The sequence below is a fragment of the Streptomyces sp. NPDC055140 genome, from assembly GCF_053607285.1.
The window spans coordinates 1-57,671 of the sequence record NZ_JBSGTG010000039.1 but is presented as its reverse complement, the minus strand read 5'-3'; the positions used below and the strand labels follow the sequence as shown (position 1 = coordinate 57,671).

The 57,671-nt window shown below is 71.0% G+C and carries 46 protein-coding genes, 1 tRNA gene, 1 rRNA gene and 1 pseudogene (1 of these 49 running past the window's edge); 23 read left to right on the top strand and 26 right to left on the bottom strand.

Features of this window, described 5'->3' with window-relative positions; translation table 11 throughout:
• Positions 1-973, top strand: the 3' portion of a protein-coding gene (locus tag ACWFR4_RS42020; protein WP_453656812.1) for an NAD(P)/FAD-dependent oxidoreductase. Its footprint begins 302 nt before the window's first position; the window shows 973 of its 1,275 coding nt (coding positions 303-1,275); its start codon lies beyond the left edge, outside the window; its stop codon occupies positions 971-973.
• Between the two features lie 78 nt (positions 974-1,051).
• Here ACWFR4_RS42020 and ACWFR4_RS42015 read toward each other — a convergent pair whose 3' ends face one another.
• Together ACWFR4_RS42015 and ACWFR4_RS42010 are read right to left on the bottom strand one after the other, a co-directional pair.
• Positions 1,052-2,200 carry a hydrolase gene (locus ACWFR4_RS42015; RefSeq protein WP_453656811.1) on the bottom strand — a complete coding sequence of 383 codons (1,149 nt, stop codon included), beginning with the start codon at positions 2,198-2,200 and terminating at the stop codon, positions 1,052-1,054.
• Positions 2,197-2,688, bottom strand: coding sequence for an SRPBCC domain-containing protein (locus ACWFR4_RS42010; RefSeq protein WP_453656810.1), 492 nt, complete (start codon positions 2,686-2,688; stop codon positions 2,197-2,199). Before ACWFR4_RS42010 ends, ACWFR4_RS42015 begins: the two co-directional genes overlap by 4 nt.
• 221 nt (positions 2,689-2,909) lie before the next feature.
• On the opposite strand from ACWFR4_RS42010, the gene ACWFR4_RS42005 reads away from it, so the two are divergent.
• From ACWFR4_RS42005 to ACWFR4_RS41990, 4 genes are all read left to right on the top strand, one after another.
• Positions 2,910-3,695: an SDR family NAD(P)-dependent oxidoreductase gene (locus tag ACWFR4_RS42005; protein WP_453469035.1), complete on the top strand. Its 786-nt coding sequence runs from the start codon at positions 2,910-2,912 to the stop codon at positions 3,693-3,695.
• Between the two features lie 48 nt (positions 3,696-3,743).
• Positions 3,744-4,325 carry a flavin reductase family protein gene (locus tag ACWFR4_RS42000; RefSeq protein WP_453656809.1) on the top strand — a complete coding sequence of 194 codons (582 nt, stop codon included), beginning with the start codon at positions 3,744-3,746 and terminating at the stop codon, positions 4,323-4,325.
• Positions 4,322-5,254, top strand: a complete 933-nt coding sequence (locus tag ACWFR4_RS41995) for an MBL fold metallo-hydrolase (RefSeq protein ID WP_453469037.1) — start codon at positions 4,322-4,324, stop codon at positions 5,252-5,254. Before ACWFR4_RS42000 ends, ACWFR4_RS41995 begins: the two co-directional genes overlap by 4 nt.
• 120 nt (positions 5,255-5,374) lie before the next feature.
• The gene (locus tag ACWFR4_RS41990; protein ID WP_266559245.1) at positions 5,375-5,524 is read left to right on the top strand and encodes a hypothetical protein; all 150 of its coding nucleotides are present in this window, start codon (positions 5,375-5,377) and stop codon (positions 5,522-5,524) included.
• A gap of 113 nt (positions 5,525-5,637) precedes the next feature.
• On the opposite strand, the gene ACWFR4_RS41985 is transcribed toward ACWFR4_RS41990, so the two are convergent.
• Positions 5,638-6,096, bottom strand: coding sequence for a nuclear transport factor 2 family protein (locus ACWFR4_RS41985; RefSeq protein WP_453458569.1), 459 nt, complete (start codon positions 6,094-6,096; stop codon positions 5,638-5,640).
• 147 nt (positions 6,097-6,243) lie between these two features.
• Between ACWFR4_RS41985 and ACWFR4_RS41980 the strand changes: the two genes are divergently transcribed.
• On the top strand, positions 6,244-7,239 hold the full coding sequence (locus ACWFR4_RS41980) for a TAXI family TRAP transporter solute-binding subunit (RefSeq protein ID WP_453656808.1): 996 nt from the start codon (positions 6,244-6,246) through the stop codon (positions 7,237-7,239).
• A 17-nt stretch (positions 7,240-7,256) separates the two neighbouring features.
• Here ACWFR4_RS41980 and ACWFR4_RS41975 read toward each other — a convergent pair whose 3' ends face one another.
• Both ACWFR4_RS41975 and ACWFR4_RS41970 read right to left on the bottom strand, forming a co-directional pair.
• Entirely contained in the window at positions 7,257-8,663 is a 1,407-nt protein-coding gene (locus ACWFR4_RS41975; RefSeq protein ID WP_453656807.1) for a sensor histidine kinase, read from the bottom strand.
• 9 nt (positions 8,664-8,672) lie between these two features.
• Entirely contained in the window at positions 8,673-9,359 is a 687-nt protein-coding gene (locus ACWFR4_RS41970; RefSeq protein ID WP_453458577.1) for a response regulator transcription factor, read from the bottom strand.
• Positions 9,360-9,652: 293 nt separating this feature from the next.
• Between ACWFR4_RS41970 and ACWFR4_RS41965 the strand changes: the two genes are divergently transcribed.
• From ACWFR4_RS41965 to ACWFR4_RS41930, 8 genes are all read left to right on the top strand, one after another.
• Positions 9,653-10,429 (top strand): amino acid ABC transporter ATP-binding protein, encoded by a 777-nt coding sequence (locus tag ACWFR4_RS41965; RefSeq protein WP_326710821.1) that lies wholly within the window; start codon positions 9,653-9,655, stop codon positions 10,427-10,429.
• 63 nt (positions 10,430-10,492) lie between these two features.
• A complete protein-coding gene (locus ACWFR4_RS41960; RefSeq protein WP_453458580.1) occupies positions 10,493-11,413 on the top strand; it encodes a glutamate ABC transporter substrate-binding protein in 921 nt (306 codons plus the stop codon).
• 135 nt (positions 11,414-11,548) lie between these two features.
• Positions 11,549-12,196, top strand: a complete 648-nt coding sequence (locus tag ACWFR4_RS41955; RefSeq protein ID WP_116509108.1) for an amino acid ABC transporter permease — start codon at positions 11,549-11,551, stop codon at positions 12,194-12,196.
• Positions 12,193-13,080 carry an amino acid ABC transporter permease gene (locus ACWFR4_RS41950; protein WP_453458583.1) on the top strand — a complete coding sequence of 296 codons (888 nt, stop codon included), beginning with the start codon at positions 12,193-12,195 and terminating at the stop codon, positions 13,078-13,080. The genes ACWFR4_RS41955 and ACWFR4_RS41950 overlap by 4 nt, the downstream gene beginning before the upstream one ends.
• 185 nt (positions 13,081-13,265) lie before the next feature.
• Positions 13,266-14,873: an FAD-dependent monooxygenase gene (locus ACWFR4_RS41945; RefSeq protein ID WP_453458586.1), complete on the top strand. Its 1,608-nt coding sequence runs from the start codon at positions 13,266-13,268 to the stop codon at positions 14,871-14,873.
• A gap of 32 nt (positions 14,874-14,905) precedes the next feature.
• Entirely contained in the window at positions 14,906-14,992 is an 87-nt protein-coding gene (locus ACWFR4_RS41940) for a putative leader peptide (protein ID WP_311605579.1), read from the top strand.
• 95 nt (positions 14,993-15,087) lie between these two features.
• Positions 15,088-15,615 carry a cysteine dioxygenase gene (locus ACWFR4_RS41935; protein WP_453458589.1) on the top strand — a complete coding sequence of 176 codons (528 nt, stop codon included), beginning with the start codon at positions 15,088-15,090 and terminating at the stop codon, positions 15,613-15,615.
• A gap of 14 nt (positions 15,616-15,629) precedes the next feature.
• A complete protein-coding gene (locus tag ACWFR4_RS41930; RefSeq protein ID WP_453656806.1) occupies positions 15,630-16,064 on the top strand; it encodes a rhodanese-like domain-containing protein in 435 nt (144 codons plus the stop codon).
• 77 nt (positions 16,065-16,141) lie between these two features.
• On the opposite strand, the gene ACWFR4_RS41925 is transcribed toward ACWFR4_RS41930, so the two are convergent.
• The 4 genes from ACWFR4_RS41925 to recA form a co-directional block, all read right to left on the bottom strand.
• Positions 16,142-18,682 carry an FtsX-like permease family protein gene (locus ACWFR4_RS41925; protein WP_453656805.1) on the bottom strand — a complete coding sequence of 847 codons (2,541 nt, stop codon included), beginning with the start codon at positions 18,680-18,682 and terminating at the stop codon, positions 16,142-16,144.
• The gene (locus tag ACWFR4_RS41920; protein WP_453656804.1) at positions 18,679-19,503 is read right to left on the bottom strand and encodes an ArsR/SmtB family transcription factor; all 825 of its coding nucleotides are present in this window, start codon (positions 19,501-19,503) and stop codon (positions 18,679-18,681) included. The genes ACWFR4_RS41925 and ACWFR4_RS41920 overlap by 4 nt, the downstream gene beginning before the upstream one ends.
• Before the next feature lie 315 nt (positions 19,504-19,818).
• Positions 19,819-20,589, bottom strand: coding sequence for a recombination regulator RecX (gene recX, locus ACWFR4_RS41915; protein ID WP_453458599.1), 771 nt, complete (start codon positions 20,587-20,589; stop codon positions 19,819-19,821).
• Between the two features lie 3 nt (positions 20,590-20,592).
• The gene (gene recA, locus ACWFR4_RS41910; protein ID WP_453458602.1) at positions 20,593-21,717 is read right to left on the bottom strand and encodes a recombinase RecA; all 1,125 of its coding nucleotides are present in this window, start codon (positions 21,715-21,717) and stop codon (positions 20,593-20,595) included.
• Positions 21,718-22,351: 634 nt separating this feature from the next.
• Between recA and ACWFR4_RS41905 the strand changes: the two genes are divergently transcribed.
• Entirely contained in the window at positions 22,352-22,741 is a 390-nt protein-coding gene (locus ACWFR4_RS41905) for a hypothetical protein (protein ID WP_453656803.1), read from the top strand.
• Positions 22,741-23,559, top strand: a complete 819-nt coding sequence (locus ACWFR4_RS41900) for a hypothetical protein (protein WP_453458607.1) — start codon at positions 22,741-22,743, stop codon at positions 23,557-23,559. Before ACWFR4_RS41905 ends, ACWFR4_RS41900 begins: the two co-directional genes overlap by 1 nt.
• 21 nt (positions 23,560-23,580) lie before the next feature.
• On the opposite strand, the gene ACWFR4_RS41895 is transcribed toward ACWFR4_RS41900, so the two are convergent.
• On the bottom strand, positions 23,581-24,855 hold the full coding sequence (locus ACWFR4_RS41895; protein ID WP_453656802.1) for an AI-2E family transporter: 1,275 nt from the start codon (positions 24,853-24,855) through the stop codon (positions 23,581-23,583).
• A gap of 59 nt (positions 24,856-24,914) precedes the next feature.
• The gene (locus ACWFR4_RS41890; protein ID WP_116509123.1) at positions 24,915-25,109 is read right to left on the bottom strand and encodes a DUF3046 domain-containing protein; all 195 of its coding nucleotides are present in this window, start codon (positions 25,107-25,109) and stop codon (positions 24,915-24,917) included.
• 79 nt (positions 25,110-25,188) lie between these two features.
• Here ACWFR4_RS41890 and ACWFR4_RS41885 point away from each other — a divergent pair, with 79 nt between their 5' ends.
• Positions 25,189-26,142: a hypothetical protein gene (locus tag ACWFR4_RS41885; RefSeq protein WP_453656801.1), complete on the top strand. Its 954-nt coding sequence runs from the start codon at positions 25,189-25,191 to the stop codon at positions 26,140-26,142.
• Positions 26,143-26,161: 19 nt separating this feature from the next.
• On the opposite strand, the gene ACWFR4_RS41880 is transcribed toward ACWFR4_RS41885, so the two are convergent.
• Complete coding sequence (locus ACWFR4_RS41880) at positions 26,162-27,346, bottom strand: PucR family transcriptional regulator (protein ID WP_453656800.1); 1,185 nt, start codon at positions 27,344-27,346, stop codon at positions 26,162-26,164.
• A 162-nt stretch (positions 27,347-27,508) separates the two neighbouring features.
• Between ACWFR4_RS41880 and ACWFR4_RS41875 the strand changes: the two genes are divergently transcribed.
• Positions 27,509-28,912 carry an alkyl sulfatase dimerization domain-containing protein gene (locus tag ACWFR4_RS41875; protein WP_453656799.1) on the top strand — a complete coding sequence of 468 codons (1,404 nt, stop codon included), beginning with the start codon at positions 27,509-27,511 and terminating at the stop codon, positions 28,910-28,912.
• Positions 28,912-30,213 carry an MFS transporter gene (locus ACWFR4_RS41870; protein ID WP_453656798.1) on the top strand — a complete coding sequence of 434 codons (1,302 nt, stop codon included), beginning with the start codon at positions 28,912-28,914 and terminating at the stop codon, positions 30,211-30,213. Before ACWFR4_RS41875 ends, ACWFR4_RS41870 begins: the two co-directional genes overlap by 1 nt.
• Before the next feature lie 44 nt (positions 30,214-30,257).
• Here the strand turns inward: ACWFR4_RS41870 and ACWFR4_RS41865 are convergent, their stop codons facing one another.
• The 3 genes and pseudogenes from ACWFR4_RS41865 to ACWFR4_RS41855 all read right to left on the bottom strand — a co-directional run.
• Complete coding sequence (locus tag ACWFR4_RS41865; protein WP_227297675.1) at positions 30,258-30,566, bottom strand: AzlD domain-containing protein; 309 nt, start codon at positions 30,564-30,566, stop codon at positions 30,258-30,260.
• Positions 30,563-31,357 carry an AzlC family ABC transporter permease gene (locus ACWFR4_RS41860; RefSeq protein ID WP_453656814.1) on the bottom strand — a complete coding sequence of 265 codons (795 nt, stop codon included), beginning with the start codon at positions 31,355-31,357 and terminating at the stop codon, positions 30,563-30,565. Before ACWFR4_RS41860 ends, ACWFR4_RS41865 begins: the two co-directional genes overlap by 4 nt.
• 140 nt (positions 31,358-31,497) lie before the next feature.
• Positions 31,498-32,253, bottom strand: a pseudogene (locus tag ACWFR4_RS41855) (AraC family ligand binding domain-containing protein); the annotation flags it as partial.
• Between the two features lie 110 nt (positions 32,254-32,363).
• Here ACWFR4_RS41855 and ACWFR4_RS41850 point away from each other — a divergent pair.
• From ACWFR4_RS41850 to ACWFR4_RS41840, 3 genes are all read left to right on the top strand, one after another.
• Positions 32,364-37,253, top strand: coding sequence for an ATP-dependent helicase (locus ACWFR4_RS41850; protein WP_453656797.1), 4,890 nt, complete (start codon positions 32,364-32,366; stop codon positions 37,251-37,253).
• 139 nt (positions 37,254-37,392) lie between these two features.
• The gene (locus ACWFR4_RS41845) at positions 37,393-38,226 is read left to right on the top strand and encodes an Fpg/Nei family DNA glycosylase (protein WP_453458627.1); all 834 of its coding nucleotides are present in this window, start codon (positions 37,393-37,395) and stop codon (positions 38,224-38,226) included.
• 68 nt (positions 38,227-38,294) lie between these two features.
• On the top strand, positions 38,295-39,071 hold the full coding sequence (locus tag ACWFR4_RS41840; RefSeq protein ID WP_376264634.1) for an SDR family NAD(P)-dependent oxidoreductase: 777 nt from the start codon (positions 38,295-38,297) through the stop codon (positions 39,069-39,071).
• Between the two features lie 735 nt (positions 39,072-39,806).
• Here the strand turns inward: ACWFR4_RS41840 and ACWFR4_RS41835 are convergent.
• The 8 genes from ACWFR4_RS41835 to ACWFR4_RS41800 all read right to left on the bottom strand — a co-directional run bounded on the left by ACWFR4_RS41835 (position 39,807) and on the right by ACWFR4_RS41800 (position 53,657).
• Entirely contained in the window at positions 39,807-40,181 is a 375-nt protein-coding gene (locus ACWFR4_RS41835) for a helix-turn-helix domain-containing protein (protein WP_100591071.1), read from the bottom strand.
• 109 nt (positions 40,182-40,290) lie between these two features.
• The gene (locus tag ACWFR4_RS41830) at positions 40,291-40,944 is read right to left on the bottom strand and encodes a CinA family protein (protein WP_453458630.1); all 654 of its coding nucleotides are present in this window, start codon (positions 40,942-40,944) and stop codon (positions 40,291-40,293) included.
• The gene (gene pgsA / locus ACWFR4_RS41825; RefSeq protein WP_453458633.1) at positions 40,941-41,621 is read right to left on the bottom strand and encodes a CDP-diacylglycerol--glycerol-3-phosphate 3-phosphatidyltransferase; all 681 of its coding nucleotides are present in this window, start codon (positions 41,619-41,621) and stop codon (positions 40,941-40,943) included. Before pgsA ends, ACWFR4_RS41830 begins: the two co-directional genes overlap by 4 nt.
• Positions 41,618-43,078 carry a 30S ribosomal protein S12 methylthiotransferase RimO gene (gene rimO, locus ACWFR4_RS41820; RefSeq protein ID WP_453458636.1) on the bottom strand — a complete coding sequence of 487 codons (1,461 nt, stop codon included), beginning with the start codon at positions 43,076-43,078 and terminating at the stop codon, positions 41,618-41,620. Before rimO ends, pgsA begins: the two co-directional genes overlap by 4 nt.
• Before the next feature lie 78 nt (positions 43,079-43,156).
• The gene (locus ACWFR4_RS41815) at positions 43,157-44,035 is read right to left on the bottom strand and encodes a helix-turn-helix domain-containing protein (protein WP_453656796.1); all 879 of its coding nucleotides are present in this window, start codon (positions 44,033-44,035) and stop codon (positions 43,157-43,159) included.
• A gap of 278 nt (positions 44,036-44,313) precedes the next feature.
• On the bottom strand, positions 44,314-47,073 hold the full coding sequence (locus ACWFR4_RS41810) for a DNA translocase FtsK (RefSeq protein WP_453458641.1): 2,760 nt from the start codon (positions 47,071-47,073) through the stop codon (positions 44,314-44,316).
• Positions 47,074-47,188: 115 nt separating this feature from the next.
• Positions 47,189-47,872: a response regulator gene (locus ACWFR4_RS41805; RefSeq protein ID WP_116509145.1), complete on the bottom strand. Its 684-nt coding sequence runs from the start codon at positions 47,870-47,872 to the stop codon at positions 47,189-47,191.
• Between the two features lie 274 nt (positions 47,873-48,146).
• Positions 48,147-53,657 (bottom strand): HAMP domain-containing protein, encoded by a 5,511-nt coding sequence (locus ACWFR4_RS41800; protein WP_453656795.1) that lies wholly within the window; start codon positions 53,655-53,657, stop codon positions 48,147-48,149.
• A gap of 260 nt (positions 53,658-53,917) precedes the next feature.
• Between ACWFR4_RS41800 and ACWFR4_RS41795 the strand changes: the two genes are divergently transcribed.
• Positions 53,918-56,596, top strand: a complete 2,679-nt coding sequence (locus tag ACWFR4_RS41795) for a SpoIIE family protein phosphatase (RefSeq protein ID WP_453656794.1) — start codon at positions 53,918-53,920, stop codon at positions 56,594-56,596.
• 52 nt (positions 56,597-56,648) lie between these two features.
• Here the strand turns inward: ACWFR4_RS41795 and ACWFR4_RS41790 are convergent.
• From ACWFR4_RS41790 to rrf, 3 genes are all read right to left on the bottom strand, one after another.
• A tRNA-Thr gene (locus tag ACWFR4_RS41790) sits at positions 56,649-56,721 on the bottom strand.
• A gap of 85 nt (positions 56,722-56,806) precedes the next feature.
• Positions 56,807-57,484, bottom strand: coding sequence for a DegT/DnrJ/EryC1/StrS family aminotransferase (locus ACWFR4_RS41785; protein ID WP_453458645.1), 678 nt, complete (start codon positions 57,482-57,484; stop codon positions 56,807-56,809).
• A gap of 99 nt (positions 57,485-57,583) precedes the next feature.
• Positions 57,584-57,671 (bottom strand): 5S ribosomal RNA (gene rrf, locus ACWFR4_RS41780); the annotation flags it as partial.

Below are 57,671 nucleotides of genomic sequence, written 5' to 3'. Positions count from 1 at the left end.
GTACGGCGCGCTGGTCCTGGCGACCGGCTGCCGCCCGCGGACGCTGCCCGTGCCCGGCGCCTCGCTGGCCGGGGTCCTTGCACTGCGCGGCCTGGCCGACGCGGAGGACCTGCGGCTGCGGCTCAGCGGGCCGCCCCGCAGCGTCGTCGTGGTCGGCGCCGGGTTCATCGGTCTCGAGGTGGCGGCCACCGCGCGTGGCCTCGGCCACGACGTGACCGTGGTCGAGGCCCAGCCGATTGCGCTGGCCCGCGCGCTGACGCCGCAGATGTCGGCCCAGGTCGTGGCCGAGCACCGCGCCCAGGGGGTGCGGGTGCTGCTCGGCCGCGAGGTATCCGCGTTCTACGGCGACGCGGAGGGCCGGGTCCAGGTCATGGAGCTGGGGGACGGTGAGCGGATCGCCGCCGATCTCGTCGTGGTCGGTGTCGGTGTCCTGCCCAACACCCGCCTCGCGCTCACCGCGGACCTGGTCGTCGGCGACGGCATCGTCGTGGACGAGCGGCTGCGGACCGAGGACCCGGACATCTACGCGGTCGGTGACTGCGCCCGCTTCCCCAGCCCGCACGCCGGCCGGTACCTCCGCCTCGAGTCCGTCCAGAACGCCACCGACCAGGCGCGCTGCGTGGCCGCCGCGATATGTGGCGAGCCGTACGCGTACACCGCCGTGCCCTGGTTCTGGTCGGAGCAGTACGCGATGCGGCTCCAGATGGCCGGTCTGACGGCCGCCCACGACGAGACCGTGACCGTCGGCGACCCGGACGGCGGGCGGTTCTCCGTCCTCTGTTTCCGCGCCGGCCGGCTGATCGGTGCCGAGTCCATGAACCGTCCGGCGGACCACGGCATCGTCCGCCGGCTGCTGACCACCGGCACGCATCTGGCACCGGAGACGGCCCGGGAGCCGGGCTTCGACCTCAAGAAGCTCCCCCGTACGCCTGCCGTGTCGACCGGCTCACCCGCAATGTCCGTCCCCGCCTGACAACCATTTCCTGCTTCCTGCGAGTACGGCGAAGGGGGCGTCCGTGGTGCGGACGCCCCCTTCGCCGTGCGCAAGGGATCAGCTCTCCGGGCCGAGCAGCACCGCGGAGTAGTTCTTGCGGGCGGCGGTGTCGTACTGGAGCGCCACGTGGCTCGTCGCCGACGTGATGTCCCGCCAGAAGCGCTGGAGTGCGTGGCCCTCGCCGAGGCCGCCGGTCCCGGCGGCGCCGACCAGCAGGGCCACGGCCTCGCGAAGCATCTCGGCGGCGAACGGGGCGTTCCGCTCGTTGCGCGCCATGTGCTCGGGGGTGAAGAGGCGCTGGTCGAGGACCTGGGCGTTCTCCATGACGAGGTGGCGTGCGGCGTCGATCCGGCCGGAGGCACGTACGACGGTCAGCTCGGCGGTGTGGTTGCGCCGGCGCCCGGTGATCGATCCCGTACAGGCGGCGAGCGCGCCGGTGGAGGCGCCGACGACGGGGGCGATGAAGGTGAGTCCGCCCACCGCCTGGAAGGGCACGTTGTGGGCGGGCAGGCCGGAGGCGCCGTTGCGGCCGGTGAGCATGTCGGCGCGGTCGAGGGTCAGATGCGCCGGTACGAACACGTCGTCGACCACGACGGTGTGGCTGCCGGTGGCCCGCATCCCCACGCTGTCCCAGGTCTCGCGCACCGTGTACGCGCCGCGCGGCAGCGTGAAGAAGCGCAGCTGCGGCGGGCCCTCACCGCCCGCGACCGCCGCGCAGACCATCACCCAGTCGGCGAAGTCGACGGCGCTGACATAGGCCCACTCGCCGGTGACCCGCCAGCCGCCGTCGGCCGGCCTGGCCCGCCCGGCGGGCATCAGACCGGTCGCCACGAACGTGTCGGGCCCCGCGCCCCACAGCTCCTGGTGCCCCTGCTCGGGCAGGTGCGAGGCGAGGCGGGCCGAGTACGCGGCGAGGGAGGCACACCACGCGGAGGCGGCGCAGCCCTCGCCGACGGAGATGACGGCCCGCGTCAGGTCTTCGAACGAACCCTCCGTGCCGCCGAATCGCGCGGCCACGAAATGCCGGGCGAACCCGGCCTCCCGTATCGCGTCGCTGACCTCGCGGGACAGGCTGCGGCCCGCGTCCGCGTCGGCCGCGTGGCGGGCCGCGAGCAGGCGGATCCGGTCGGCGGCGGGGACGAGCCCGGCTGCGGGAACGGCCGGGGCGGCGTCGGGAGCGGCGATCACGCCGACGTCGACGCTCACGATCCGGACCCGTTCGCGACGGCGCGGGCGAAGAGCTCGAGCGTCTCGCCGGGGCTCGGCCCGTCGAGCGCCTTGAAGATCCGCTCGGCGCCCGGACCGTGCTGGTCCAGCTTGACGTGGGCGAGCGCGACGCGGGTGTGTCCCGCGTCGACGGCCTCGAAGTCGACCTCGATCTGGCTGGCGCCTTCGTCGGTGGGGAGGGACTGCCAGTTGGGGTCGATCCGCCAGGTCATGACGACGCGGCGGCCCGGCTCCCACTCCAGCACGCGGCCCCAGGCGATCTCGGTGCCCTCCACGTCCCACTCGTAGTAGCGCCCGCCCACTTCGCCTTCGAAGGCGAGGCCGGCCCGCTCCTTGCGCACCAGGATGTGGCTCGGCGGCCACCAGTCCGCCGGGCGCTCGGTGAAGACCTTGAAGCACTCGCCGGGCGTCGCCGCCACGGTCACCGACTTCCTGACGTCGGGCAGGGTCTGCGGTTGCTCGGGCACGGGGCCTCCTCGCTCCGGCCAGGTATCCGCCCGGCCACGGCATCTAATGCGCCCAAGCTGACCGGCCCCGCTAGGCCCCGTGTCGAGTACGGCTCGAACAGCCGGACTCCAGCCCGGCTCCACCCCGGTGCGAGAAACCCGCAAGGCGGCGGGCCCACCGTCGAGCCGACGTGGACCGGATCGACACGAGCGATATCGACATGAGCGATGGGGAGAGCACGATGACAGACACGGGACGACGAGTGGCCTTCGTGACCGGTGCGACCAGCGGGATCGGCCTGGCCGTGACCGAGCTGCTGGCCCGGCAGGGTGTCGCTGTGTTCGGTGTGGCGCGTGACGCGGAGAACGTCGCCACCATGGTCAAGGAACAGCGCGAACAGGGTCACGAGGTGGCCGGCACGGTGTGCGACGTGACATCCCTGACGCAGATCCAGGAGGCCGTGCGGGCCGCCGTGGCCGAGTACGGCCGCATCGACATCCTCGTCAACAACGCGGGCCGTGGCGGTGGCGGCGTGACCGCCGAGCTGGCCGACTCGCTCTGGGACGACGTGATCGAGACCAACCTGAACGGCACCTTCCGTGTCACCCGGGAGGTACTCAGCACGGGTCTGATGCGCGAAGGGTCCTGGGGACGGATCATCAACATCGCCTCCACCGGCGGCAAGCAGGGCGTCGAGCTCGCCGCGCCCTACTCCGCCTCCAAGCACGGCGTGATCGGCTTCACCAAGGCCGTCGGCAAGGAACTCGCCGCGACCGGTATCACCGTGAACGCCGTCTGCCCCGGATACGTCGAGACGCCCATGGCCCAGCGCGTGCGGCAGGGCTACGCGGGCCACTACGGGGTCAGCGAGCAGGAGATCCAGGAGAAGTTCAACGCGAAGATCCCGCTCGGCCGTTACTCCACTCCCGAAGAGGTCGCCGGGCTCGTCGGCTACCTCGCGTCGGACCCGGCCGGGTCCATCACCGCCCAGGCCATGAACGTCTGCGGTGGGCTCGGCAACTACTGATGGTCCTGATCGACGAGCAGAAGAACGAGCAGAAAAGGAGTGTCTGACATGACTGCTGTGACCGCCGGCGCGCTGCTGGCCGAACCCGACGTGGCCGCTTTCCGGGCCGCGATGGCCCGATTCCCGACGGGCGTCACCCTGCTCACCCAGGGGAGCGGCGACGAGACCGTCGTGATGACGCTCAACACCCTGACCTCCGTCTCGCTCGACCCGCTGCTGATCCTCGTGTCCGTCAAGGCCTCCGGCCGGATGCGCCCGCGGATCTCGGGCTCGGGCAGCTTCGCCGTGAACGTGCTCGGCGAGGCGCAGCTGGATCTGGCGCTGGAGTTCTGCCGGCCCGACCGGCCGGAGGGCCGCGCCGCGATGCTGCGCCTCGGTGCCGAGGAGGGCGTCACCGGCAACGCCGTACTGCCCGCCTCGGAGACATACGTCGAGTGCGTGCTGGACGCGGAGTACACGGCCGGCGACCACACGCTGCTGATCGGCCGGGTCGTCGCCCTGTCCGGCGGGTCGTCCGAGCCGGATCCGCTCCTGTTCCACCGGGGCGAGTTCGGCCGGCTGTCGCCCGCCTCTTCCACCTCGTCCGCCTCGTCCGCCTCGTCCGCCGAGCAGCGGGAGGCGGCCGCGTGAGTGCGACAACTGCGTCCTCGGTGGCTGCGCCCGGCAGCCTGCGACAGGTCGCCGACGGGGTGTACGCCTTCGTCCAGCCGGAGGGCGGCTGGTGCCTGAACAACGCCGGCCTCGTCGCCGGCGGCGGCCAGGCGGTCCTGATCGACACGGCGGCGACCGAGTCCCGTACCCGCAGGCTGCGGGAGGAGGTGGAGCGCGTGGTGCCGGGTGGCCCGGACTACGTGGTCAACACCCACTTCCACGGCGACCACACGTTCGGCAACGGCCAGTTCACGCCGCGTGCCGCCGTCGTCGCGCACGCGGGCACCCGGTCCGACACGGAGGAGGCGGGCCTCGGTCTGCGCCACCTGTGGCCGGACGTCGAGTGGGGCGAGACCCCGCTGACCCTGCCCACACTCACCTTCCGGGACGAGCTCACCCTGCACGCGGAGGGCGGCCTGCGCACCGAGCTGCTCCACGTGGGGCCCGCCCACACCGCGAACGACGTGATCGCGTGGGTGCCGGAGCGCGGCGTGCTGTTCACCGGGGACGTGGTGTGGTCGGGGGTGACCCCGTACCTCCTGATGGGCTCCGTCACCGGGTCTCTGCGGGCCCTGGAGCGCATGCGCGCGCTCGGTGCCTCCGTGGTCGTCCCCGGGCACGGTCCGGTCGGCGGCCCCGAGCTCCTCGACGCCACGGAGGCCTACGTCCACTGGCTCCAGGACCTCGCGCGGGACGGCCTGCGGCGCGGCGTGGGCCCGCTCCAGGCGGCCCGGGACGCGGACCTCGGCTCGTTCGCCGGGCTCCTGGACTCCGAGCGCCTGGTCGGAAACCTGCACCGCGCGTACGCCGAACTCGAGGGCCTGGCACCTGGCGCCCGTATCGATGTCGCGGCGTCCTTCAAGGAGATGGTCGCCTTCCACGGCGCCCTGCCCTCCTGCCACGCCTGACCGCACAGCCCGGAACCTCCCGGACCGGAACCTCACAGCCGTTACCTCACAGCCGTTACCTCACAGGCCGGAGGCCGAGACCCCGCACCGACGAAACCGCCGCACTGAAAGGAGTCGTCGATGGAGACGATTCTGCTGGACCGCGAGACGCACGTGGCACCCCCGACGCACCTGGAGTTCCACGGGGTGCCGTGCCGGATACCTCTGCTGCTGGCCGGGGACCTCGACGACGACGGGAGCGAACCCCACATCTGCCGGAGCATCGACTGAGCCGCCGCCCAGAACGTGTCATCGGCCGGCACATGGCCGAGGGGCCCCCGTCGAGGGGCCCCTCGGCCATGTGCCGGATCTCCGTGTTCAGGCCGGTTCCGTGTACAGGCCGGTCAGGAGGCCGCGGGAGCCGCGGGGCTGTCGCGGTGGATGACGCGGGAGCGGGTCAGCAGCCCGCCGTCGCGGCGCACGAGCACGTCGTCGACGGTGAACGTCGGCTGGAAGGAGACCTTCCCTTCGCGGTCGGTCTGGGTGACCAGCGTGTAGTACGAGACCCGGATGGTGTCCGCGTCCTGGGGGTCTGCCTCTATGAGGAGGTGGCCGAACCAGTGGCGTACGGCGATGTCCTTGTAGCGCGGCAGGTTGGCGCGCATCCCGGCGATCATCTCCACCCGGCCGCTCTGACGCTGACCGCCCGCGTGGACGACCTCCCCGTCGTCCGTGAACGTGTCGGCGAAGCCCTCGATGTCCAGGGCGTCGACCCGACGCATCTGCTGGGCGTAGAACGTCTGCACCTCGGCGTACAGGTCACCCGTGACCTGCTGGCGGAGGGTCCCGACGGACTGAGACATGGCGAACTCCCTTCGCGGCGGCCCTTCCGGCCGCCCGTCGTCGGCATCAGCCTGCCGGGCGCGGCTGCAGCGTCACTGGAGAGGCGCTCGCGGTGACCGGCCGGCGCCCCTGGCCAGCACGGTGAGTGAAATGGCAGGATCGCCCGCATGCCCAAGGCCCTCCCCCGTATCAGCAGGCGCCGAGCCCTGGAGGGCTCGGCCGCCGCCCTCGTGGTCCTCGGGCTGCTCCTGTGGTGGCTGCTGCCGCTGGACGACGGGAGGCCGGGGGGCAGCGTGACCTTCAGTACGGGCCAGCGGACCGGGGTGTACGAGCGCTACGGCAACCTCCTCAAGACCGCGCTCGGCCACGACCTGCCGGACCTCGACGTGCGCCTGACGAACAGCGAGGGGTCCCAGGAGAACGTCGAGCGGGTCGCCACGGGGAAGGCCGACTTCACGATCGCGGCCGCCGACGCCGTGGAGAAGTACAAGCTTCAGGGCGGCGCCGGAGGGGACCGGCTGCGCGGCTGCGCCCGCCTGTACGACGACTACGTGCAGCTGGTCGTGCCCCGTTCGTCGTCGATCAGGTCGGTCCAGGACCTGCGCGGCCTCCGGGTCGCCGTGGGCGGCAGGCGCTCCGGAGTACGGCTCATCGCGGAGCGCGTGGTCGAGGCCGCCGGCCTCGACCTGGAGAAGGACATGAAGCCGGTCTCCACGGGGATCGACGGCATGCCCCAGGCGCTCAAGGGCGGCGACATCGACGCCTTCTTCTGGTCGGGCGGCCTGCCGACGACCCATGTGCGCAAGCTGTCGGAGACCTACCCCATCCGTCTCGTCGAGCTCGGCAACCTCGTCGACGCGCTGCACAAGCAGGGCGGCGCGTCCCGCTACTACCGGGCTGCCGTGATGCCCGCGGACGCCTATCCGGACGCGCAGCAGGGTGTCTCGGTGCCCACGCTGGCCGTGGCGAATCTGCTGGTCACCACAGACCGTGCGGACCCCCGCCTCACGGAGGCGGTGACGCGCACGGTGATAGACAGCCGCGACCACATCGGCGCGCAGGTGCACGCGGCGCAGCTCGTGGACCTGCGGACGGCGCTCTACACGGATCCGCTGGCGCTGCACGAGGGCGCCCGCCGCTACTACCGCTCGGTGAAGCCGTAGGGCCCTGACCCGCCGCCTCAGCCTTCCCGATGGGTCCGGGGCACGGCCACCGTCACGCGCAGCCCGTGCGGCTCGTGAGGGGCGTACGTGATGGAGCCGCCGCCCGCTGCGAGCAGCGCCCGCGAGATGGACAGGCCGAGGCCCGAGCCCTTGACGTTCTGGTGGCCGGCGCTGCGCCAGAACCGGTCGCCGATCCGCGCGAGTTCGTCCTCGCGCAGGCCCGGACCCCGGTCCGCGACCACGATCTCCGTGGACTCTCCGTTACGGGCGACGCTGACCTTCACCTCCTCGCCGGAGGGGGTGAACTTCAGGGCGTTGTCGATCACCGCGTCCAGGGCGCTCGACAGCGTCACGGGATCCGACCAGCCGGTGACCGCGGGGCAGTCCTCGATCAGGCGCACGCCCTTCTCGTCGGCGACCGGCCGCCAGGCGCCCACGCGTTCGGTCACCAGCTCGCCGATGTCCGTGAGCCGCAGGTCCGCCTCGGTGTGTTCGGCGAGGGCCAGGTCGAGGAGGTCGTCGAGGACCGAGGCGAGCCGCTTGCCCTCCGTGCGCACCGAGGCGATCTCCTCGTTCCCCTCGGGCAGTTCGAAGGCCAGGAGTTCGATGCGCAGGAGCAGGGCGGCGAGCGGATTGCGCAGCTGGTGCGAGGCGTCGGCGACGAAGGCGCGCTGCTGCTCCAGGACGTCCTCGACGTTGTCGGCCATCTCGTTGAACGACCGGGCCAGACGCTGGAGTTCCGGCGGTCCGCCGGCCGAGGCGACGCGGGACTTCAGGCGTCCGGTGGCGATGTCGTGGGTGGTCGCGTCGAGGACGCGCACGGGCCGCAGGACCCAGCCCGTCAAGCGCAGCGCGGCGCCGACGGCCAGGAGCATCGCGGCCGCCTCGCCCGCCGCGATGAGCAGCCATCCCTGGAGCGTCTTGGAGCGCATCTTGCCGGTGGGCGAGTCGGTGACGACGACCGCGACGACGTCGCCGTCGCTGATGACCGGTGACGCGACGACGAGCCGGCCACGCTGCCAGGGCCACACCTGCCGGGGGTCGTGGCTGCCGCGCGAGAACAGGGCCTCGTCGAAGGCCTCGCGCACGGCTCCGTCGCGGGGCAGCTGCCAGCCGTCCGGGGCACGCCCCATGGGGTCGTTGTTGCGGTGGAAGACGCCCGCGCGGATCCCGTACACCTCGTAGTAGCGGGTGAGTTCGTTCTGCAGGGTCTGCTGGCGCTCGTCCGTGACGCGTACGCGGGAACCCGTCGAGCGCTTGGTGACGAACTGGGCCAGCGCGGCAAAGCGTGCCGTGTCGTCGATGCGGTCGACGACGACCTTCTGCTGCTGGGCGGCCGCCACGCTCACGGCGAGCGGGAAGCCGAGCGCGAGCAGCACGCCCGCCATGAGGACGATGAGCAGCGGGAGGAGGCGAGCGCGCACCCGCGGCCTCTAGGCGGCCGGCGCGACGAGCCGGTACCCGACGCCGCGCACGGTCTCGATGAGGGCGGGCATGCGCAGCTTGGAGCGCAGGGACGCGACATGCACCTCCAGGGTGCGGCCCGTCCCCTCCCAACTGGTGCGCCAGACCTCGCTGATGATCTGTTCCCGGCGGAACACCACCCCGGGGCGCTGCGCGAGAAGCGCCAGGAGGTCGAACTCCTTGCGGGTCAGTTGGACAACCGAACCGTCCACGCTGACCTGGCGGGTGGGCAGTTCGATGTGCACGGACCCGAGCCGCAGACCGTCCTCGGCCGACGCGGAGGCCTCGTCCGGCACGCTGCGCCGGCTGACCGCATGGATGCGGGCGAGCAGCTCCCCGGTGTCGTACGGCTTCACCACGTAGTCGTCGGCGCCGAGGTTGAGGCCGTGGATGCGGGAACGTACGTCCGAGCGCGCGGTCACCATGATCACGGGTGTCGACGTGCGCTTGCGGATCTTGCCGCACACCTCGTAGCCGTCCTGGTCGGGCAGGCCGAGATCGAGGAGTACGACACCGAAGGCGTCCGCCTCGGGGACGAGTGTCCGGAGCGCCTCCTCGCCGCTGCGGGCGTGTTTCACGTCGAAGCCGTGCCGGGCGAGGACCGCCGACAGAGCGGCGGCGACATGGTCGTCGTCCTCGACGAGAAGCAGTCTCATCACGGCCCCCTTCGGTTCATCGGTCGTTCGGCCCCGGCACGCCGGCAGGCATTATCCGTGCACGCGCGTGCGGCTCACCAGGGCATCCACTCCGAAACATAAGGACGCCGTCAAGAGCGTTCCGGTTACCGACGCCTTCCGTTATCCAGCCGGTACGCGCGGGGGCACCCACTTCACGCATCGTGGCCGGTTGAAGCCGGATCGTTATGCTCAAGTTCCGCTCAGATGTAATGACGCTGGTTGTACGGCATTACTACTGTCCTCCCAACCGAGGAGGATGGAGCAAGACCCCGATGACCGATGTATCGGTGACCAAGGACGCCATTCCCGCGGCCGACGAGCTGGTCGTGCTGAACCAAGTCAACAAGCACTTCGGCGCGCTGCACGTGCTCCAGGACATCGACCTGACCATCGCGCGTGGTGAGGTCGTCGTCGTCATCGGACCCTCGGGCTCCGGCAAGTCGACGCTGTGCCGCACGATCAACCGCCTGGAGACCGTCGACACGGGTGCCATCACGATCGACGGCAAGCCGCTGCCCCAGGAGGGCAAGGAGCTGGCCCGCCTCCGCGCGGACGTGGGCATGGTCTTCCAGTCCTTCAACCTCTTCGCGCACAAGACCGTGCTCGAGAACGTGATGCTGGGGCAGATCAAGGTCCGCAAGGCGGACAAGAAGGCGGCCGAGGCCAAGGCACGCACCCTGCTCGACCGGGTGGGCGTCGGCACGCAGGCGGACAAGTACCCCGCGCAGCTCTCCGGCGGGCAGCAGCAACGCGTCGCGATCGCACGGGCGTTGGCGATGGACCCCAAGATCATGCTCTTCGACGAGCCGACGTCGGCCCTCGACCCGGAGATGATCAACGAGGTCCTCGAGGTCATGCAGCAGCTCGCCAGTGACGGCATGACGATGATCGTCGTCACCCACGAGATGGGCTTCGCGCGCTCGGCGGCCAACCGCGTGGTCTTCATGGCAGACGGACGAATCGTCGAAGAGGCCACCCCCGACCAGTTCTTCAGCAACCCGCGCAGCGACCGGGCCAAGGACTTCCTGTCGAAGATCCTGCACCACTGACGCCGACGCACGGGCGTCCGACTTTCCCACGGCCGAATTCTGCCGACACGAAGGATATTCACCATGAAGCTCCGCAAGTCCGCCGCCGCGGCGGCCACTGTCGCCGTGCTCGCCCTCGCCGCCACCGCGTGCGGCGGCGACTCCGGCAACGCCGGTGACAAGCCCGCCGGCGGCGCCGGCGGCAAGGACCAGCCGAAGCTGCCCACGTACACGGTCGCCTCGGGCGTGAAGCTGGACTCCGCGACGCTGAAGCGGGCGCAGAAGGCCGGAAAGATCGTCATCGGCGCCAAGAACGACCAGCCGTACCTCGGCTTCCAGGACACCGACGGCAAGCGCTCCGGCTTCGACATCGAGATCGCCAAGATGGTCGCCGCCGACCTCGGCTTCAAGCCGTCGCAGATCGAGTTCAAGACGATCGACTCGAACGTCCGTGAGACGACCATCTCCAAGGGCGAGGTCGACCTCTACGTAGGCACGTACACGATCAACGACGAGCGCAAGAAGCAGGTCGGTTTCGCCGGCCCGTACTTCATGGCCGGCGCCGACCTCCTCGTCCGCGGCGACGAGAAGGGCATCACGGGCCCGGACTCCGTCAAGGGCAAGACGGTCTGCTCCATCAAGGGCTCGACCCCGCTCCAGGAGATCAAGAAGGCCAAGTACGGCGCCAAGACCGTCGAGCTGTCCAAGTACTCCGAGTGCGTGCAGCAGCTGCTCAACAACGAGGTCGACGCCGTCACCACCGACGACGCGATCCTCAAGGGCTACGCCGCCCAGCGCCCGGGCAAGCTGAAGGTCGTCGGCAAGCCGTTCACCGAGGAGCCGTACGGCGTCGGCATGAACAAGGACGACAAGGCGCTGCGCGAGGCGGTCGCGAACGCCATCGAGGCGCACGAGAAGAACGGCGACTACAAGAAGGCGTACGACGCGACGCTCGGCCTGTCCAAGTCCGCGTACACCGCGCCGCCGGCGCTCGAGCGCTACTGACGCGCTGACGGTGCGGGCCCCGGCCCGCACCGTACGACCCCCCGGCAGTGACCGGCCCGCCACGGGCGCAACCGCACAGTGCGCCCGTAGCACGGCCCTCGCTGCCTGTCCGCCGCCGCCCACGAGGACATCCCCGTGAACGTATTGCTCGACCATCTCGCGGAATTCCGCGAGGGGTTCATAGGCACCGTCCTGCTGACCCTGGCCAGCGGGCTCCTCGCGATGGTCCTGGGTGTCATCATCGCCGGGTTCCGTGTCTCACCCGTGCCCCCGCTGCGCTTCTTCGGCACCGCCTGGGTCACGCTCTTCAGGAACACCCCGCTGACCCTGCTCTTCCTTGTGGCGTGGTTCGTCGTTCCGGTCATCTTCATGCCGGGCCTCAGCCCGTGGGCCAAGGCCCTCATGGCGCTGGGCTTCTACACCTCGGCGTTCGTGTGCGAGGCCGTCCGGTCCGGCATCAGCACGGTGCCGCTGGGACAGGCCGAGGCCGCCCGGTCCATCGGAATGACCTTCTTCCAGACGCTGCGCCTGATCATCCTTCCGCAGGCCACCCGCACCGTCCTGCCGCCGCTCAGCTCGATCTTCATCGCGCTGACGAAGAACTCGGCGATCGCGGGCGCGTTCAGTGTCACCGAGCTGTTCGGCGTGCAGAAGCTGCTCAGCGACCAGGGCTTCGCCATCGCCTGGATCTTCCTCTGGGTGGCTCTCGGCTACCTGGTCATCACCTTCACCATCAGCGGTCTCTTCCGGCTGCTCGAGCGGCGCATGGGGGTCGCACGATGAGTTCGAGCGTCCTGTACGACGCACCGGGTCCCAAGGCCCGGGTGCGCAACCGCATCTACACGGTCGCCGGCTCCCTGGCCGTGCTCGGCCTGATCGCGTTCACCCTCTATCGGATGAACGTCAAGGGGCAGCTGGAGCCCGAGGTCTGGAACATCTTCAACAACGCCGGTGTGCGGACCAGCATCCGCGACGGCGTGGTCACCACGCTGAAGGTGTTCGCCGTCGCCGGCGTGCTCTCCCTGGTGCTCGGCCTGCTCCTGGCCGTCGCGCGCCTGTCCGAGCACAAGACGGTCCGCTGGGCGGCCACGGGCTTCATCGAACTGTTCCGCGCGATCCCGCTGCTGATCACGATCTACGCCCTGTGGTTCCTGTTCCTGACCTACAAGAACGACCTCGGCGTCGTCGGCGACAACACCGCCTTCTGGGCGCTCGTCATCGGTCTGACCGTCTACAACGGCTGTGTGCAGGCCGAGGTGATCCGGGCGGGCGTCAACGCCGTGCCGCGCGGACAGGTGGAAGCCGCGTACGCACTGGGGCTGCGCAAGTCGCAGGTCATGACGATGCTGCTGCTGCCGCAGGCCGTGCGCTCCATGCTGCCGACGATGATCAGCCAGCTCGTGGTTACCCTCAAGGACACCTCGCTCGGCTACATCATCACGTACAGCGAGCTGCTGTTCGCGGCCCGCACGATGGCCAGCAACATCATCGTCAACGGCGAGAACCCCATCACCGCGGTGGTCATCGTCGTCGGCGCGATCTACGTGGCACTGTGTCTGGCCCTGGCCGGGCTCGCCACCTGGATCGAGCGGCGCGGCCGTCGCGCGAAGACGGGCATCGCGGTGACCGCCGCCACCGAGCCCTCCGTCGTGGACGGGACCGACTGAACCGCTCTGCGGAAGAACTGACGAGATGTGAGCAAACGGAGGCAGTGGCGTGATCGCCACTGCCTCCGTCACTTGACGCAAGCACCCGCAATGGGTTGCATACGTTCTGTGATCGCGCACCCCGCTCCAACTGCCCTTTCTTGTACGCCTCCCACAGCACTCCCCGGGGCAGGAGGAGCCGCGCCGTGGACCCGGTGATCGTCGTCGGCGCCGGGCCCGTCGGGCTCACGCTCTCCCTCGCTCTCGCCCGCCACGGCGTGCCCTCAGTAGTGCTCGACGAGGGCCCCGGCAAGGACGAACAGCGCCCCGCACGGACCGTGATCCTCCGCGAGGACACCGCCGCCCTCGTGGAGCGGCTCGCCCGGACGTCGTTCGACGCGACGGGCACGCGCTGGACCGGCTGGCGCTCTCTGCGACGCAAACAGGTGATGCGGGAGCTCACCTTCGGTGAGCAGATGCCCTCGCCCCTGCATCTGGCCCAGCACGAACTGACGGGCGCCCTGCGGGAGGCCGCCGTCGGCGAGCGGCTCATCAAGGTCGCCGTGAACAGCCGCCTCGACTCGATCGAGCAGGAGAGCGGCGCACTGACCGCGCACACCCGCGGCCCGAAGGGCACCTGGTGGCGCGGAAGCTTCCTGGTGGGCTGCGACGGCCCGCGCTCCACGGTCCGCAAGCTGCTCGACATCCGCTTCCCCGGCCGCACGTCCGTCGAGCGACACGCCGTCGCCGCGCTGCGCACGGAACTTCCCTGGCCCGGCGAGGCGTTGCTTCATCGGAGCCTTCCCTGGCGGACGTCGGGCCCGTCCGGCGGGGAGGTCATCGGCCGCCCCCTCGCCGACGGCGTCTGGCGCCTCGACTGGCTGCTGCCGCCCCGCAGCGAGCTGGTCACGCCCGACATCCTGGTGACCCGCATCCGGGAGACGCTGGCCGGCTGGTGCGCCGGCTCGACACCGCCGTACGAGCTGCTGGACACAGGAGTGCACACGGTTCACCATCGCCTGGCCCGGCGGTGGCGGGTCGGCCGGGTCTTCCTCGCCGGTGACGCGGCGCACCTGCTCGGCGCGCTCGGCACCCAGGGCCTCGACGAGGGCCTGAGGGACGCGGACAACCTCGCCTGGAAGCTGGCCCTCGCCTGGCACGACGGCCCGCACGAGGCGCTCCTCGACAGCTATCAGGCCGAGCGCCGCGCCGTCGTCGCGGGCCGGCTGCGCGCCGCCGACCAGGCGCTGCCGATACTGCGGGGCGGCAAGGGTCTACGCTCGTACGTCGCCGGATCCGCGCGCGGCCATGACGCGCTGCTCACGGACGGTCATCTGGGGCACGGGGCGCTGGGCGCTGCGGGGGCGTACGCCGAATCGCCTCTCGCGCCGGAGCCCTCCGAAGCGGAGGTCGACGTGGGTACGGCTCCGGGCGCCCCCGTCCGGGACGTGCGGGTCACTGCCCCCGACGGGTCCTTCGTCCGACTGCGGGACCGGCTCGGCCTCGGGCACCTGCTCGTCGTCCTGATCGCGCCCGGCACGGGTGTGTGGGAGCGGCGGCACTGGGTCTCGGCCGGGGTAATGCCACGGCTCGCGGCCTCCGTCACGGCCCTGCCGCACGAGGCGGAGCTGCTGGTCGCGGAGAGTTACCCGGGCGCCCCGGCACACTCCGTGCTGCTTGTGCGCCCGGACGGCCACCTGGTCACGGCGCTGAGCGGGGTGCATCCCGCTCAGCTGTACGCGGCCGCGCAAGCCGCGCTCGGGGGGCCTGTGGAGGACGGCGCGAAGGCCGGGAGCGCCGCCGGAACAAGTTGACCGACCCCCTCCGCCATGGTGTACTCCGGAGCGTGACCGACACCGATGTGCGCCTGTGGCGGAGGGTCCATATGGACCTCGTCCGCTATGCGGGCTGCGTGTGTCGCCCGTCCTGCTGAATTCGCCTCTCCCCTCTGCGCGCCCCCTTTTCCCGGGTTCACCGACTCTTCCGGGCCTTCTCGCGCGCTTTCCGCGAACCTTCAGGACGGTATCCGTGTCTGCCTCAGTCTCCCCTTCCCTGGTGACCTCCGCGCCCACGCGGCGTGACCTCCTCGACTTCGTACGCCGTACCGCCGAGGACCACGAACTCATCGCCTCGCTCCCGCTGGACCCCGAGGGCCGCACATGGGTGCGGCTCGAAGGGCCCGGCGGCAGCGAGGCCTGGCTCATCGGCTGGCCGCCCGGCACCGGCACCGGCTGGCACGACCACGCCGAATCCGTCGGCGCCTTCCTCACGGCGTCGGGCGAGCTCAAGGAGAACTCACTCGCGGCCCGGCTGCCCGCCGACGGCTGGAAGACGCTTGAGCTGTCCGACGGAGTCGACCGCGAACGGATGTTGACCGCGGGCAAGTCCAGGGCCTTCGGGCAGCACCATGTGCACGAGGTTCTCAACGAGTCCACGAGCGAGCACGCGATCTCCGTGCACGCCTACTACCCGCCGCTCCCGCAGATCCGCCGCTACAGCCGCACAGGCTCGGTGCTGCGGCTCGAGACGGTGGAGCGGCCGGAGGACTGGCAGTGAGCGGAGGGAGCAGGGTGGGTGACGTGACTGCCGGGGTGAGTGACGTGAGCGGCTCGCGGAGTGAACGGCCCGAGGGCATCGACGAGCTGCTCGACCGGGTGCGCCTCGGACTGGACCGGGTCGAGGCCGATGAGGCGTACACGGCCGCCACGGCGGGCGACGCGCTCCTCGTCGACATCCGCTACGCGGCGCTGCGCGAGCGGGACGGGCTGATCCCCGGTGCACTCGTGGTGGAGCGCAACGAACTGGAGTGGCGGCTCGATCCGCAGGGCAGCCATCGCGCGGCCGAGGCCACGAGCCACGATCTGCGCGTCGTGGTCGTCTGCAACGAGGGCTACGCGTCGAGCCTCGCCGCCGTCTCCCTGCGGCAGTTGGGGCTGCACCGGGCCACGGATCTGGTCGGCGGATTCCAGGCGTGGAGGGCGGCGGGGCTGCCGGTGGCCGAGTGACGGTCGTGTGCGGCTGTAGGAGTACGTGATGGCGGGCGCCCCTGATGTAAGGGGCGCCCACCATTGCGTACCGCCCCTTACTCCTTGGCTGTTGCCGCCTCTACCGGTCGGGGCTTCAGGGCGGCGCGGCCGGGCAGCGCGGTCGCGCTGAGCGCGAGGAGTCCGGCGGCGGCGACCACGGCCACGTAGACGAGGGGTGTGACGGCGGGGGCGGCGATGCCGGTCATGCCGACGCTGAACGCCGTCAGGACGGCCAGTGCGATACCGCTGCCCAGGGTCGTGCCGATGAACAGCACGGCGAGGGCCTCGGTGCGCAGCATCCTCAGGACTTGACGGCGGGTGGCGCCGGCGAGGCGGAGCATCGCGAACTCCCGGATGCGTTCGGAGACCGACATCGCGAGGGTGTTGACGACGGCGATCGCGGTGAACGCGAGGATCAGGCCCATGGCGAGGAGGTTGACCTCGGCGTTGTCCTGCTGACGTTCGGCCTGCAGGTCGTCGGCCGCCTCGGGGGCGAGAACGCGCAGACCGGGGAACTCCCGGACGGTGCTCGCGAGTTGCTCCTGCGTACGGTTGGTCCTGACGAGTACGGAGGAGGCGAGGGGATTGTCGACGTGCCGGGCCACCAGGTCATGGGCCAGGGTCAGATCGCCGAAGCCGAGACCTTTCGCGTAGACGGCCGCCACGGTGAGGGTGGCCGGTGTGCCGTCCCCGAGTGTCAGCTTCATCCTGCTGCCGGGCTTCAAGTGGAGCTGATCGGCGGCGAGTTCACTGACGGCGACGCCGTCCCGCCGGAAGTCCTTCAGTGATCCCGCGGTGACGTCCGGATCCCACGTACGCGTGAGGCCTTCGCGGGTGACGCCCTGAGCCGGGTACTTGTCGAGTCCTACGCGCACGGTGGTGCGGACGACCTCGGTCGCGACGGTGCCCGTGGCTGTACGGAGCTTGCGTGCGGCAGCGGCGGGGACGCCGGGACCCTGGGCCGCGACGATCCAGTCGGCCCGGATGCCTTCGCGCGCCTGGGCTCGTGCCGCGTTACCCAGGGTCGGCTGGGTGAAGAGGACTGTGCAGGTCATTCCGATGAGGAGGGCGAGCGGGGTGACGGCGGCGGCCATGCGGGCGGCATTGCCGCGGAGGTTGGCGGTGGCCAGCTTGCCGCCGGGCCCGGCGAGGCGCAGCGGTCCGGCCAGGAGGGCCGCTGCGCCCTTCACGAGGAGCGGGCCGAGCAGTGCGACGGAGGAGGCGAGGACGACAACGGCCAGCAAGGTCACGGGAGTTGATGCCGGTTCCGTGCGCAGCACGCTGAGTGCGGCGACGAGGACAGCGCCGCCCGCGAGAAGCGCGATCCCGGCTGCGACGCGACCCCAGGCGGGCCGGACGCGCTCGACCCTGGCCTCCGTGAGTGCTTCGGCCGGGCGGATACGGGCGATGCGCCGGGCGGAGATCCGGGCGGCGGCCCAGGCGCCGAGGAGCGTGGCGCCGACGGCCGCGAACAACGGGAAGACGCTGACGGTCCGTTCGAGGGTCGGCGGCACCGCTCCGAGTTCGACGAAGCGGTGATACAGCCATCCTCCGAGCGGAAGCCCGGCGAGGGAGCCGAGGACGCCCGCCGCGGCGCCGACGATGAGCGCCTCACGGCCCAGGAGCTTGCGGATCTGCCCGGGCGTGGCCGCGATGGCGCGCAACAGGGCGAGTTCGCGGTGGCGTTGCTGAACCGAGAGCGCGAAGGTGCCGACGACGACGAGGACCGCGACGAGGAGGGAGGTGCCGCCCATCGCGCCACCCATGCTGACGAGCTTGATGCGGGCACCCGCCGCGTCGAGGAACTCGACGGGGCCTCGGGCGTCGCCGGTGGTGACCTGGGCGGTCGTGCCGTCGAGCGCCTTGGCGACGGCACGCGCCAGCTCTGCCGGCTTCTGGCCGGGGGCGGGGATGACGCCGAGGGCGGTGACCTGGCCGGGGTGGGCGGCGAGGCGGCGGGCCTCCGAGGTGGTGAAGAACAGGGAGGTCTGGTGGGTCACTGACGCATGCCCGGCGGGCGCGGCGATCCCGGTGACGCGGTAGGTGCGCGGAGCTTGGGTGGACTGGACGGTGAGGCTGGCTCCGGGCGTCAGGTGGGCGCGGTCCGCCAGATCCCGGTCCACGACGAGGTCTTGGGGCTTGGCGGGTGGGGTCCCGGCCGTCAGGGCGTAGGGGGTCAGCGCGGCGGAGTCCCAGGCGTGCCCGTACGCGGGCCTGTCGGGGGCGGCGGCTCCCGGCGCCAGGGGCTGCGCCAGGAAGGTGAGTTCGGGGACGACCCGCTCGACGCCCGGGAGGTCGCGGAGCCGTCCCGCGGTGTCCTGGGGCAGCCAGGCCCGCTCGGCGATGGGTTTGGCCTTGTGCTTGACCTTGGTCTTGCCCTTCTTGTGCTTGACCGTGGTCTTGTGGACGTTCTGGTCGGCGGAGACGACTACGGGGGCGGCCGCGTACCGCTCGGTGCGGATGGTGCCGCGCAGGCCGGTCTCCAGAAGGGTGCCGCAGGCCGTGATGAGAGCGGCCGCGCACATGAGGGCGAGGAAGGCACCGAGGAACCCCCCTTTACGGTCCCGGACGGTGTGCAGTGCGTAGCGCAGCATCATGGTGTGTCCGTCTCTGTGGTGGTGCGGGGGGCCGGGATTTCCTCGGCCGAGGCCTGGCTTCCGTCGACCGGAGCCTGGAGCGCCTGGAGCGCCGGAGCCTGGTGCGCCGGAGCCTGGTGCGTCGGGGCGTCGTCGGCGCGGGCGTCGTCGGCGCGGGTGTCATCAGCGCGGGTGTCATCAGCGCGTGGGCCATCGACGCGTAGGCCATCGGCGCGTGTGCCATCAGCGCGGGCCGGCGCCGGGAAGGCGAGCAGGCGGGTCAGGACGGTGCGTGCGCCGTCCGGGGTCTCGCTGTCGGTGCGCTTGTAACGGTTGAGGAGGGCGATGAACTCCTCGAAGAACGCCCGGAGTTCAGGCAGCGTGAGCCGGATCGTTCCGCGCGAGTAGGGGAAGGCGTCGGCCCACTCCCCCAGGTCCTGCCCCTGCCGCTGGAGCCGCTCGAAGAGTTCGAGGTCGGCGGCGTACGAGAGGTGATTCAACTCGTCCATGACGAGCCGGGTTTCGGGGTTCTGGCGGCTGCGGGGCGGGAAGCGGCGGTCGCCCGGGACGGCTCGCCACCAGCGCTCACGCCCACCCACGCTCCGGCCCTGGGCCAAGCTCTCCTCGGTGAATCCGTAGCGGGCCAGCTCACGCAGGTGGTAGCTGGTGGCGCCGGTGTTGAGCCCGAGGTCGCGGGCCAGCATCGCGGAGGTCGCGGGGCCGTGGAGGGTGAGGTGCTGGAGGATCTGCTGGCGGCGGGGCTGAGCCAGCGCCTTCAGAGCGCTGAGATCGCTCAGCTCCTGGCCGCCGACGGGAGTGGCGGAGCCGGGTTCCGGTGTCATGCGTACACACTCGCCTGTGCACACATCCCTGTGCACTGCGGTGACCAGGCGTCATGAACCGGGGGTTAACCCCACCTGGGTGAGGCCGAGTTCGGCGTCGGACCCCCGTACCGACGCCGCCCTCTCCCTCACCAGGCAGAGCTCAGAAGCCCCTCACCCGGCGGAGATCAGAAACCCACGCACCCGGCGGAGCTCGAAAGCTCCTCACCAGGCGGACGCGGCCGCGATCGCCGCGTCGGCTCGAATACCTTTCACCCGGCCGAGCTCGAAACCCCTCACCAGGGGAAGCTCAGAAATCCCCCGACCAGGCGGAACTCAGAAATCCCCCAGCCCGAGGTCCTCGGTCTCCTCGCCCTCTTCCTCCAGGGCCTGGCGGACCACCCTGAGCGCCATGCCCTCCGGGTATCCCTTGCGGGCGAGCATGCCCGCGAGGCGGCGCAGGCGCTTGTCGCGGTCGAGGCCGCGTGTGGAGCGGAGCTTGCGGGCCACGAGCTCGCGGGCGGTCTCCTCCTCCTGCTCGGAGTCGAGCTGCCCGACGGCCTCGTCGATCACCGCCGAGTCCACCCCCTTGGTCCGCAGCTCCCGGGCGAGCGCCCGCCGGGCCAGCCCCCGGCCGTGATGGCGCGACTCCACCCAGGCGTCCGCGAAGGCGCCGTCGTTGATCAGACCGACCTCCTCGAAGCGGGACAGCACTTCCTCCGCCACCTCATCGGGGATGTCCCGCTTCGCCAGCGCGTCGGCGAGCTGCTTGCGCGTGCGCGGTTGCCCGGTGAGCAGGCGCAGGCAGATGCCGCGCGCCCGCTCCGCCGGGTCCGCGGGCGGCTCCCCCTTCTCGGCCCTCGACGAGGACGGGGAGCCGCTGTCCTGTTGCCCTCCGGCCGCTTCGCCGAAGCCGCCGCGCCGCCGACGGCCACGGCTGCGCCCGCCACCACGGGTACCGCCACCGCCACGTGCCCCGTCGCCGTCACTCGATCCGTCGCCGTCACACGGCACCCCGTGCCCGTCCGGGTCACCCGGGCCCCCGTCGCCCAGGTCCGTCGGGGAGGCGGGGTGGGCGTGATCGGCCCAGTCGGTTCGTCGCGTCACGGACTAGCTCTTGGCCGCCGCGGCCTTGGACTTGGTGGCCTTGCCCGCGGGTGCGGGCACCGTCTTGGCCGCATCCTCGGCGGGGGTGGCACCCGCCGCGTCGGCACCGGGCTCGGCCGTGGGCGCCTCCGGCTTCACACCGACGCCCAGCTTCTCCTTGATCTTCTTCTCGATCTCGTTGGCCAGGTCGGGGTTGTCCTTCAGGAAGTTGCGCGCGTTCTCCTTGCCCTGGCCGAGCTGGTCGCCCTCGTACGTGTACCAGGCGCCGGCCTTGCGCACGAAGCCGTTCTCCACGCCCATGTCGATCAGGCCGCCCTCGCGGCTGATGCCATGGCCGTAGAGGATGTCGAACTCGGCCTGCTTGAAGGGCGGCGCGACCTTGTTCTTGACGACCTTGACGCGCGTGCGGTTACCGACCGCGTCGGTGCCGTCCTTCAGCGTCTCGATGCGGCGGATGTCGAGTCGCACCGAGGCGTAGAACTTCAGCGCACGGCCACCGGTCGTCGTCTCCGGGGAGCCGAACATCACGCCGATCTTCTCGCGCAGCTGGTTGATGAAGATCGCGGTGGTCTTCGACTGGTTGAGCGCGCTGGTGATCTTCCGGAGCGCCTGGCTCATCAGGCGGGCCTGCAGACCCACGTGCGAGTCGCCCATCTCGCCCTCGATCTCCGCGCGCGGCACCAGGGCGGCGACGGAGTCGATGACGATCAGGTCGAGCGCGCCGGAGCGGACCAGCATGTCGACGATCTCGAGCGCCTGCTCACCGTTGTCCGGCTGGGACAGGATGAGGTTGTCGATGTCGACGCCGAGCTTCTTCGCGTACTCGGGGTCCAGCGCGTGCTCGGCGTCGATGAAGGCCACCGAGCCGCCGGCCTTCTGGGCGTTCGCCACGGCGTGCAGCGTCAGGGTCGTCTTACCGGAGGACTCCGGGCCGTACACCTCCACCACACGGCCCCGCGGCAGGCCGCCGACGCCGAGGGCCACGTCGAGCGCGGTCGACCCGGTGGGGATGACCTCGATGGGCTCATTCGGCCGCTCGCCCATGCGCATCACTGCGCCCTTGCCGAATTGCCGTTCAATCTGTGCGAGCGCGGCGTCGAGCGCCTTCTCGCGGTCAGTTCCTGCCATGGGTTCCACCCGATTTGCTTGAGTCGATCGCTTCACGTCAAAGACGCTAACGCCTGCCACTGACAATCGGCCTCGACGCCCGTCCGCCTGTGGATAACTCGAGGCTCACAGCCCTGCCACTCTCACCGAAATCCCCGAAAACACTGGGGAGAGAGCCGCCGGACACTCCATAAGAATGGATGTTCGATTTTGGTGTCAAGCGCACCACGCGCACCAGGCGCCCTGTGATGCGGGGCTCGTAGACTCCAGGGCTCCCCGAGGCGGCTCCGGGGCACTCCGAGGCCTGGAGGTCCGTAGATGCCCTTGCTTCTGCGCCTCAGGACCGCGGTGCTGTCCGTCCTTGTCATCCTCTCTCTGGCAGGGTGCGGACGGGATACGAGCGACTCCGGGAAGGCCTCGCCCAGGCCCGCTTCGCCCACGCCGGCTCAGCACCGACCTTCCGCTGGGCACCCTGGGGACGGACCCGGCCTTCGCGAGCCTTCTTGAGCCCCGCCCGACAGCCCTCCGAAGCCCGGGCCATCACCGGCAGCCCCGCGGATCCCGGCCTGCTGCCCGGCGGCTACTCCCCCCGGCGTACGAGCGGTGCCTTCGGCCGGGGGACGACGGCACGGTCCCCGATCGCGAGGCTTGTGCCATGGAGAACGCGCAGAACCGCCGCCCGGTCCGGCGCCCCGGCGTCGTCGCCACGCTCGCCTCCCTGGCGCTGCTCGCGCTGTCGATCGTCGGCCAGATCACGGCCGGCGCCGACCACCCCGCCGTGCCGCCCGGCATCGTCATCCCGGTGGTGGTCGCCGCGCTGTTGGCCTGGCGGCCGAACCGCTGGACCGCCGGGCTCGCCCTGGCCGTCGGCGCGTTCATCGGCGTCGGCGCCGTCGTCACCCCCAACACCGGCGACCACCTCTCCTCGGGCGACTCACTCCTCATCGCGTCCGCTCCGGCCGAGCTCCTCGCCCTTGCCGGCATGGTCGTGGCCGGTGCCGTGTCCGTGCTCCGGTTCGACCGCCCAAAGGAGGTGCGCGTCTGATGTCCTCGCCCACCACAGCCACCCCCCTGCCGGGCCCGGCACGCCCCGCCCTGACCGGCGCGGTGCGCGACCTGTGGCGCGCCGCCCGCCCCTCCGAGCGCCTCTGCTACGCCACCGGCGCAGTTCTGACCCTCTCCGGCCTCGCCCACCTGCTGGTCTTCGCGGTCGACGGAGGGCCGTGGGACGGACCTGTCTCGTGGCGCAAACCGGTCACGTTCGGCGTCTCCTTCGGCCTGACGCTGATCGCGCTCACCTGGGTCACGTCGTATCTGCGGATCGGCGCCCGCACCAGGAACGTCCTGCTCGTCGTGTTCGCCGCCGACTGTGTCCTGGAGGTCGGCGGGATCACCCTCCAGGCATGGCGGCGGGTGCCGTCGCATCTCAACATGGAGTCCGGCTTCGACACCGCCGTGTCCATGTCCCTCGCGGTGGGCGGCGGGATCCTGGTCGTGCTGCTCTCCGTGTTCGCGGTCGCCTCGTTCCGGCGCCGCCCGTCGGGGCCCACGGGGATGCCGCTCGCACTGCGGTCCGGGTTCGCGATTCTGCTCGTCGCGCTGGCGTCCGGCGCCGCGATGATCGCGCGCGGGGTGATCCTCACGAAGACCGGCCACCAGGAGGCGGCCTACCACTCGACCGCGCCCCTCAAGCCGCTGCACGGCGTCAGCCTGCACGCCGTACTCGTCCTGCCCGCGCTGGCCTGGCTGATGTCCCGTACGGCATGGAACGAGAGGACCAGGAACGGCGTGATGCGCGGTGCGGTCGCCTGCTACGCGGCCGCCGTCGCCGCCGCCGGGATCTGGGCGGCGATCACTTACTGAGCGCGCTCGGTCGGTAGCCGTCTACCGGGAGTCGTCCCGCGTATCGTCCCCATCCGCCTCGGGGCCCTGCTCCACTTCGGCCCGCGGATCGTCCGGCCTGCGCAGGGCGGCCCGCATGCGCGCGAGGAGGGACGCACCGGATCTGGTGCGGTGACCGTGCACCCGGGGGTCGTCCGTGACGTCGTAGCGCTTCACGTACGCCCCGAGGAAGGCCTGCAGCGTCGCCACCGCGGGGATGGCGATCAGCGCGCCGACCGCGCCGAGGAGCGCCGTGCCCGCGATGACGGAGCCGAAGGCGACCGCCGGGTGGATGTCCACGGTCTTCGCGGTCAGCTTGGGCTGGAGCACATAGTTCTCGAACTGCTGGTAGACGACCACGAAGATCAGCACCCACAGCGCGTACCAGGGGTCGACCGTGAAGGCGATCAGCATCGGCAGGGCGCCCGCCAGATACGTGCCGATGGTCGGGATGAACTGGGACACCAGGCCGACCCAGACGGCGAGCACGGGCGCGTAGGGCACGCCCAGGGCCACGAGCAGGATGTAGTGCGCGATCCCGGAGATCAGTGCCATCAGGCCGCGCGAGTAGAGATAACCGCCGGTCTTGTCGACCGCGATCTCCCAGGCGCGCAGCACCTCCGCCTGCTTGGCGGGCGGCAGCACCGAGCACAGCGCGCGCCGGAGCCGGGGGCCGTCGGCGGCGAAGTAGAAGGAGAACAGCAGTATCGTCAGCAGCCGGAACAGGCCTCCGAGGACCTGCCCCGACACGTCAAGGACGCCGCTCGCGCTGTTCTGCACGTACTTCTGGAGCCAGTCGGAGTGGAGCAGGCTGTCCTGGACGGCGACCCTGTTCAGCTCCGTGTGGAACGTCTGGTTGATCCAGTTGATCACCGAGTCGAGGTAGTCGGGAAAGTCCTCGACCATGCTGACGATCTGGCCCGCGAGCATCGAGCCGAGCAGGACCACGAAGCCCGCGCCGGCGATCATGACGCCCAGGAAGACGATCCCGGTGGCCATCCCCCGGCGTATGCCGCGCCCGGCCATCCAACTGACGGCAGGCTCCACGGCGAGCGCCAGGAAGAACGCGATCAATACGTTGATCAACAGCCCGGTGAGCTGGTGGAACGCCCAACTGCCCAGCTGGAAACAGGCGAGGAGGGCCAAGGCGAGCACCATGGCGCGCGGCAGCCAGCCCGGCATCCGCGCACGCGCACTCGCGGCCCCGCCCCCAGGGGGCGTCCGGCCGGGCGGAGAGGCGTCGGATATCGCCTGCAAGGTCTCGTCTGTGGGTGCCACGGAGCCAGTCTCGCCCACGCCACCGACAGCCGGTCACCGCCCCCGCTCGTTCGAGCAGGTCAGCGGTTCTCCGACGGAACATTCATCGTGCCGCACACCGCACGCCACACGTCCTTCGCCTCCCAGCCGGCGTCGAGCGCCTCGTGCACGGTGCGCCCACCGAGTTCCGTCATCACATGATCACGCGCGAATGTGTCGGCGTAGCCAGGACCGAAGTGATCCGCCATCCGCTGCCAGAAGACCGTCAACCGCATGACACCAGTATCCCGCCCCTGAGAGTGCAGCCCGGCACGGAAGGCTCACCGAGAACGCTTTCCGTCCTACGGTCGGTGCATGGCCGAAAACGGAGCATCCCCACTCCCTCAGACCAGCTCGGCGCCCTCCCCGCTCTCCCGTGCCGAGCACTTCGTCTGGCTGACCGCGCGCGTGCTGGAACAGCGACGCTTCGCCTACCACTTCCTCGGCGCGGGCCGGGCGGGCGCAGACGCCGTCGAGACCGCCCTCTCCGCCTACCGCAACGAGGACGAGGGCTACGGCCACGCCCTCGAACCCGATCTCCGCGGCCCGGTGAGCCAGCCCCTGCACATCGGGCAGGCGCTCCGTGTCCTCGACTCGATCGGCCGCTGCAGCGGCCAGCGGGTGGAGCGCGTGTGCCGCTACCTGACGTCCGTGTCGACCGCCGAGGGTGCTCTCCCGGCGATCCAGCCCAGCCAGCGTGGCTACCCGTGCGCGCCCTTCGTGCCGGTGGTGGACGACCCGCCGAGCGAGCTGCTCGCCACGGGCCCCGTGGTTGGCCTGCTGCACCGCAACCAGGTGTGGCACGCGTGGCTGTTCCGGGCGACCGACTTCTGCTGGGCCGCGGTCGAGTCCCTGAAGAAGTCCCATCCCTACGAGATCGAGGCGGCCGTGGCCTTCCTGGACGGCGCCCCCGACCGCTCGCGCGCTGAGGCGGCCGCCGACCGGCTCGGCCGGCTCGTGCGCGAGCAGCGGCTAGCGCTGCTCGATCCCGGGCGGCCGGAGGCGTACCCCGTAGCGCCCGGGTACGCGCCGGGTGAGCACCACCTTCCGCACGACTACGCGAAGACTCCGGAGTCGCTGGCGCGCGCGTGGTTCACGGATGAGGAGATGGCGCACTCGCTGGACTTCCTCGCGGGCGAGCAGCAGGACGACGGCGGGTGGCCGATCCGCTGGCGCCAGTGGGCTCCGGTGGTCGCGCTGGAGGCGCGCCCCGTGGTGACGGTCGAGGCGCTGCGCACGCTGCGGGCATACGGGCGGCCCATCGCCTGACGCCTTCGTGGGCGGCGCCTCAGGAGGCGTCCACCGCGTCCCTCAGTAGAAGCGCGGCGATGGCGAGTGCCGTCCCGCGCGGAGCCGACAGGTCGATGCCCGTCTGCTCGCCGATGCGTGCGAGCCGGTTGTCGACCGTGTTGGGATGCAGGCCGAGCGCGGCGGCTGTCGCCCTGCGGTCCTGTTGGTGGGCGAGATGGGTGCGCAGGGTCTCCAGGAGTTCGGGCCGGCCGGCCACGGGGTCCAGGAGGGCCGCTATGCGGTGGCTCGTCTCGCTGGGACGGGACAGGTGGTACTCCAGGAGCACGTCGTCCAGGCGGTGCAGCCCGGCCGGGATGCCGCACGCGCGCGTGATGCGCAGGATCTCGGTGGCGGTGCGGGCCGCCGCGGTCACCTCCTCAGGGCCGGCCGCCTGCACCGCGGCCACCCGGACCTCGAACCCGCCGGCCTTGGCGAGACGGCCGGCCAGATCGTCGGGGGCCGGGCAGTCCTTGGGCACGATGACCCGACCGCCGTCGGCCTCCAGGAGCGCGAGCACCTCCACTCCGAAGGTGTGGTCCAGGGCGCTCTGCAGCCGACGCAGCCTGCGCCGCACGGCGACCGGCCCCTCGGCGGGATCCCCGTCGAGGCCGAGGGCCAGTACGAGAGCGGGCCCTTCGAGGCGGAGCTGGTCCAGGAGGACGTGCCCGGGCGGGACCATCCCGTCGAGCAGGCCGCGTACAAGGGAGCGGACCTGGGCCCGCTGCTCGGCCTCCAGGGCGGACCGCTCGTCGAGATACGTCTCGGCCACGGCGCCCACGATGCCCGGGTGCGACTGCAGCAGTACGTCGACGAGCTCGACCAGCGCGCCTTCCTCTCCGGGGCCCGCGACGTCGCGCAAGGCCTGCCACAGGACGTACAGACCATGCGCGTAGGTGCGCAGGAGGAGGTGCAGCGGCATGCCCTCCTCGGCCCGCTGAGCGGCGCGCTCGCGGAACAGCCGGTTACTGCCGGGCTGTGCCAGGTCCGGCTCGCTGACACGTCGCAAGAAGAGCCGTACGCCGTGCCGGGCGGTCGCGGCGACCTCCAAGTCCTTCACATCATCCGGGAGTTCGGCGTATCCGGGCAGTTCCTCGAACGCCTCGCGAGCCATGCGGCGGGCAAGTTCGTTGACTCTCGGTTCGCAGCGCGCGGCCAGGGAGCGGGCTTCGGGCGACAGGGCCACTGTTCCTCCATTCCCCCATGGACATGGACGGGCACTGCGTTTGTGACGCGTCACATTACCCACGGGCGGGACGTGTGACGCGAGGCGGTGTTCGATCTCACATCGGGGGCCGAAACTCGTGGCCGTGGCGATCGACCGCACTGCACACGAGGAGCCGAGGACATGACCGGACACAAAGAGCAGGACCACGCCCAGCACTCCGCGTACGGCTCGTACGGCGACTACATCGATCGGGTCTGGCAGGGCACCGAGACGCTGCTGCCTCACCTGACGGGCACGTACTCCGGGAGTGAACTGGTGCGTCTGCGTGACCGCGTGGGCTTCTTCCCGGCGTTCGCCAACGTGGCCGCCTTCGACACTGGCGACGGCGTGGTCCTCGTCGACTCGGGCGACTTCCGTACGGCGGCCCAACTGCACGAGGCTGTTTCCGGGTTCGGCGCGGGACCGGTGCGCTCCGTGGTGTACACGCACGGTCACGTGGACCACGTCTTCGGAGTGGGCCCCTTCGACCAGGAGGCCGACAACAGCGGCGGCCCGCGTCCCGAGGTGATCGCCCACGAGGCCGTCCCCGCGCGGTTCGACCGCTACATCAGTACGGCGGGTTACAACTCCTGGATCAATCGCCGGCAGTTCGGAGTGCCCTCCCTGGAGTGGCCCACCACGTACCGCTATCCGGACGTCGTCTACAGGGACCGGCTGACCGTGCGGCGCGGGGAGCTGACGTTCGAGCTCGTGCACGCGCGCGGGGAGACCGACGACCACACCTACGTATGGATCCCCGAACTCAGGACGCTGTGCACGGGCGACCTGTTCATCTGGAACACGCCTAACGCGGGCAACCCCCAGAAGGTGCAGCGCTATCCGGAGGACTGGGCGCGCGCCCTGCGCGCGATGCAGGAGCTCGGCGCCGAACTCCTGCTGCCTGGACACGGCGTTCCCGTCGTCGGCTCCCGCCGCGTGCACCAGGCTCTCGACGACACCGCGCGCCTCCTGGAGTCGCTGTGCGAGCAGACCAGGGAGCTGATGAACGCGGGCCACCGCCTCGACGCGGTCATCCACGGGGTGCAGGTCCCCGAGGAGCTGCTGGCGAAGCCGTACCTCCACCCGGCCTACGACGAGCCGGAGTTCGTCGTACGCAACCTGTGGCGCCTGTGGGGCGGCTGGTACGACCAGAACCCCGCGCACCTCAAGCCCGCCCCGGAGGCGGACGTCGCGGCAGAGTTGGCACGCGCGGCGGGCGGGGCGTCCGCACTGGCGCTCCGCGCCTCCGAGCTGCTCGCCGCCGGGGAGCTGCGCCTCGCCTCGCATCTGGCGGAGACCGCGGCCCTAGCCGCGCCCGCCGACCAGGAGGTGGCACGCGTGCGTGCCGATGTGTTCGCACGGCGCGCCCTCCAGGAGACGTCGACCATGGCGCGAGGTGTCTTCCGCTGGGCCGCGGCCGAATCGGCGGCCGTCGCCGCCGGCACGGACGTGCAGACGGAGTTGACGCGCTCCCCGGAGGGACGCAGGCGGGCCGAAGGGGCGATCAGCGTCGGTGTGGTCGACGACGAAGACGGCTGCTGCTGATGATCCGGGCGTGGCGCACCACGTGGCTGCTGCTTGCCTTCATGCTCGTGAACTTCGCGGACAAGGCCGTGCTCGGGCTCGCGGGCCCGGAGATCCGGGCGGACTTCGGCATCACGCGGCAGGAGTTCGGCACGGCGCAGTCGGCGTTCTTCGCACTGTTCTCGCTGGCCGCGCTCGGCGTCTCGGCCCTCACACGGCGCGTGCGGACGACGACCCTCCTGCTGGTGCTCGCGCTGCTGTGGTCGGCGGCGCAACTGCCGATGCTGTGGGGAGCGGCGGGGTTCGGCACGCTCCTGGCCACGCGCGTGCTCCTCGGTGCGGCGGAGGGGCCCGCCTCCCCCGTCGCCATGCACCACGTCCACGGCTGGTTCCCGCAGCGTGAGCGGGCCCTGCCCACAGCGGTCCTGCTGGTCGGCGCGGCGGCCGGAGTGGCCGTCGCCTCGCCGGTGCTCACCTGGGTGATCACGCACTGGGGCTGGCGCTGGTCGTTCGGTGTCGTCGGTCTGGCGGGTCTTCTGTGGGCCGTCTGCTGGCGGCTGTGGGGCGCGGACGGGCCGCTGGCCCCGCCGCTCACCAGGAAGCCGTCCGAGGCCGCGGAGCGGACGTCCACGACAGACACAGTGCCGTTGCGCGCCATCCTGCTCTCCGGCACGTTCCTGACCGCCGCGTTCGGCTCGTTCGCCGCCTACTGGTCGATGAGCACCATGCTGACGTGGGCACCCGACTACCTGGAGAGCGTCGTCGGCTGGGACCTTCACCAGGCAGGCACGATGGTCGGCCTGGGTGCCCTCGCCAACGGGGCGGTCATCCTCGGCCACGGTCTGATCGCCCAGCGCTCCGCCCGCAGGAGCACACCCCGGCGCCTGCCCCCAGGGTCCGGTGCGGGTCTTCTCGTCACCGTCGCGGGCTGCGCCACCGCCGTGTACGGCACGACGGACTCCCTGGCGGTCAAGGTGCCCATGATGCTCGGCCCCATGGCGCTCGCCATGGTGATGCTGACCGTGGCATCCACGGCCTGTGCCCGCATCGCTCCTCCGGCCCAACGCGGTGTCGTCCTCGGCACCTTGACCTTCGTCTACGCGCTGGGCGGCATCCTGTCGCCCCTCGTGCTCGGCGGCATGGTGGACCACGCCCGGACGGTGTCGGCCGGCTACGAAGAGGGCTGGCTCCTCACCGCCGGGCTGCTGGTGACAGCGGGGGGCCTGGCGGCGCTCTTCTGCCGCCCGGAGACAACGGCCCGGCGACTCGGCCTACCGGAACCCGAGGCGGGGTCGGTGCCGCAGGTGCCGGTGGCGCACTGAGTGCGGGTGGCAGGTGTGCACGGGGTCCACGCGCGCGTGGGGGCTCATCCCGTGACGGCACGCAGCCCGGCCGTGACCACGACGGCTGCCGCGACGACGACCAGGAACGGCGCGCGCAGGATCAGCGCGACCGCCGCCGCGGCCAGCCCGGCCGCCTTTGCGTCGAGAACGAGCGTGGTGCCGTCGGCGAAGGTCTGCTGGGCCGTGAGCGCGGCCAGCAGGGCCACGGGGAGCAGCGCCGCCAGTCGTCGGACCAGTGGCCGTTCCAGGACACCGGCGGGCACGAGAAGGCCGATGAGCTTGACGGCGTAGCAGCCGACTGCGGTCACCGCGACCGCGATCCAGATGTTCATCGGCCCTCTCCCTGTCGGCCGTCGGCCTTCCGCGGGTCCTCTTGTGGGTTCTGTCCGGTCGCTCTCCGTGCCGCCCGGCGCCCCTCTGCGTAGAGCACGGCCGGCGCGGCAAACGCGGCCACCAGGACAGGGACACCGGCCGGCAGAACAGGCAGCAGCCCGAGACCGAGGATGACGGCGATACCGGCCACGGCCCGTTCCGTGGATGTACGCAGCATCGGCGCGAGCAGCGCCAGGAAGACCGCGGGTCCGGCCGCGTCGAGCCCCCAGGCGTCGGTGTCCCCGATGGCCTCCGCGCCGAGCGCCCCGAGCAGGGTCGTGAGGTTCCACAGCACGTACAGGGTCAGTCCCGTGACGGTGAAGCCGATACGGGCGCTGCGGCGCGTGGGCTGGGCGAGCGAGACGGCGGTGGTCTCGTCGATGACCCAGTGCGCGGCGAAGGGGCGCACCACACGCGGGAGGGCGAGCAGCTGGGACAGGCGCAGCCCGTAGAACGAGTTGCGCACGCCGAGGAAGAAGGCGCCCGCAGCGGCGGTGAGCGGGTTGCCGCCGGCCGCGATCGCGCCCACGAGGGCGAACTGCGAGGCCCCGGTGAACACGAGCAGGCTGAGCGCGCAGGTCTGGAGCACGGTGAGGCCGCTGCCGGCCGAGGTCACACCGAAGGCGAACCCGGAGAGTCCGACGGCGACGCCGACCCCGAGCGCGTCCCGGACGACGGCGGAATCGGCCTTCTCAGGCCTTCCGTCGCCGGGCCGCCCTGCTTGCCCGTCCCGTGCTGATCCGGCGCGTATCGCCGCGGATGTTGTCTGTTCTGCCACGCCTGTGACGGTACGAGGGAGCGCGCGGCCGGGTCTTGTACGTTCTTGCGCTCCCGCTGGTAGGCGCCGGGCGGTACGCCGACGATCCGCGTGAAGTGCCGGTTCAGGTGCGGCTGGTCAGTGAAGCCGACCGTCACGGCGGCGTCGGCAGGTGCCGTCCCGCCGTCCAGGAGGCGGCGGGCGGCCCGCACGCGCGCGTCGGTGAGCCAGGTGTGCGGCGGCATCCCGTACGCGTCCCTGAAGGCACGCAGCAGGGCGAACGGGCTGGTGCCGAGTTCCGTGGCGAGGGCCTCCAGCGACGGCGGCTGTGCCATCCGCTCGGCGAGCACGGCACGCGCGCGTGCCGCGATCGTGGCGCCGGCGGACCGCATGGGGCGCGCGGTCATGGGCTGCCCGTGATCGCGCAGCAGCCGGGCGACCACGATGCGCAGCAAGCTGTCGGCGGCAAGCGCGTTGCCCTCCTCCGCCGCGCGGTGCACCTCGCGGATGAGGTGGGCCGCGTGCGGGTCACCGACGATCGGTTCGGCGAACGCCGCCGTCCCGCGAACCGACGTGGTCTCGCCGGCGATCTCCGCTATGACATCGGCCGACGGATAGAGCGTGTGGTACGCCCAGCCGTCAGGCTCCCCGGCCCGCGCGGTGTGCGCCACCTCGGGGTTGATCATGACGACGGTGCCGGGTCCCGCGTGCACCGTGCCGGTCGGCAGTCCCACGTCCTCGATGCCGCTGGTGACCGCGCCGAAGACGTACCCGTCGTGGCTGTGGCGGGGGAAGGTGTGGCGGACGTAGCGCGCCCGCAGCAGGTCGAGGCCCGGCAGCTGTTCGTAGCGCCAGTGCCTGGCCCATTCCTTCGTTCCCGACCCCGCCATGTGTTCCATTCTGCGCCACGAACGGGCCGCATCGCCCGGCGCCGGGGTCCGGGCGCGGAGCGTTTGCGCAGGTCCGGGCCATTGTCAGTGGGGAGGTGCACGATGGGTGCATGGTCAGGTCCGCACGCAGCCCGCTCGACGGTTTCTCCCCCGCGACCCGCAGTTGGTTCACGGGGGCGTTCTCCGCGCCCACGTCCGCGCAGGCCGGGGCATGGCAGGCCATCGGCGAGGGCTCGGACGTGCTGGTCGTCGCGCCGACGGGTTCCGGCAAGACCCTGGCCGCGTTCCTGGCCGCCCTGGACCAGCTGGCGTCGGCGCCGCCACCGGCCGACCCGAAGAAGCGCTGCCGCGTCCTGTACATCTCGCCCCTCAAAGCCCTCGCGGTCGACGTGGAGCGCAATCTGCGCAGCCCGCTCACCGGCATCCGGCAGGAGTCGGCGCGCCTGGGACTGCCCGAGCCCGAGGTGAAGGTCGGCATCCGCTCCGGGGACACTCCCCCGGCCGAGCGCCGCGCCCTGTCGACCCGGCCGCCGGACATTCTGATCACGACGCCCGAATCGCTGTTCCTGATGCTCACGTCCGCCGCGCGTGACGCGCTCACGGGCATCGAGACGGTGATTCTCGACGAGGTGCACGCGGTCGCGGGCACCAAGCGCGGCGCCCATCTCGCACTGTCCCTGGAGCGGCTCGACGAGCTGCTGCCCCGGCCCGCCCGCCGGATCGGCCTGTCCGCGACGGTCCGTCCTGTCGACGAGGTGGCGCGTTATCTGTCGCCGCAGCGCAAGGTGGAGATCGTCCAGCCGCGCTCGGGCAAGGAGTTCGACCTCTCGGTGGTCGTCCCCGTGGAGGACCTGGGCGAGCTCGGCGGCTCGCCCGTCGCCGACTCCGACCAGGCCGCGGAGCGGCCGTCCATCTGGCCGCATGTCGAGGAGCGCATCGCCGACCTGGTCCAGTCGCACCGCTCGACGATCGTCTTCGCCAACTCCCGCCGGCTGGCCGAGCGCCTGTGCAACCGGCTGAACGAGATCGCGTACGAGCGGGCGACGGGCGAAACCCTCCCCGAGGACCACGCACCGGCCGAGCTGATGGGCGGCTCGGGCGCGGCGAACGGAGCGCCGGTGGTCATCGCCCGCGCCCACCACGGATCGGTCTCCAAGGAGCAGCGCGCCCTCGTCGAGGAGGACCTGAAGGCGGGCCGGCTGCCCGCCGTGGTCGCCACGTCCAGCCTCGAGCTGGGCATCGACATGGGCGCGGTGGACCTCGTCGTCCAGGTGGAGTCCCCGCCCTCCGTGGCGTCCGGCCTCCAGCGCGTGGGCCGTGCGGGACACCAGGTGGGCGCGGTCTCCACAGGCGTCGTCTTCCCGAAGTACCGGGGCGACCTCGTCCAGGCGGCCGTGGTCACCGAGCGGATGCGCACAGGCTCCATCGAGTCGCTCCGCATCCCCGCCAACCCCCTGGACGTGCTGGCCCAGCAGCTCGTCGCGATCACGGCGCTCGACTCCTGGCAGGTGGACGACCTGCTCGCGCTCGTCCGCCGCGCGGCGCCCTTCGCGTCGCTGCCGGAGTCCGCGTTCACCGGCGTCCTCGACATGCTCGCCGGGCGCTATCCCTCCGACGCTTTCGCCGAGCTGCGTCCACGCGTGGTGTGGGACCGCATCGCCGGCACGATCACCGGACGCCCCGGTGCCCAGCGCCTGGCCGTCACCTCCGGGGGCACGATCCCGGACCGCGGCCTCTTCGGGGTGTTCCTCGCCGGATCCGACCCCAAGAAGGGCGGCGGCCGGGTAGGCGAGCTCGACGAGGAGATGGTCTACGAGTCCCGGGTGGGCGACGTGTTCACCCTCGGTACGAGTTCCTGGCGCATCGAGGACATCACGCGCGACCGCGTACTGGTCTCCCCCGCGCCCGGCGTCCCGGGCCGACTCCCGTTCTGGAAGGGCGACCAGCTCGGCCGGCCACTCGAACTGGGACGCGCGGTGGGCGCGTTCCTGCGCGAGGTCGGCTCCCTGTCCCCGGAGGACGCCCGGCTCCGGCTGCTCACGGCGGGCCTCGACGCATGGGCCGCAGACAATGTGCTGGCCTATCTGTCCGAGCAGCGCGAGGCCTGCGGCCACATCCCGGACGACCGCACCATCGTGGTCGAGCGGTTCCGTGACGAGCTGGGTGACTGGCGGGTCGTCGTGCACTCCCCCTTCGGCGCGCAGGTGCACGCTCCCTGGGCGCTCGCTCTCGGGGCCAGGCTGGGCGAGAAGTACGGCATGGACGCCCAGGTCATGCACGCCGACGACGGCATCGTGCTACGCCTTCCCGACGCCGATCTCATGAGCCTCGACCTCCTGGACCAGGAGCCCTCCAAGGCCGGTTCGGAGTACGACGCCGACCAGGCCCCCCTAGGGGCCGCCGACGTCGCCTTCGACAAGGGCGACGTCAGCCAGATCGTCACCGACCAGGTCGGCGGCTCGGCCCTGTTCGCCGCCCGCTTCCGCGAGTGCGCGGCCCGCGCCCTGCTGCTGCCCCGGCGCAACCCCGGCAAGCGCACCCCCCTGTGGCAGCAGCGCCAGCGCGCCTCCCAGCTCCTCCAGGTGGCCAGCGAGTTCGGCTCGTTCCCGATCGTCCTCGAAGCCGTACGGGAGTGCCTCCAGGACGTCTTCGACGTGCCCGGCCTCGCCGAGCTGATGGGTGACATCGAGTCCCGCAAGGTCCGCCTCGTCGAGGTGACCACCCCGGAGGCCTCCCCGTTCGCCCGCTCCCTCCTGTTCGGCTACGTCGCCCAGTTCCTGTACGAGGGCGACTCGCCGCTCGCCGAGCGGCGTGCTGCGGCTCTGTCGCTGGACTCGCGGCTGCTCGCCGAACTGCTCGGCCAGGCCGAGCTGCGCGAGCTCCTCGACGCTGACGTGCTCGCCGAACTGGAGCAGGAACTCCAGTGGCGCACGGACGACCGCCGCATCAAGGATGTCGAGGGCGTCGCTGACCTGTTGCGCGTCCTCGGGCCGCTCACGGACGCCGAGTTGGCGGAGCGGGGCGCCGATCCGGGGTGGGCCTCGGAGCTGGCGTCCGCCCGCCGAGCCATCCGGGTCCGTATCGCGGGAGCCGACCACTGGGCGGCGATCGAGGACGCGGGCCGGCTGCGGGACGCGCTCGGCACAGCGCTGCCAGTCGGCGTACCCGAGGCCTTCACGGAGCCCGTCAAGGATCCCCTGGGCGACCTTCTGGCCCGGTACGCGCGCACGCACGGCCCGTTCACCTCCGCCGCGGCCGCCACCCGCTTCGGTCTCGGCGCGGCCGTCACGGACGGCGCCCTGCAACGCCTGGCGGCGAACGGGCGGGTAGTGCAAGGCGAGTTCCATCCGGCAGGCATCGGCCAGGAGTGGTGCGACGCGACGGTGCTCCGCCGTCTGCGCCGGCGTTCGCTCGCGGCCCTGCGGCACGAGCTTGAGCCGGTCCCGCCCGCCGCCCTCGCCCAATTCCTGCCCCAGTGGCAGCACTTGGGCGGGCACGGGCTGCGCGGTGTGGACGGTCTGGTGCGTGCCGTCGAGCAGTTGCAGGGCGCGTCCGTACCGGCGTCCGCCCTGGAGAAACTTGTCCTGCCGTCCCGGGTCTCGGGCTACGCGCCCGCGATGCTCGACGAACTCACGGCGTCGGGCGAGGTCGTGTGGGCGGGCGCGGGTTCCCTGCCCGGCAAGGACGGCTGGGTCTCCCTGTACCTGGCCGACACGGCACCCCTCCTGCTCCTCGCGCCGCACCCCCTGGAGCTCACCGCTCTCCACCAGTCCGTCCTGGACACACTCTCCGGTGGTTACGGTCTGTTCTTCCGCCAGATCGCCGACCAGGTCCGTGCGACGACGCACCCCGATGCCACCGATCCCCAACTGGCGGACACGCTCTGGGATCTGGCCTGGTCCGGGCGACTCACGAACGACACGCTGGCCCCGATGCGCTCGCTCCTGGGGTCGGGCCGCACCGCGGGATCCACGGCTCATCGCGCCCGCCGCGCGATCCCGCGCGGGCGCTACGGAGGCCTCACCACCGCCGCGCGGACCGCCTCCCGATCGGGCCCGCCGACCGTCGCGGGCCGCTGGTCGCTGCTGCCCACAGTCGACCCCGACCCGACGGTGCGCGCCCACGCCCTGGCCCGTACGCTCCTCGACCGGCACGGCGTGGTGACCCGGGGCGCCGTCGCCGCGGAGGGCGTGGAGGGCGGCTTCTCCGCGGTGTACCGCATCCTGTCCGCCTTCGAGGAGAGCGGCCAGGCCCGGCGGGGGTACGTCGTCGAAGGCCTCGGCGCCGCGCAGTTCGCGATGGACGGCGCGGTGGACCGCCTGCGCGCGGCCGCGAACGCCCGCGACCGTGGCGACGCCCCGCCCGACCCCTACGCAGGACCGCCGGGCCCGCTCGCGAACCCCACGACCGACCCGTCGCCGGCCTGGGACCCCTCACGGTCCACGGCCACCGAACCACACGCCGTCCCGGACTTCCCCCCGGACTTTCCCCCGGGCGCCGTCCCGGACTTCGCGGAACACGACGCCTGGCCCGCACCCGGCCACCCCGGCTCCGGCCCCGGTCGCGCCCCACGCCGCCGCAGAGCCGCTTCCAGAGCCGTCGTCCTCGCCGCCGCCGACCCGGCGAACGCCTATGGGGCGGCCCTGCCCTGGCCCGACTCCCCCACCGGCGCCGGACACAAGCCGGGCCGCAAGGCGGGCTCCCTGGTCGTACTCGTCGACGGCGAGCTGACCCTGTACATGGAGCGCGGCGGCAAGACCCTGCTCGCCTGGCCCGCATCCGAAGGTGACGCCGGCGCGCTCACCGCCGCCGACATGGCCGAGGACTCCCGGCTGCCCGCCGCAGCGGAGGCACTGGCCGACGCCGCCAAGGCGGGCTCCCTCGGCACGATCACCGTGGAGCGGATCAACGGCTCAGCCGCTCTGACCTCCCCGTTCTCGTCCCTCCTGGAAACCGCCGGCTTCCACGCGACCCCGCGAGGCCTACGCCTGCGCGCGTAGCCCCGACCCGTCACCGAACACGCCCACCCCAGCCCCCACCACCTCGCCCCGAGCCCGCACCGACCCACCCCCACCCACCCCTCCCGCCATGCCGGCCCACGCCGCCCCCCACCTCAGCGACCCGTGCCACCCTTGACCCATGCCCGAAGGAGACACCGTCCTGCAGACCGCGCAGCGTCTGCACACCGCCCTCGCGGGCCAGGTGCTCATCCGCTCCGACCTGCGCGTCCCCCGCTTCGCCACGGCCGACCTGACCGGCCGCACCGTCCTCGACGTCACCCCGCGCGGCAAGCACCTCCTCACCCGCATCGAGGGCGGCCTCACCCTGCACTCGCACCTCCGCATGGACGGCTCCTGGAAGGTGTACGCACCGGGCGAGCGGTGGACAGGTGGCCCCGGCCACCAGATCCGCGCGGTCCTCGGCAACGCCACCCGCACCGCAGTGGGCTACCGCCTCCCCGTCCTCGAACTCCTGCGCACGGCCGACGAGAACAAGGTGGTCGGCCACCTAGGCCCCGACCTGCTCGGCCCGGACTGGGACGCCGGCACAGCCCTCCGCAACCTCCTCCGCGATCCGGCCCGCCCCCTCGGCGAGGCGCTCCTCGACCAGCGCAATCTCGCGGGCATCGGCAACGTCTACAAGTCCGAGCTGTGCTTCCTCCTCCAGGTCACCCCATGGCTGCCTGTCGGCGACCTCCCCGACGAAACCGCCGCCCGCCTCCCCGAGCTCGCCAAGAAGCTCCTCGAAGCCAATCGCGACCGCCCCGCGCGCGTCACCACCGGCAGCGGCCGCCCCGGCCAGCGGCTCTACGTCTACGGCCGGGCGCCTCGCCCCTGCCTGCGCTGCCGCACCCCGATCCGCGTGGCAGACCAGGGCGACGGCTCCCGCGAACGCCCCACCTACTGGTGCCCCTCCTGCCAACACGGCCCGGCCCCGCGGCCGTACGCCAAGCAGCCCCCGCCCACCGGATGACACGGCCTCATCAGATAGCCCGTACACGCTAATTGACGACCCGTCAGAAATGCTCGTACGGTCCCCTCATGCCCGTCACCGCGTACGACCTCACCGGACGCACCGCATTCGTCACCGGCGCCGCGAGCGGCATCGGACGCGCCTCCGCCCTGCTCCTGGCCGACGCCGGAGCCACTGTGCACTGCGCCGACCGCGACGCGCAGGGCCTGCACGAGACGGCGACGCTGATCAAGACAAGGGGAGGCACGGCCCGCACGCACCCCCTCGACGTCGCGGACCGCACCCAGCTCGCAGAGGCGGTGGCGGCGGCCGTCGACGCGACGGGCCGCCTCGACGTCATGGCCGCGATCGCCGGGATCATGCACAGCAGTCCCGTCCTGGAGACCCGCGACGAGGACCTCGACCGCGTCCTCGGCATCAATTTCAAGGGCGTGCTGTACGCCTGCCAGGAGGCCGCCCGCGCCATGATCGCGACGGGCACACGCGGCAGCATCGTCACGATGGCGTCGGGGGCCGTGGACACCGGCGGCCCCGGACTGCTCTGCTACGGCGTCTCGAAGGCCGCCGTCGTCCAGCTGACGAAGACCCTGGCGACCGAGGTCGGCCCGCAGGGCATCCGCGTCAACGCGGTCGCGCCCGGCTGGATCCGTACGCCCATGACCGGCCGGCACGACGCGTCGGAGCAGTCGCACACCGAGGCCCTGATGGTCCGGATGTCCCCGCTGGGCCGCGTGGGCGAGGCGGACGACATCGCGCACGCCGTCCTGCATCTGGCATCGGACGCGTCATCGTTCACGACGGGCCAGATCCTCCGCCCGAACGGCGGCGTCGCCATGCCCTGGTAAGCCACCTGCCCGCGCCCCCGGCCCTCGCGGACCGCATCTCCCCCGCAGAATTCCCGCCCCGCCTCGCGCCCTCCACAGACGCTCCACCGGACCCCACCACTCCCACAGACGCTCCAGAGGGCCGGATCGGCCCCGCAGAAGTCCCACCCGGCCGCACGGATCCCACCGCCCCCACCGCCCGTGACTTGGGCACAGTGTGCACCGGCAGCAGGCTCAGCCCCCACCCACCGGCCGCCACGGCCCCCTCGAAGGCACCCGCGTCCGGCGAGAAGGCCAGACGCAGCAGGCCCCACCACCACAGTGCCCCGAAGGCCACAGCCGGTATCCAGCGCGCGGTCCGCCACACCCCGGCCGGTATTCCGCGCACGGTCCGCCACGCCACGGCCGCCACCTCCTGCCCGATGCCGGATCGGATCGAACCCGAACGCCGGCGCCACCCGGCGGCAGGACGCCCCGGAGGCGTCCCCGCACACCGAAGGCGCTCCCGCGCACGTCGAAATCCCCTTCACCATGGCACGAATGCCCTGATGCGGGCATGTCGAGCCCCGCCCGGCGCTTCCCCCGGCCTCCAGGCGCCCCGCCCCGCCCTCCAGCCGCCCCGGCCCACGCGCCACTCGACATGCGAGAGCCGCGTCATGCGAGAGCCTCGACATGCAAAAGCCCCGGCCGATCTCCCGGCCGGGGCTTTCACACACTTATGAGTGACACCTGCACGAGGCGTCACGCCGCGTGGGATCACGCAGCGACGACGTCCACCGCTTCCGCAGGCGCCTTGATGGTCACCCGTTCCGGTGGGACACCGGCCACGGAGACAGAATTGAGCCGCGGGCGAACCGGTGCGGGCACCGGATCAGTAGCCGCTGCCGACTCGGCCAGCTCGGCGAGAGCGAGCTCGTCGCTCACCTCGCGCATGAGCTCGGACATCCGTACGTCAAGCGCGTCGCAAATAGCGGACAGCAGCTCGGAGGATGCCTCCTTCTGCCCCCGCTCCACCTCGGAGAGATAGCCGAGCGAGACTCGGGCGGACGAGGAGACTTCGCGCAGAGTACGGCCCTGGCGCTGGCGCTGCCGACGCAGCACGTCACCCAGCAGGCGACGGAGCAGAATCATCGGTGGCTCCCTCCTCGGACCGTGTAGCCGCATCCTTCACGCCCCACCGTACCGCCTTGCGCTGCGGCCGTGCGGGGAGCGATGTCGTGTTCACTCAGGGCTGTAAACATCAAAACCCCCCGTTCTGTTCCGTATCCTGTGCCCGCTCATTCTCTGCGCGTTCGCTCAAGACCTGCTCAAGGAGCAGCTCAAGCACACTCCGTACACTCTTCATACGGATTTCCGAACGGTCGCCGTTCAACCGCAACGCGGCCACTTTCCGGCTACGAGCGAAACTGCCGGCCTGAGCCCCGGACCGCTCAACCCCGGCGCCGGCTCCCGCTTCAGCCCCTCCGGAACCCGCCTCGAACGCCGTGGAATCGCCCGGACCGGCGACAGCCACGAAGACCGTCCCCACCGGCTGCCCGTCCTGCTCGTCGGGCCCGGCGACGCCTGTGGTCGCGATCCCCCAGTCCGCGCCGAGGACCCTGCGCACCCCGGTCGCCATCTGCACGGCGACCTCGGGATCCACCGCCCCGCGCTCGGCCAGGAGAGTGCCGTCGACGCCCAGGACGTCCCGTTTCAGCTCGGTCGCGTACGAGGTCACAGATCCGCGGAAGACGCGCGAGGCGCCCGGCACCGAGGTGATGTCCGCCGCCACGAGGCCGCCGGTGAGCGACTCGGCGACCGCGAGGGTCTCGCCGCGCTCGGCGAGCAGCCGGAGCACCGCGGCGGCGGTGGAGAGGCCGTCCGCCCCGCCACCGCCGACCGCTCCGGACGTCACTGCTCCGCCGCCGCCTCACGTTCGTCGCGGGCGGCACGCTCGGCCGCCATGCCCTGCCGGCGCAGCACCACGGCCTGCTTCACGTAGTCGAGGCCGGTGAGCACGGTCAGCGCGACCGCCACCGCCATCACCCAGAACCGGAAGGTGGCCAGTGGCCCGGTCAGCGCCAGGACGTACATCCCGACCGCCGTGCCCTGGGCGAGGGTCTTCATCTTGCCGCCGCGGCTGGCCGGGATCACCCCGTACCGGATGACCCAGAAGCGCAGCAGGGTGATCCCGAGCTCACGCCCGAGGATCACTCCCGTCACCCACCAGGGCAGGTCGCCGAGGCTCGAGAGACAGATGAGCGCCGCCCCCATGATCGCCTTGTCGGCGATGGGGTCGGCGATCTTCCCGAAGTCCGTGACCAGGTTGTACGTGCGCGCCAGATGTCCGTCGAAGACGTCCGTGATCATGGCGACGGCGAAGGCCGCCCAGGCCCAGGCGCGCCAGACGGGGTCGTAGCCGCCGTCGGCGAGCATGAGCGCCACGAAGCCCGGCACGAGGGCGAGCCGGAGCATGGTCAGGATGTTCGCGATGTTCCACAGGCTGGCCTGGTTGACGGCCGCAGCGCCCAACTTGCCGCCGGGCGCCGGCCTACCGGAACCGCCCGTAGCGGATGCCGGGACTCCGGTCATCTGCCCGCCTCCTCAGAACACTCGAGCGGCTCGGCGACCAGGTCAACGCCCTGGGTGCCGATCACCTTTGCCTCGACGATACGACCCACGCTCAGGCCCTCGCTGCTGGTGAGCAGCACCTGTCCGTCAGTCTCGGGAGCCTGGTGCTCTGCGCGCCCGACGGCACCGTCCTCGTCGTCGATGGACTCGACGAGCACGTGGACCGCCTCGCCGACGCGCTCGTCCGCGCGCTGCGAGACCAGCTCCTCGGCGAGCCGCGACACGCGCGCGAGTCGCTCGGCGACGACGTCCTCGTCGAGCTTGTGCTCGTACGTCGCCGCTTCCGTGCCCTCCTCGTCGGAGTAGCCGAAGACGCCGATCGCGTCGAGGCGGGCGCCGGTGAGGAAGCGCTCCAGCTCGGCCAGGTCGGCCTCGCTCTCGCCGGGGAAGCCCACGATGAAGTTGGACCGGACACCGGCCTGCGGCGCCCTGTCTCGGATCGTGGAGAGCAGCTCGAGGAAGCGGTCGGTGTCACCGAAGCGCCGCATGGAGCGCAGCACGGCGGGGGCCGAGTGCTGGAACGAGAGATCGAAGTAAGGAACGACCTTGTCGGTGCCCGTGAGGACGTCGATGAGGCCGGGGCGCATCTCGGCTGGCTGCAGATAGCTGACGCGCACCCGCTCGATCCCGTCGACGGCGGCCAGCTCGGGCAGCAGCGTCTCGAGGAGTCGGATGTCGCCGAGGTCCTTGCCGTACGAGGTGTTGTTCTCGGAGACGAGCATGACCTCCTTGACGCCCTGCTCGGCGAGCCAGCGCGTCTCGCCGAGGACGTCGCTGGGCCGGCGCGAGATGAAGGCGCCGCGGAAGGACGGGATGGCGCAGAAAGAGCAGCGGCGGTCGCAGCCGGACGCCAGCTTCACCGAGGCGACGGGGTTCGTCCCGAGGCGGCGGCGCAGCGGGGCGCGGGGGCCGGACGCGGGCGCGAGACCGTCGGGCAGGTCCACGGGGGCGTGTCCGGGGAGCGCCACCTCGGCGCCCGCGTCCTGCCGCTCGGCAGGGCTGATCGGCAGCAGCTTGCGCCGGTCGCGCGGGGTGTGCGAGGCGTGGATGCCGCCGTTGAGGATGGTCTGGAGCCGGTCGGAGATGTCGGCGTAGTCGTCGAAGCCGAGCACGCCGTCGGCCTCGGGGAGGGCTTCCGCCAGGTCCTTGCCGTACCGCTCGGCCATGCAGCCGACGGCCACGACGGCCTGGGTTCTGCCATGGCCCTTGAGGTCATTGGCTTCGAGAAGGGCGTCGACGGAGTCCTTCTTGGCGGCTTCGACGAAGCCACAGGTGTTGACGACAGCGACGTCTGCGGCCTCGGCGTCCTCGACGAGCTCCCAGCCGTCCGCCTCCAAGCGGCCTGCGAGCTCCTCCGAGTCCACCTCGTTACGGGCGCAGCCAAGAGTGACAAGGGCGACGGTACGGCGTTCGGGCATGGGCTCAAGACTACTTCGTCCCACCGACAGCACCGCCCGCGAGGGTTACCCGGAGATCATCGCCGGGCAACCTCCCGCTCATCCGACCTCGGGATCACCCTTGGTGTAGGTGAGACGCTCGACCTGTCCGGGCTCGAACTCGTTGTCCACCTGCTTGCCGTTCACGTACAGCTGGATGGCACCGGCGTCGCCGAGGACGAGGTCGACCTTCTGGTTGTCCTGGAAGGTCTTCGACTCGCCCTGTTCGAGCAGGCCGTCGAACATGATCCGTCCGTTGTGGTCCTTCGCGGAGATCCAGCTGCGCCCGTCCGCCGCGTTGATCTTGACGGTGACCTTGTCGCGGGGCGCGGCCGCGATCGCGCTGTCGGTCGGGTCGGGCTTGGGATCGGTGGGCTTGTTGGCCTTGGGGGTCTGCGTGGGCTTGGGCTTGCCTGAGGCCGGTGTCGCACCGTCGGCCGCCTGCTGCTTGGCACCGTCGTCGCTCCCGCCGAACGCGGTGAACCCGACGAAGCCGATCACCGCGACGATCGCGGCGACCATGGCCGCCGTCCAGTTCGGCCGGCGCGGCTCGGACCTGATCCGCTCGGCCTCGAACAGCGGAGCGGCCGGAGTCGGCGCGGGCCGCCCACCGTGCTCGTCGGCGAACTGGGCGAGAAGCGGCTCGGGATCGACACCCACGGCGCGCGCCAGGGTCCGGACGTGACCGCGGGCGTAGACATCGCCGCCGCACCGCGAGAAGTCGTCCTCCTCGATCGCGTGCACGATCGGGATGCGCACCCGGGTGGACGTACTGACTTCGTCGACGGTCATCCCGGCGTCTTCGCGCGCCTGACGGAGGACGCGTCCGATCGAGGGGCGGTCGACCGAGGGCGTGGGCGCCTGCTCGACGGCCGGCGGGGTCGTCGCGCGAGCGTCATCCGAAGGACGGTCGTCTTCAGGGGAGTTGCCGATGGACACGGGGGCGCCTTTCGAGCGTGTAACCACCTGCTGGAGGTTCAGTCTAGGGGGGGTACGAAAGGGTGGGGCAACCGGGCGGTCAGACCTTTACGCCATCGGAATGGCCGGACACGACGGCCGGTCACCCCGATGCTGGGACATATACCTGACCCCTCCCTCAACTTGACGTACGCGGAGGGGAAACGGTTGCCTCACGCTCCCTTACGAGTGAGCGTCGATCGCGAGTGTGAGCCGTCCGTTCGTCCTGCGGGGCGCGCGCTGTCCCTGCGACGCGCGCCTCAGGGTTGAGCCTCCCCGCGTATCACGGCGAGCACTCCATCCAGTTCGTCAGGCTTCACAAGAACGTCACGTGCCTTCGAACCCTCGCTCGGTCCCACGATGTTCCGCGACTCCATGAGGTCCATGAGCCGCCCGGCCTTCGCGAAGCCGACGCGCAGCTTGCGCTGGAGCATCGACGTGGAGCCGAACTGCGTGGAAACGACCAGCTCAGCGGCCTGGCACAGCAGGTCGAGGTCGTCGCCGATGTCCTCGTCGATCTCCTTCTTCTGCTTGGTCCCGACGGTGACGTCGTCCCTGAAGACGGGCGCCATCTGGTCCTTGCAGTGCTGGACGACCGCGTGGATCTCGTCCTCGGTGACGAAGGCGCCCTGCATACGGGTGGGTTTGTTCTGGCCCATCGGCAGGTACAGCCCGTCGCCCTTGCCGATCAGCTTCTCGGCGCCGGGCTGGTCGAGGATGACGCGGCTGTCGGCGAGCGAGGAGGTGGCGAAGGCGAGCCGGGAGGGGACGTTGGCCTTGATGAGGCCGGTGACGACGTCGACCGACGGGCGCTGGGTGGCGAGCACCAGGTGGATGCCGGCCGCGCGCGCGAGCTGTGTGATGCGCACGATCGAGTCCTCGACGTCCCGCGGCGCGACCATCATCAGGTCCGCGAGCTCGTCGACGATGACCAGCAGATACGGGTACGTCTTCAGCTCGCGCTCGCTGCCCTCGGGCGTCTTGAGCTTGCCGTCGCGGATCGCCTGGTTGAAGTCGTCGATGTGCCGGTATCCGAACGCCGCGAGGTCGTCGTAGCGCAGGTCCATCTCGCGCACGACCCACTGCAGCGCCTCGGCGGCCCGCTTGGGGTTGGTGATGATCGGCGTGATCAGGTGCGGGATGCCCTCGTACGCGGTGAGCTCGACGCGCTTGGGGTCCACGAGGACCATGCGCACGTCCTCGGGGGTCGCCCGGCACATGATCGAGGTGATCAGACAGTTGATGCAGGACGACTTTCCGGAGCCGGTGGCTCCGGCGACGAGGATGTGCGGCATCTTGGCCATGTTGGCCATGACGTAACCGCCCTCGACGTCCTTGCCGAGCGCGACGAGCATCGGGTGGTCGTCCTCGGCCGCGTCGGCGAGGCGCAGGACGTCGCCCACGTTGACCATTTCGCGGTCGGTGTTCGGGATCTCGATGCCCACGGCGGACTTGCCGGGGATGGGCGAGATGATCCGGACGTCCGGGGACGCGACGGCGTAGGCGATGTTCTTGGCCAGCGCCGTGATCTTCTCGACCTTCACGGCGGGGCCGAGCTCGATCTCGTAGCGGGTGACCGTCGGGCCGCGCGTGAAGCCGGTGACGTGGGCGTCGACCTTGAACTCGGAGAAGACGTTCGACAGCGAGTCGACGACGGCGTCGTTGGCCGCGCTGCGTGACTTGCCGGGGCCGCCGCGCTCCAGGAGGTCGAGCGACGGCAGCGAGTAGGTGATGTCGCCGGACAGCTGGAGCTGCTCGGCGCGCGGCGGGAGGTCGCGCGGGCCGTCGGGGGCGGACTTCGTCAGGTCGGGCACGCCGGCCTTGGCCGCCGGGGCTGCGGGCTCAGGTGCCGGCTCCTTGGTCTCCTTCGCCGGGGTCTTCGCCCGCGCGGTAGGTACCGGCGCCGTGCGCTCGGGGGCGCTCTCCCGCTCCGTACCGACCCTCTGCGTCAGATCGGCGACCAGCGGCGACGGGGGCATGCCGTGCAGCACGGCCCCGTCGAGCGCGGCAGCGGCCGCTGCGGCCACGTCGACCGCGTCCATGGGCCGGGTCACGACGGGCTGCACAGGGGTGCGCCGGGGCCTGCGCCGCTTGGAGAGCGCCTCCTGCTCCGCCTGGTCGGGGTCGTACGTCTCGGGGTCCGCCGGACGCCGCCTGGAGCGCGCGGGCAGGGACTCGCGCCACTGTTCGTCGTAGCGCTCGTCGTCCGCCGCACCGAGCGCGTCGTCCTCGGGGTCCGGATGGACGACGCCGAGCTGCACACCGAGCAGCCGCAGTCGCTGCGGAATCGCGTTCACGGGCGTCGCGGTGACCACCAGCAGCCCGAAGACGGTGAGCAGGACGAGGAGCGGTACCGCGAGCACCTCGCCCATGGTGAAGCTCAACGGGGTGGAGGCGCCCCAGCCGATGAGCCCCCCGGCGTCCCTTATGGCCTGCATGCCGTCGGTGCGGGCGGGCGAGCCGCAGGCGATGTGGACCTGGCCGAGTACGCCGATGACGAGCGCGGACAGGCCGATCACGATGCGCCCGTTGGCCTCGGGCTTCTCGGGGTGCCGGATGAGGCGTACGGCGATGCCGCCGAGCAGCAGCGGTACGAGCAGGTCGAGGCGGCCGAACGCGCCCGTGACGAGCATTTCGACGAGGTCGCCGACGGGGCCGCGCAGATTCGACCAGGTGCCCGCCGCGACGATCAGTGCCAGACCGAGGAGGAGGAGCGCGAGGCCGTCCTTGCGGTGCGCCGGGTCGAGCCCCTTGGCGCCACGGCCTATGCCGCGGAACATCGCGCCCACGCTGTGCGCGACGCCCAGCCAGAGCGCGCGTGCAAGCCGGTACACGCCCCCGGTGGGGCTGGGCGCCGGCTTGGGCGCGGGCTTCTTCGCCGCGGCTTTCCTCGGGGGCGCCTTCTTGGCCGCGGGCTTCTTCGCGGCCGTCTTCTTGGCAGGGGCCTTCTTCGCCGGAGCCTTGGTCGGCGCGGCCGCCTTCTTCGCGGGCGTCTTCTTGGCTGCGGGACGTGAGGCCATGAGTGCGAGGTTACCGGTGGAGACCACTGCGGACACGTGTGCCTACTGCTTCACCCGTCCGTGTCGCGGATCGGTGTGCCCGGAAGTGACGCTTCCTCAAATGGTGGGCTGCTGCTCAGTTCTGCGAAGGAAGTGACGGTGCGCCGCTTCCCGTACCGGGCTCCAGGGCGTCAAGAGCGCGGCGCAGCCCGGTGAGTTTGCGTTCGAGATGCGCGGCCGTGGCGACCGCGGCAGCGTCCGCCGACTCGTCGTCGAGCTGCTTCGAGAGCGCCTCGGCCTGCTCCTCAACGGCCGCGAGCCGCGCGGAGAGTTCGGCCAGCAGCCCGGCCGGCTCCTTGGAGTCGCCGACGTCGGACTTCCCGCCGCCCTCGAGCTGGAGCCGCAGCAGGGCCGCCTGCTCCCGCAGTTGGCAGTTCTTCATGTACAGCTCGACGAAGACCGAGACCTTCGCGCGCAGGACCCACGGGTCGAACGGCTTCGAGATGTAGTCCACCGCACCGGCCGCGTACCCACGGAACGTGTGGTGCGGGCCGTGGTTGATGGCCGTGAGGAAGATGATCGGGATGTCGCGTGTCCGCTCCCGACGCTTGATGTGCGCCGCGGTTTCGAAACCGTCCATTCCCGGCATCTGGACATCCAGCAGAATGACCGCGAAATCGTCCGTGAGCAGCGCTTTGAGTGCTTCCTCCCCGGACGATGCCCGCACCAGTGTCTGATCGAGCGCGGAGAGGATGGCCTCCAGCGCCAGCAGATTCTCCGGCCGGTCATCGACCAGGAGGATCTTGGCCTTCTGCACCATGGCCCGCCCTCCTCGCCCCGGCATGGGGCCGCCCCTGTCCGCAGGACTTGGGGCGGCTCCGGAAGCCGCCCCAGAGGGCGACTCCCTTGCGCCGCCCGTCCTTGTGCCGGTCATGGTAGCCGCACCCCGCCCGTCGCCACACCCTGTCACCGCGATGTCACTGTGCACGTAGCACAAACGCAGTGGGAGACCAGAAGGTTCCCCGAATACCGCAGTTCTACACGGCTTCGGCCACACTCGGTCAACAACTGCTCAGCGACGCACACCTACCCGGTCACTCCCCGCGCATCCACTGCTCCATCACCGTAAGCAGATGATCCGGATCGACCGGCTTCGTGACGTAGTCGGAGGCCCCGGACTCGATGGCCTTCTCCCTGTCACCCTTCATCGCCTTCGCCGTGAGCGCGATGATCGGCAGCCCGGCGAACTGCGGCATCCTGCGGATCGCCGTCGTCGTCGCGTAGCCGTCCATCTCCGGCATCATGATGTCCATCAGGACGACCGTCACGTCGTCGTGCTGTTCGAGGACCTCGATCCCCTCCCGGCCGTTCTCGGCGTACAGCACGGACAGGCCGTGCTGCTCCAGGACGCTGGTGAGCGCGAAGACGTTACGGATGTCGTCGTCGACGATGAGCACCTTCTCGCCACCGAAGACGAACGTGCGTCGCTCCTGCGGCGCCCCTTCCTGACCGGTGCCCGCCCACTGCTCCTGGGCGCGCTCCTGCGCAGGCGCCGCAGGCCCCTGCTGCCCGGGCTGTCCCGGCAGCGCCGGCCGCCGTTCGGGCGCGGCCACCTGCCTGCGGCGCCGCCTGAAGAGCGCGGCGGGACCGTGCTGGGTGTCCTGGTACGACCTGACCTCCGGCGGCATCGACGCCTCGGGGGGCATGACCTCCATCGGCACGGCGTGCATCCCCGGCTCGATGGTGGGCGCGAGCTGCGGGTAGCCCTGCGGCGGCAGTTCGCTCGCGTGCAGCGGCATGTACAGCGTGAACGTGGAGCCACGCCCGGCCTCGCTCTGTGCGTGGATCTCACCGCCGAGCAGCCGCGCGATCTCACGGCTGATGGACAGGCCGAGACCCGTACCGCCGTACTTGCGGCTCGTCGTCCCGTCAGCCTGCTTGAACGCCTCGAAGATCACCCGCATCTTGCTGGCCGCGATACCGATGCCGGTGTCGGTCACGGAGAAGGCGATCAGGTCGCCGTCCGCCTCCCGCAGGGAGCCCGCCTCCAGGAGCTGCTCACGGATGGCGTCGGGCACGTCCGCGCCCGCCGGCCTGATGACCAGTTCGACGGCTCCGGAGTCGGTGAACTTGACCGCGTTGGACAGCAGGTTGCGCAGCACCTGGAGCAGGCGCTGTTCGTCCGTGTGGAGCGTCGCGGGCAGTTCGGGCGAGACCCGTACGGAGAAATCGAGGCCCTTCTCTGCGGTCAGCGGGCGGAAAGTGGCCTCTACGTAGTCGACGAGCTGCACCAGAGCGATGCGGGTCGGCGACACGTCCATCTTGCCCGCCTCGACCTTCGACAGGTCGAGGATGTCGTTGATCAGCTGGAGCAGGTCGGAACCGGCGCCATGGATCGTCTCGGCGAACTCGACCTGCTTCGGGGTCAGGTTCGAGTCCGCGTTGTCGGCGAGCAACTTGGCCAGAATCAGCAGGGAGTTGAGCGGCGTACGCAGCTCATGCGACATGTTCGCCAGGAACTCGGACTTGTACCGCATGGAGACCGCGAGCTGCTCTGCGCGCTCCTCCAGGACCTGCCTGGCCTCTTCGATCTCGGTGTTCTTGACCTCGATGTCGCGGTTCTGCTGGGCGAGCAGCTCGGCCTTCTCCTCCAGCTCCGCGTTGGACGCCTGGAGCGCCTTCTGCCGGTTCTCCAACTCCGCGGACCGCTCGCGCAGTTGCTCGGTGAGCTCCTGCGACTGCTTGAGCAGCACCTCCGTCTTCGTGTTGACGGAGATGGTGTTCACGCTCGTCGCGATCATCTCGGCGATCTGGTTCAGGAAGTCCTTCTGGATCTGCGTGAACGGCTGGAACGTCGCCAGCTCGATCACACCGAGGACCGTCCCCTCGAAGAGCACCGGCAGCACGATGACGTGTGCGGGCGGCGCCTCCCCGAGCCCGGAAGCGATCTTCAGATAGCCCTGCGGCACGTTCTCCACGAGGATCGCGCGCCTCTCCTGGGCCGCGGTCCCGATGAGCGTCTCACCGGGCCGGAACGAGGTCGGCATGGACCCCATCGAGTAGCCGTAACTGCCGAGCATGCGCAGCTCGTACGCGTCCTCGGGCGCGGAACCGGCCTCGGCCTCGTCCGTCGGCAGCGCCAGGAAGAACGCGCCGTGCTGGGCGGAGACGACCGGCGTCAGCTCGCTCATGATCAGCGAGGCCACGTCCTCCAGGTCGCGGCGGCCCTGCATGAGGCCGGAGATACGGGCGAGGTTGCCCTTCAGCCAGTCCTGCTCCTCGTTGGCGATCGTGGTGTCGCGCAGGTTGGAGATCATCTTGTTGATGTTGTCCTGGAGGACCTGGATCTCGCCCGCCGCGTCGACGTCGATCTTGAGGTTCAGGTCGCCGCGGGTCACCGCCGTGGCGACGGCCGCGATGGCGCGCACCTGACGGGTCAGGTTCCCGGCCATCTCGTTCACGGACTCGGTCAGGTCGCGCCAGGTGCCGTCGACGTCGCGCACGCGGGCCTGGCCGCCGAGCTGGCCCTCCGTACCCACCTCACGAGCGACCCGGGTCACCTGGTCGGCGAACGAGGACAGCTGGTCGACCATGGTGTTGATGGTCGTCTTGAGTTCGAGGATCTCGCCCCGGGCGTCGATGTCGATCTTCTTGGTCAGGTCGCCCTTGGCGATGGCGGTCGTGACCATCGCGATGTTGCGGACCTGTCCGGTCAGGTTCGACGCCATGCCGTTCACGGACTCGGTGAGGTCCTTCCACGTACCGGAGACTCCCGGTACGCGGGCCTGCCCGCCGAGGATGCCGTCGGTGCCCACCTCACGGGCCACGCGGGTCACCTGGTCGGCGAACGAACTCAGCGTCGTCACCATGGTGTTGACCGTGTCGGCGAGCTGCGCGACCTCGCCGCGCGCCTCGACCGTGACCTTCTTGGTGAGGTCGCCGCTGGCGACGGCCGCCGCGACCTGCGAGATGTTGCGCACCTGGCTGGTCAGGTTGTTGGCCATCAGGTTGACGTTGTCGCTGAGGTCCTTCCAGATGCCCGTGACGCCCCGCACGCGCGCCTGGCCGCCCAGCTGGCCCTCGGTACCCACCTCGCGGGCCACACGGGTCACCTGCTCGGCGAACGACGACAGCTGATCCACCATCGTGTTGACGGTCGTGACGAGTTCGAGGATCTCGCCCTTCGCGTCGACGGTGATCTTCTTGGACAGGTCGCCGCGGGCGACGGCCGTGGTGACCTCGGCGATGTTGCGCACCTGAAGGGTCAGGTTGTTGGCCATGCCGTTCACGGACTGCGTGAGGTCCTTCCAGGTGCCGGAGACACCCTGGACCTCGGCCTGCCCGCCGAGGATGCCCTCCGTACCCACCTCACGGGAGACCCGCGTGACCTGCTCGGCGAAGTTCGAGAGCTGGTCCACCATCGTGTTGAGGGTGTTCTTCAGCTCCAGGATCTCGCCGCGCGCGTCCACGTCGATCTTCTGCGACAGGTCACCGCGCGCCACCGCCGTGGCGACCTGCGCGATGTTGCGCACCTGGGCGGTGAGGTTGCCGGCCATGCCGTTCACCGAGTCGGTCAGGTCACGCCACACGCCGGCGACGCCGGGCACCTGCGCCTGACCGCCGAGCCGGCCTTCCGTACCCACCTCGCGGGCCACCCGCGTCACCTGGTCGGCGAAAGCGGAGAGCTGGTCGACCATCGTGTTGATGGTGTTCTTCAGTTCCAGGATCTCGCCGCGCGCGTCCACGTCGATCTTCTGCGACAGGTCACCCCGCGCCACCGCCGTGGTCACCTGCGCGATCTGGCGCACCTGCGAAGTCAGGTTCCCCGCCATGAAGTTGACGGAGTCGGTGAGTTCCTTCCAGGTGCCGGACACGCCGTCGACCCGCGCCTGACCGCCGAGCCGGCCCTCGGTGCCCACGTCGCGCGCCATGCGCGTCACCTGGTCGGCGAACGAGGACAGCTGGTCCACCATCGTGTTCACGGTGTTCTTCAGCTGGAGCATCTCGCCGGACACGTCCACGGTGACCTTCTGCGACAGGTCGCCGTTGGCCACCGCCGTCGTCACCTGCGCGATGTTGCGGACCTGGCCCGTCAGGTTGCGGAAGGCCGTGTTGACGGAGTCTGTCAGGTCCTTCCACGTACCGGCAGCTCCCTGCACATGCGCCTGGCCGCCCAGCTCACCCTCGACACCGATCTCCCGCGCCACGCGCGTGACTTCGGAGCCGAACGCGGACAGCTGGTCCACCATCGTGTTGACGGTGTTCTTGAGCTCGAGCATCTCGCCGGCGACATCGACGGTCACCTTCTGCGAGAGGTCGCCGTTCGCCACCGCCGTCGTGACGGTCGCGATGTCGCGCACCTGCGTGGTCAGGTTCCGGAAGACCGTGTTCACCGAATCGGTGAGGTCCTTCCACGTCCCCGCCGCACCCGGCACATTCGCCTGCCCGCCGAGCTGCCCTTCCGCGCCGACCTCGTTGGCCACGCGCGTGACCTCGTCGGCGAACGTGCGAAGCGTCTCGGTCATCTGGTTGATCGTCTCGGCGAGTTGGGCGACCTCACCGCGTGCCGACACCGTCACCTTCTGCGACAGATCACCGTTGGCGACCGCCGTCGTGACCTGCGCGATCCCGCGCACCTGGGCCGTCAGGTTGCCGGCCATAAGATTTACGGAATCGGTGAGGTCCTTCCACACACCCGCCACACCCGGCACCTGCGCCTGGCCGCCGAGCTCGCCCTCCGTGCCCACCTCGCGGGCCACCCGGGTCACCTCGGAGGAGAAGGACGACAACTGGTCCACCATCGTGTTGACGGTGTTCTTCAGCTCGAGCATCTCGCCCGCGACGTGAACCGTGACCTTCCGGGACAGATCACCCTTCGCCACCGCGGTCGTCACGAGAGCAATGTCACGCACCTGAGCCGTCAACCGGTACGCCATGGTGTTGACCGAATCCGTGAGGTCCTTCCACGAACCGGACATACCGCGCACCCGGGCCTGACCGCCCAGCTTGCCCTCCGTGCCCACCTCGCTGGCCACCCGCGTGACCTCGTCGGTGAACGTCGACAGCTGGTCCACCAGGTTGTTGACGGTGCGCCCTACCTTGAGGAACTCGCCCCGCAGCGGATGACCGTTGCCGTCCGGCACCTGTGAACGCAGCTCCATGCGCGGCGACAGATCGCCCTCCGCCACCGCCGTGAGCACCCGTCCGACCTCGGAGACCGGGCGCACGAGGTCGTCGACCAGGGCGTTCGACGCGTTGATCGCCGCGGCCCAGGAGCCCTCGCAGGCACCCGCCTCAAGCCGCTCGGTGAGCTTTCCCTCACGCCCGACCATCCGCCGCACCCGCGACAGCTCACCGGTGAGGTGCAGATTCCGGTCCGCGACCTCGTTGAAGACCGCCGCGATCTCGGCCATGAGGCCGTCGCCCGACACCGTGAGGCGCTTGCGGAAGTTACCGTCCCGCATCGCCACAAGACCGGCGAGCAGTCTGTTCAGGGCAGCGGTGTCCACCGCTGTGGTCCCATTGCGCGGTTTACGCTGTTTCGCCAGGGGCTGTCCGCCCTTTGCGCGCGTATTCGTGCCTCGCGACGCTGCGCCAGACTCCACTGTGCCCCTCCCGCAAGGGTTGGCCGTACTGCTCGGATTGCTCGGGTTCTCTTCGGAAGCCTGCCCAGTGTTTCACCATGGCTGAACCAGGCCATAACAGTTCGGCAGCTTCGCACACCCTCCGGACGGAAACACTGGCGACCGGCATCCGCATGGACGGCGAAGGTAAGTAACCTTGCATGCGGCTGTCCACCCACCCCGGTCCGCCCGGCCAGGGCGGTGGCACGAGGACGACGGGCATCGGAGGGGGCGGCCGCGCCATGAGTTCGGGAGACATGGGCGTCGAGACTCGTACGACTGATACAGGGAGTTCTGTGATCACCGCGCGCGCGGCTGCCACCTTCGACCCCGTCGGGCGGTCCGTCGCGACCGCCCGCGCCTTTGTGCGCGACACCCTCCAGGGGTGGGGCTTCCCCGACATCATCGACGACGCGGTCGTCCTCACCAGTGAACTCGTGACGAACGCCGTCGTGCACGCCGGCACCTCCGCCGAGGTCCTGTGCCTGCGCACCGACGACGGCGTACGCGTCGAGGTCTCCGACCGCTATCCGGAGCGCGAGATCCCGCTCCAGCAGTCCGCGATCAACATGGGCAACCCCGACCGCGAGGGCGGCCGCGGCCTCCAGCTCTGCGCGGCCCTCGCCACCCGCTGGGGCGTCGACTACACGCCGACGCACAAACTCGTCTGGTTCCAACTCGCCCTTCCCCAGCGCTCGGTGGGCACCCGCACCGCGGGCCCCGCCCTCCCCACGGACCTCCTCCCGCTGGCCGACAGCAGAGTGCGGGTCGCCGTCGTCCAGATCGACCGCACCGGAGCCGTCGCCGCCTGGAGCGAGGACGCGGAGCACCTCTTCGGATACGTCGCCGATCAGGTCATCGGTAAACCCCTCACCGACTTCGCGGCCTGGCCGCACACCCCCGGCACGAGCACGGGAATCGCCGACGCTCTGCAGTTCTCGCGCTGGGAGGGCAGCTACGGCATCCGCGGCTCCAACGGCCGCGTGACGCCCGTCTACGCCTCCCACCTCCGTGTCCGCGACGCCGGCGGCGATCCCTCCACCGTCTGCCTCCTGGTACGCGACCACGAGCGCGCCGTCCTCCAGACCCCGCTGCGCGGCCAGACCACCTCGGAGAGCGGCACGCTGTCCGATGGCAACGCGTCCGACCCGTTCCAGGTCTTCATCGGCTCACCCGCCCCGGACGACCTCGACGGCCTGCTCCAGCGCACGGTCGAACGCGCCCGCGACATGCTCGACGGCGACTCCGCCTTCCTGCTCCTCGCGACCGATGACGAGACCGAGCTGGAGGTCCGCGCCTCCACGGGCCTTCCGTCGGCCCGCCAGCGCTTCGCCCGCGTCCCCGTGGAGGTGGGCCCCGGCCGCTACGGCTCAGCTCGTATGCCGGCCGTCCACGAGGACCTCACAGTCGTCCCCGGCGCCGTCCCGCTCCTCAACGGCACGGGCATGCGCTCGGTCGTCACGGTCCCGCTCAAGGTCGAGGGCCGCCTCACCGGCTCCCTCGGCGTCGCGGCCGAGGCACCCGACCGCTACTCGAACGAGGAGGCCCTGCGCCTCCAGTTCGCCGCCGACCGCATCGCCCTGGCCGTCGAGTCGGCCCGCCTCGGCGAGCTCGAAAAGCTCCGCCGCGGCTCCCTCAGCTTCCTCGTCGAGGCATCCGACCTCCTCGCCGGCACCCTCGACCGCGACCAGACCCTGGCGCTCATGGCCCAGATGACGGTCCCGACGCTCGCCACCTGGTGCGCCGTCTACACGATCGCCGACCAGTCCTCGGAGCCATACCTCTCGTACGTCCTGCACGAGGACGAGGAGCGCATCGACGGCCTCAAGGCGCTCCTCTCCAAGATCGCCCCGCCCGACCCGGTCCCCACCCCCGGAGCCCGCGTCTGGGCGGCACCCGCCGAAGCGGCCCACCAGGCGGCTCTACGGACGTCCAAGCGCAGCCTCGACCTCGGCGCACCGGCGAGCGTCAGCTCGGGCATCGGCACGACCCTCGCCACGGCCGCCGCGGTCGGCGGCGAGACGGTCGTCCTCCCCCTGGTCGCCCGCAACCGCGTCATCGGCATGCTCACGCTCGGCAAGCCGTCCGACGAGCACTTCCGCCAGGAAATCCTGGAACTGGCCGAGGACTTGAGCCGCCGTGCCGCGCTCGCCCTGGACAACGCGCGCCTCTACTCGGAGCGCGTGGCCATCAGTCAGTCCCTCCAGCGAAGCCTGCTCCCACCGGAGCTCCCGCACATCCCGGGCGTCGAGGTCGAGGTCATCTACCGCGCGGCCGGCGAGGGAAACGAGGTGGGCGGCGACTTCTACGACCTCTTCCCCATCCGCGACGGCGCCTACGGCTTCGCCATCGGCGATGTCTGCGGTACGGGCCCGGAGGCCGCGGCGGTCACCGGTCTGGCCCGGCACGCCCTGCGCCTCCTGGCCCGCGAGGGCTTCGGCGGCCCCGCGGTCCTGGAGCGCCTGAACGCCGCGATCCTCGACGAGGGCGCCCGAAGCCGCTTCCTCACGCTCCTCTACGGCGAGTTGTGGCCGCAGGAGGACGGCTCGGCGGTCCTGAAGATGGTCTGCGCCGGCCACCCGCTCCCCCTGCGCCTGCGCCAGGACGGCACAGTCGAGCCGTACGCGGAGCCGCAGCCGCTCCTCGGCGTCATGGAGGACCTGGAGCTCTACGAGCAGACGATGACGCTCGACCCGGGCGATGTCCTCCTCTGTGTCACGGACGGCATCACCGAACGCCGCGAAGGCACCCGCATGCTGGGCGACGACGGCCTGGCGGACGTCCTGACGACCTGTACGGGTCTGACGGCCGGCGCGGTAGCGGCCCGCATCATGCGCGCGGTCGAGCGTTTCGCGTCTGATGCCCCTTCGGACGACATGGCCATCCTGACCATGCGCGTCCCGGAACTCCAGAAGGACTGAGAGCCCCAACGCAAAAGGCCCCCGCCCGTAAGGGCGGAGGCCTTTATGTCTGAGCCCCCAAGCGGAATCGAACCGCTGACCTTCTCCTTACCATGGAGACGCTCTACCGACTGAGCTATAGGGGCCTGTTGCTTTCCCGGAGTTTCCCCCGCAGCAACGGAATTAAGCATACCCGAACTTCAGCTCGGTTCGAACCTTCCCGCCTGCGCGTCAGAAAGCGGGCTGCAGCAGCCCACCGAGCGCATTGCACGCGGAGACGACCTTGTGGAGCTCGCGCCGCGACAGCGTGGCACTGACGGGCAGCGCCAGCGTCTCGTCGGCGGCCCGCTCCGTCTCCGGCAGCGCGACGTCACGCCGGAACTGCGGCAGTCGGTGCACGGGCGTCTTCACCGGCACGCGGCAGTCAATTCCCCTGGCCCGTATGGCATGTGCGAAGGCGTCCCGGTCGGGCCGCCCGTTGCCGGGCACCCGTACGACGTACTGCTGGTAGGTGTGCCGCTCGCTCTCGGCGGGCGTCCGTACGCCATTGAGCCGCGCGTTCAGATAGCCGGCGTGCGCCCGCCGCCTGGCGAGCCCGTCGTGCGGCTGCTCCGACTCGCCCTGCTCCAGGACGAGCAGCCCGCGCCACCCACCGATCTCCCGGAGCCGCGCCACATCGGCCGGCTGCCCGAAGCGGTGTACGGCGATGATCGCCGCGGTGTGCGCACTGACGCCGGCCTCGACCGAGGCGGGGGCGAGGCAGTACGTGTCCGGGTCTATGTCCGCGAACACCGGCCTGGCACCGGCCAGTTCGACGGCCTCCGCGACCTCGACGTTTCCGTAGGCGGGCACGATGACCTCGTCACCGGTTCCGATACCGGCGGCCCTCAGCATTGCAACTGTCCCCATGGCACGGGATGTTGGCCGCGCAACGTGAACGACAAGTGACACAAAACAAAAAAGAGCTGGTCCCTGAACCGAAGTTCAGGGACCAGCTCTATAAAAATAGTTCGGCGGCGTCCTACTCTCCCACAGGGTCCCCCCTGCAGTACCATCGGCGCTGTGAGGCTTAGCTTCCGGGTTCGGAATGTAACCG

What these genes read in the sequence shown, in the direction of transcription:
- ACWFR4_RS42005 (WP_453469035.1), top strand. Translation starts at nt 2,910, where the DNA reads ATGACAGACACGGGACGACGAGTGGCCTTCGTGACCGGTGCGACCAGC.
- ACWFR4_RS42000 (WP_453656809.1), top strand. Translation starts at nt 3,744, where the DNA reads ATGACTGCTGTGACCGCCGGCGCGCTGCTGGCCGAACCCGACGTGGCC.
- ACWFR4_RS41990 (WP_266559245.1), top strand. Translation starts at nt 5,375, where the DNA reads ATGGAGACGATTCTGCTGGACCGCGAGACGCACGTGGCACCCCCGACG.
- ACWFR4_RS41985 (WP_453458569.1), bottom strand. Translation starts at nt 6,096, where the DNA reads ATGTCTCAGTCCGTCGGGACCCTCCGCCAGCAGGTCACGGGTGACCTG.
- ACWFR4_RS41980 (WP_453656808.1), top strand. Translation starts at nt 6,244, where the DNA reads ATGCCCAAGGCCCTCCCCCGTATCAGCAGGCGCCGAGCCCTGGAGGGC.
- ACWFR4_RS41970 (WP_453458577.1), bottom strand. Translation starts at nt 9,359, where the DNA reads ATGAGACTGCTTCTCGTCGAGGACGACGACCATGTCGCCGCCGCTCTG.
- ACWFR4_RS41965 (WP_326710821.1), top strand. Translation starts at nt 9,653, where the DNA reads ATGACCGATGTATCGGTGACCAAGGACGCCATTCCCGCGGCCGACGAG.
- ACWFR4_RS41960 (WP_453458580.1), top strand. Translation starts at nt 10,493, where the DNA reads ATGAAGCTCCGCAAGTCCGCCGCCGCGGCGGCCACTGTCGCCGTGCTC.
- ACWFR4_RS41950 (WP_453458583.1), top strand. Translation starts at nt 12,193, where the DNA reads ATGAGTTCGAGCGTCCTGTACGACGCACCGGGTCCCAAGGCCCGGGTG.
- ACWFR4_RS41925 (WP_453656805.1), bottom strand. Translation starts at nt 18,682, where the DNA reads ATGATGCTGCGCTACGCACTGCACACCGTCCGGGACCGTAAAGGGGGG.
- ACWFR4_RS41920 (WP_453656804.1), bottom strand. Translation starts at nt 19,503, where the DNA reads ATGACACCGGAACCCGGCTCCGCCACTCCCGTCGGCGGCCAGGAGCTG.
- recA (WP_453458602.1), bottom strand. Translation starts at nt 21,717, where the DNA reads ATGGCAGGAACTGACCGCGAGAAGGCGCTCGACGCCGCGCTCGCACAG.
- ACWFR4_RS41905 (WP_453656803.1), top strand. Translation starts at nt 22,352, where the DNA reads ATGGAGAACGCGCAGAACCGCCGCCCGGTCCGGCGCCCCGGCGTCGTC.
- ACWFR4_RS41900 (WP_453458607.1), top strand. Translation starts at nt 22,741, where the DNA reads ATGTCCTCGCCCACCACAGCCACCCCCCTGCCGGGCCCGGCACGCCCC.
- ACWFR4_RS41890 (WP_116509123.1), bottom strand. Translation starts at nt 25,109, where the DNA reads ATGCGGTTGACGGTCTTCTGGCAGCGGATGGCGGATCACTTCGGTCCT.
- ACWFR4_RS41885 (WP_453656801.1), top strand. Translation starts at nt 25,189, where the DNA reads ATGGCCGAAAACGGAGCATCCCCACTCCCTCAGACCAGCTCGGCGCCC.
- ACWFR4_RS41875 (WP_453656799.1), top strand. Translation starts at nt 27,509, where the DNA reads ATGACCGGACACAAAGAGCAGGACCACGCCCAGCACTCCGCGTACGGC.
- ACWFR4_RS41870 (WP_453656798.1), top strand. Translation starts at nt 28,912, where the DNA reads ATGATCCGGGCGTGGCGCACCACGTGGCTGCTGCTTGCCTTCATGCTC.
- ACWFR4_RS41865 (WP_227297675.1), bottom strand. Translation starts at nt 30,566, where the DNA reads ATGAACATCTGGATCGCGGTCGCGGTGACCGCAGTCGGCTGCTACGCC.
- ACWFR4_RS41850 (WP_453656797.1), top strand. Translation starts at nt 32,364, where the DNA reads ATGGTCAGGTCCGCACGCAGCCCGCTCGACGGTTTCTCCCCCGCGACC.
- ACWFR4_RS41845 (WP_453458627.1), top strand. Translation starts at nt 37,393, where the DNA reads ATGCCCGAAGGAGACACCGTCCTGCAGACCGCGCAGCGTCTGCACACC.
- ACWFR4_RS41840 (WP_376264634.1), top strand. Translation starts at nt 38,295, where the DNA reads ATGCCCGTCACCGCGTACGACCTCACCGGACGCACCGCATTCGTCACC.
- ACWFR4_RS41835 (WP_100591071.1), bottom strand. Translation starts at nt 40,181, where the DNA reads ATGATTCTGCTCCGTCGCCTGCTGGGTGACGTGCTGCGTCGGCAGCGC.
- pgsA (WP_453458633.1), bottom strand. Translation starts at nt 41,621, where the DNA reads ATGACCGGAGTCCCGGCATCCGCTACGGGCGGTTCCGGTAGGCCGGCG.
- rimO (WP_453458636.1), bottom strand. Translation starts at nt 43,078, where the DNA reads ATGCCCGAACGCCGTACCGTCGCCCTTGTCACTCTTGGCTGCGCCCGT.
- ACWFR4_RS41810 (WP_453458641.1), bottom strand. Translation starts at nt 47,073, where the DNA reads ATGGCCTCACGTCCCGCAGCCAAGAAGACGCCCGCGAAGAAGGCGGCC.
- ACWFR4_RS41805 (WP_116509145.1), bottom strand. Translation starts at nt 47,872, where the DNA reads ATGGTGCAGAAGGCCAAGATCCTCCTGGTCGATGACCGGCCGGAGAAT.
- ACWFR4_RS41795 (WP_453656794.1), top strand. Translation starts at nt 53,918, where the DNA reads ATGAGTTCGGGAGACATGGGCGTCGAGACTCGTACGACTGATACAGGG.
- ACWFR4_RS41785 (WP_453458645.1), bottom strand. Translation starts at nt 57,484, where the DNA reads ATGGGGACAGTTGCAATGCTGAGGGCCGCCGGTATCGGAACCGGTGAC.